The 42,178-nt window shown below is 71.7% G+C and carries 37 protein-coding genes and 8 pseudogenes; 20 read left to right on the top strand and 25 right to left on the bottom strand.

Going from position 1 to position 42,178, the window contains the following annotated elements; all coding sequences use genetic code 11:
* Positions 1-35: 35 nt before the first annotated feature.
* Together ACFU74_RS03975 and ACFU74_RS03970 are read right to left on the bottom strand one after the other, a co-directional pair.
* The gene (locus ACFU74_RS03975; RefSeq protein ID WP_380751311.1) at positions 36-698 is read right to left on the bottom strand and encodes an HD domain-containing protein; all 663 of its coding nucleotides are present in this window, start codon (positions 696-698) and stop codon (positions 36-38) included.
* Complete coding sequence (locus ACFU74_RS03970) at positions 695-1,033, bottom strand: DUF6616 family protein (protein WP_380751308.1); 339 nt, start codon at positions 1,031-1,033, stop codon at positions 695-697. Before ACFU74_RS03970 ends, ACFU74_RS03975 begins: the two co-directional genes overlap by 4 nt.
* 89 nt (positions 1,034-1,122) lie before the next feature.
* On the opposite strand from ACFU74_RS03970, the gene ACFU74_RS03965 reads away from it, so the two are divergent.
* The 3 genes and pseudogenes from ACFU74_RS03965 (at position 1,123) to ACFU74_RS03955 (ending at position 3,203) form a co-directional block, all read left to right on the top strand.
* Positions 1,123-2,094 carry a GlxA family transcriptional regulator gene (locus tag ACFU74_RS03965; RefSeq protein WP_380751305.1) on the top strand — a complete coding sequence of 324 codons (972 nt, stop codon included), beginning with the start codon at positions 1,123-1,125 and terminating at the stop codon, positions 2,092-2,094.
* Positions 2,095-2,464: 370 nt separating this feature from the next.
* Positions 2,465-2,851, top strand: a pseudogene (locus tag ACFU74_RS03960) (tyrosine-type recombinase/integrase); the annotation flags it as partial.
* A 43-nt stretch (positions 2,852-2,894) separates the two neighbouring features.
* Positions 2,895-3,203: a Tn3 family transposase gene (locus ACFU74_RS03955; protein ID WP_380751323.1), complete on the top strand. Its 309-nt coding sequence runs from the start codon at positions 2,895-2,897 to the stop codon at positions 3,201-3,203.
* Between the two features lie 124 nt (positions 3,204-3,327).
* On the opposite strand, the gene ACFU74_RS03950 is transcribed toward ACFU74_RS03955, so the two are convergent.
* From ACFU74_RS03950 to ACFU74_RS03940, 3 genes are read right to left on the bottom strand one after another with little or no spacing between them, the layout of a single operon-like run.
* Entirely contained in the window at positions 3,328-4,530 is a 1,203-nt protein-coding gene (locus tag ACFU74_RS03950; RefSeq protein WP_380751302.1) for an MFS transporter, read from the bottom strand.
* Positions 4,531-4,553: 23 nt separating this feature from the next.
* On the bottom strand, positions 4,554-5,831 hold the full coding sequence (locus tag ACFU74_RS03945) for a peptide ligase PGM1-related protein (protein WP_380751299.1): 1,278 nt from the start codon (positions 5,829-5,831) through the stop codon (positions 4,554-4,556).
* 53 nt (positions 5,832-5,884) lie between these two features.
* Positions 5,885-7,006: a radical SAM protein gene (locus ACFU74_RS03940; protein WP_380751296.1), complete on the bottom strand. Its 1,122-nt coding sequence runs from the start codon at positions 7,004-7,006 to the stop codon at positions 5,885-5,887.
* 486 nt (positions 7,007-7,492) lie between these two features.
* Between ACFU74_RS03940 and ACFU74_RS03935 the strand changes: the two genes are divergently transcribed.
* Positions 7,493-7,981: a hypothetical protein gene (locus ACFU74_RS03935; RefSeq protein ID WP_380751293.1), complete on the top strand. Its 489-nt coding sequence runs from the start codon at positions 7,493-7,495 to the stop codon at positions 7,979-7,981.
* An 89-nt stretch (positions 7,982-8,070) separates the two neighbouring features.
* Here the strand turns inward: ACFU74_RS03935 and ACFU74_RS03930 are convergent, their stop codons facing one another.
* The 3 genes from ACFU74_RS03930 to ACFU74_RS03920 all read right to left on the bottom strand — a co-directional run bounded on the left by ACFU74_RS03930 (position 8,071) and on the right by ACFU74_RS03920 (position 10,663).
* Positions 8,071-8,577, bottom strand: a complete 507-nt coding sequence (locus ACFU74_RS03930; RefSeq protein ID WP_380751290.1) for an NUDIX domain-containing protein — start codon at positions 8,575-8,577, stop codon at positions 8,071-8,073.
* A gap of 464 nt (positions 8,578-9,041) precedes the next feature.
* Complete coding sequence (locus ACFU74_RS03925) at positions 9,042-9,380, bottom strand: hypothetical protein (protein ID WP_380751287.1); 339 nt, start codon at positions 9,378-9,380, stop codon at positions 9,042-9,044.
* A gap of 98 nt (positions 9,381-9,478) precedes the next feature.
* Complete coding sequence (locus ACFU74_RS03920) at positions 9,479-10,663, bottom strand: GDSL-type esterase/lipase family protein (RefSeq protein ID WP_380751285.1); 1,185 nt, start codon at positions 10,661-10,663, stop codon at positions 9,479-9,481.
* A gap of 297 nt (positions 10,664-10,960) precedes the next feature.
* Between ACFU74_RS03920 and ACFU74_RS03915 the strand changes: the two genes are divergently transcribed.
* Positions 10,961-11,179 carry a hypothetical protein gene (locus tag ACFU74_RS03915; protein ID WP_380751328.1) on the top strand — a complete coding sequence of 73 codons (219 nt, stop codon included), beginning with the start codon at positions 10,961-10,963 and terminating at the stop codon, positions 11,177-11,179.
* 4 nt (positions 11,180-11,183) lie between these two features.
* Here the strand turns inward: ACFU74_RS03915 and ACFU74_RS03910 are convergent.
* The 4 genes and pseudogenes from ACFU74_RS03910 to ACFU74_RS03895 form a co-directional block, all read right to left on the bottom strand.
* A pseudogene (locus ACFU74_RS03910) lies at positions 11,184-11,258 on the bottom strand (transposase); the annotation flags it as partial.
* A 252-nt stretch (positions 11,259-11,510) separates the two neighbouring features.
* Positions 11,511-12,185 (bottom strand): SMI1/KNR4 family protein, encoded by a 675-nt coding sequence (locus tag ACFU74_RS03905; protein ID WP_380751282.1) that lies wholly within the window; start codon positions 12,183-12,185, stop codon positions 11,511-11,513.
* Between the two features lie 169 nt (positions 12,186-12,354).
* Complete coding sequence (locus ACFU74_RS03900) at positions 12,355-13,068, bottom strand: hypothetical protein (RefSeq protein ID WP_380751279.1); 714 nt, start codon at positions 13,066-13,068, stop codon at positions 12,355-12,357.
* A gap of 414 nt (positions 13,069-13,482) precedes the next feature.
* On the bottom strand, positions 13,483-14,628 hold the full coding sequence (locus ACFU74_RS03895) for a toll/interleukin-1 receptor domain-containing protein (protein ID WP_380751276.1): 1,146 nt from the start codon (positions 14,626-14,628) through the stop codon (positions 13,483-13,485).
* Between the two features lie 856 nt (positions 14,629-15,484).
* On the opposite strand from ACFU74_RS03895, the pseudogene ACFU74_RS03890 reads away from it, so the two are divergent.
* Positions 15,485-16,419, top strand: a pseudogene (locus tag ACFU74_RS03890) (IS982 family transposase).
* Positions 16,420-16,423: 4 nt separating this feature from the next.
* Here ACFU74_RS03890 and ACFU74_RS03885 read toward each other — a convergent pair.
* Complete coding sequence (locus ACFU74_RS03885) at positions 16,424-16,828, bottom strand: RidA family protein (protein WP_380751273.1); 405 nt, start codon at positions 16,826-16,828, stop codon at positions 16,424-16,426.
* A 932-nt stretch (positions 16,829-17,760) separates the two neighbouring features.
* On the opposite strand from ACFU74_RS03885, the gene ACFU74_RS03880 reads away from it, so the two are divergent.
* A complete protein-coding gene (locus ACFU74_RS03880) occupies positions 17,761-17,961 on the top strand; it encodes a hypothetical protein (protein WP_380751270.1) in 201 nt (66 codons plus the stop codon).
* 249 nt (positions 17,962-18,210) lie between these two features.
* Here the strand turns inward: ACFU74_RS03880 and ACFU74_RS03875 are convergent, their stop codons facing one another.
* Positions 18,211-19,140 carry a hypothetical protein gene (locus ACFU74_RS03875; RefSeq protein WP_380751267.1) on the bottom strand — a complete coding sequence of 310 codons (930 nt, stop codon included), beginning with the start codon at positions 19,138-19,140 and terminating at the stop codon, positions 18,211-18,213.
* Between the two features lie 59 nt (positions 19,141-19,199).
* On the opposite strand from ACFU74_RS03875, the gene ACFU74_RS03870 reads away from it, so the two are divergent.
* The 3 genes from ACFU74_RS03870 to ACFU74_RS03860 are packed head-to-tail and all read left to right on the top strand — an operon-like array spanning position 19,200 to position 21,167.
* The gene (locus ACFU74_RS03870) at positions 19,200-19,661 is read left to right on the top strand and encodes a hypothetical protein (RefSeq protein ID WP_380751265.1); all 462 of its coding nucleotides are present in this window, start codon (positions 19,200-19,202) and stop codon (positions 19,659-19,661) included.
* Complete coding sequence (locus tag ACFU74_RS03865; protein ID WP_380751262.1) at positions 19,624-19,962, top strand: ArsR/SmtB family transcription factor; 339 nt, start codon at positions 19,624-19,626, stop codon at positions 19,960-19,962. The genes ACFU74_RS03870 and ACFU74_RS03865 overlap by 38 nt, the downstream gene beginning before the upstream one ends.
* A complete protein-coding gene (locus tag ACFU74_RS03860; protein ID WP_380751259.1) occupies positions 19,959-21,167 on the top strand; it encodes an MFS transporter in 1,209 nt (402 codons plus the stop codon). Before ACFU74_RS03865 ends, ACFU74_RS03860 begins: the two co-directional genes overlap by 4 nt.
* On the opposite strand, the gene ACFU74_RS03855 is transcribed toward ACFU74_RS03860, so the two are convergent.
* Positions 21,109-21,441 (bottom strand): helicase associated domain-containing protein, encoded by a 333-nt coding sequence (locus tag ACFU74_RS03855; protein WP_380751320.1) that lies wholly within the window; start codon positions 21,439-21,441, stop codon positions 21,109-21,111. The two genes, ACFU74_RS03860 and ACFU74_RS03855, sit on opposite strands and share 59 nt — an antisense overlap.
* Positions 21,442-21,477: 36 nt before the next feature.
* Here ACFU74_RS03855 and ACFU74_RS03850 point away from each other — a divergent pair.
* A pseudogene (locus ACFU74_RS03850) lies at positions 21,478-21,957 on the top strand (TipAS antibiotic-recognition domain-containing protein); the annotation flags it as partial.
* A 647-nt stretch (positions 21,958-22,604) separates the two neighbouring features.
* Positions 22,605-23,045, top strand: a complete 441-nt coding sequence (locus ACFU74_RS03845; RefSeq protein ID WP_380751256.1) for an SHOCT domain-containing protein — start codon at positions 22,605-22,607, stop codon at positions 23,043-23,045.
* An 806-nt stretch (positions 23,046-23,851) separates the two neighbouring features.
* Here the strand turns inward: ACFU74_RS03845 and ACFU74_RS03840 are convergent.
* Both ACFU74_RS03840 and ACFU74_RS03835 read right to left on the bottom strand, forming a co-directional pair.
* Positions 23,852-24,403, bottom strand: a complete 552-nt coding sequence (locus ACFU74_RS03840) for an alpha/beta hydrolase (RefSeq protein WP_380751253.1) — start codon at positions 24,401-24,403, stop codon at positions 23,852-23,854.
* Positions 24,404-24,888: 485 nt separating this feature from the next.
* Complete coding sequence (locus tag ACFU74_RS03835; RefSeq protein ID WP_380751250.1) at positions 24,889-25,263, bottom strand: hypothetical protein; 375 nt, start codon at positions 25,261-25,263, stop codon at positions 24,889-24,891.
* Between the two features lie 440 nt (positions 25,264-25,703).
* On the opposite strand from ACFU74_RS03835, the gene ACFU74_RS03830 reads away from it, so the two are divergent.
* The 5 genes and pseudogenes from ACFU74_RS03830 (at position 25,704) to ACFU74_RS03810 (ending at position 29,233) form a co-directional block, all read left to right on the top strand.
* Positions 25,704-26,249, top strand: a complete 546-nt coding sequence (locus ACFU74_RS03830) for an EF-hand domain-containing protein (protein ID WP_380751247.1) — start codon at positions 25,704-25,706, stop codon at positions 26,247-26,249.
* 292 nt (positions 26,250-26,541) lie between these two features.
* Positions 26,542-26,655 (top strand): annotated as a pseudogene (locus ACFU74_RS03825) (IS630 family transposase); the annotation flags it as partial.
* A gap of 144 nt (positions 26,656-26,799) precedes the next feature.
* On the top strand, positions 26,800-27,387 hold the full coding sequence (locus ACFU74_RS03820) for a hypothetical protein (RefSeq protein ID WP_380751326.1): 588 nt from the start codon (positions 26,800-26,802) through the stop codon (positions 27,385-27,387).
* 780 nt (positions 27,388-28,167) lie between these two features.
* Positions 28,168-28,776 (top strand): hypothetical protein, encoded by a 609-nt coding sequence (locus ACFU74_RS03815; RefSeq protein ID WP_380751244.1) that lies wholly within the window; start codon positions 28,168-28,170, stop codon positions 28,774-28,776.
* A 193-nt stretch (positions 28,777-28,969) separates the two neighbouring features.
* Entirely contained in the window at positions 28,970-29,233 is a 264-nt protein-coding gene (locus ACFU74_RS03810; RefSeq protein ID WP_380751317.1) for a DUF2199 domain-containing protein, read from the top strand.
* A 46-nt stretch (positions 29,234-29,279) separates the two neighbouring features.
* Here ACFU74_RS03810 and ACFU74_RS03805 read toward each other — a convergent pair whose 3' ends face one another.
* From ACFU74_RS03805 to ACFU74_RS03785, 5 genes and pseudogenes are all read right to left on the bottom strand, one after another.
* Positions 29,280-29,945, bottom strand: coding sequence for a recombinase family protein (locus tag ACFU74_RS03805; RefSeq protein ID WP_380751241.1), 666 nt, complete (start codon positions 29,943-29,945; stop codon positions 29,280-29,282).
* Between the two features lie 14 nt (positions 29,946-29,959).
* Complete coding sequence (locus ACFU74_RS03800) at positions 29,960-30,499, bottom strand: aminoglycoside phosphotransferase family protein (protein WP_380751238.1); 540 nt, start codon at positions 30,497-30,499, stop codon at positions 29,960-29,962.
* Positions 30,496-31,251, bottom strand: coding sequence for an aminoglycoside phosphotransferase family protein (locus ACFU74_RS03795; RefSeq protein ID WP_380751235.1), 756 nt, complete (start codon positions 31,249-31,251; stop codon positions 30,496-30,498). The genes ACFU74_RS03800 and ACFU74_RS03795 overlap by 4 nt, the downstream gene beginning before the upstream one ends.
* Before the next feature lie 103 nt (positions 31,252-31,354).
* A complete protein-coding gene (locus ACFU74_RS03790; RefSeq protein ID WP_380751232.1) occupies positions 31,355-32,350 on the bottom strand; it encodes a GNAT family N-acetyltransferase in 996 nt (331 codons plus the stop codon).
* Positions 32,351-32,832: 482 nt separating this feature from the next.
* Positions 32,833-35,802 (bottom strand): annotated as a pseudogene (locus tag ACFU74_RS03785) (Tn3 family transposase); the annotation flags it as partial.
* Between the two features lie 153 nt (positions 35,803-35,955).
* On the opposite strand from ACFU74_RS03785, the pseudogene ACFU74_RS03780 reads away from it, so the two are divergent.
* Positions 35,956-36,983 (top strand): annotated as a pseudogene (locus tag ACFU74_RS03780) (IS5 family transposase).
* Between the two features lie 78 nt (positions 36,984-37,061).
* On the opposite strand, the pseudogene ACFU74_RS03775 reads toward ACFU74_RS03780, so the two are convergent.
* A pseudogene (locus ACFU74_RS03775) lies at positions 37,062-37,307 on the bottom strand (hypothetical protein); the annotation flags it as partial.
* Positions 37,308-37,816: 509 nt separating this feature from the next.
* On the opposite strand from ACFU74_RS03775, the gene ACFU74_RS03770 reads away from it, so the two are divergent.
* Positions 37,817-38,335, top strand: a complete 519-nt coding sequence (locus tag ACFU74_RS03770) for a hypothetical protein (RefSeq protein WP_380751229.1) — start codon at positions 37,817-37,819, stop codon at positions 38,333-38,335.
* A 199-nt stretch (positions 38,336-38,534) separates the two neighbouring features.
* Here ACFU74_RS03770 and ACFU74_RS03765 read toward each other — a convergent pair whose 3' ends face one another.
* Positions 38,535-39,218, bottom strand: a complete 684-nt coding sequence (locus tag ACFU74_RS03765) for a response regulator (protein WP_380751226.1) — start codon at positions 39,216-39,218, stop codon at positions 38,535-38,537.
* On the bottom strand, positions 39,215-40,393 hold the full coding sequence (locus ACFU74_RS03760) for a sensor histidine kinase (protein WP_380751223.1): 1,179 nt from the start codon (positions 40,391-40,393) through the stop codon (positions 39,215-39,217). Before ACFU74_RS03760 ends, ACFU74_RS03765 begins: the two co-directional genes overlap by 4 nt.
* 261 nt (positions 40,394-40,654) lie before the next feature.
* Here ACFU74_RS03760 and ACFU74_RS03755 point away from each other — a divergent pair, with 261 nt between their 5' ends.
* Complete coding sequence (locus tag ACFU74_RS03755; protein WP_380751220.1) at positions 40,655-41,914, top strand: alpha/beta hydrolase family protein; 1,260 nt, start codon at positions 40,655-40,657, stop codon at positions 41,912-41,914.
* The last annotated feature ends 264 nt before the right edge of the window (positions 41,915-42,178 follow it).

The raw sequence follows: 42,178 nt of genomic DNA, 5'->3' as shown, positions 1-42,178 counted from the left end.
GCCGCGGCATCCGCCGCGGCCGCTCCAAGGCGCCGTCAGGACGGAAGCACCGGGGCGGCCACGAGCTCCTCGAGGCCGGGGAACGGGTTGTCCGGCCAGTGCCTGCGGTACACGATGTCGACGAACGACAGCGGAGCCCACTTCGACGGCTGCTCGTCGATCTGACGGGCCACCTGCGCGTTGATGCTGTTCCGCAGGTCCAGATACGGAAACGCCGCGTGCGCCGCGTCCAGGACCGCCCGGTCCACCTCCTCGACGCCGAAGGCGAACACATCGGCGCCGATTCCGAAATGCGCCAGAGCGCCGACCGGATGCATGTGAGACGCGATCCCCGGCGAGGTGTGCAGTGCCACCGCGTCCCAGACCTGGTCGGCGGCGGCATCGGACAGGCCGTGCTCGCGGGCGAAGCGGGCCGCCCGGTACGCACCGTCCACCTCGAACCGGTTCGGACCCTGCCCCTCAGCGGTCAGACCGATGTCGTGCAGCACCGTGGCGAGGAAGAGCGCCTCGTCGTCGTAGTCCTCCCCGGCCGCCAGGCCCCTGGCGGTACCGATGCTCCGCGCGTAGAAGTAGCTGCGGACGCAGTGGTTGAGCAGCCATCGCGGAGAGTGCTCGGCGGTGAAGGCGACGGCCGCCTCCGTGGCCGCCGTACGCGGCCACCCTCCGATCTCCTCCGGCAGGTTCTCAAGAATGCTCACCTGGCGTCAGCCCCCAGAGCCAGGTGCTCGGCGATGACCGCCTCGGCGGGCCGCAGCTCGCCGACGGCGTTGGACTGCTCGAAGTAGGTGTACCAGCCGCAGTCCTCGACACCTTCGAGGAGCTTGTCGGCCAGTTCCTTCGACGGGGCCTGCCAGACGGCGAACCACTCGTGGGACGTGGAGTTCGCCGCCGGCTCCACCCGACCCCAGCCGAGGGTCACCACGCCGATCTCCGCGAGCTGCCTCATGGCTTCCTGAGCCCCGGCGAGCAGATCGTTGCGCGTCTGCTCGTCCGCGGCGTGGAACGCGGGCCTCGGGGTCCAAGTCTCAATCACGACATGCATGTTGTGCCTCTCCTCTAACAACCGGCCAACGGCCCGTTGCGACCAGCCTAGGAAGACCGGGCCCCCAGTACGATGGCCAAATGGACAGGAATACCAAGGATCCGGCCAAGATCGCGATCGTGGTCCAGCAGGGCTACGCCCCCCTGGACATAGCCGTCCCCCAGCAGGTGTTCGGCCACTGGCCGCACTACGTGACCGCCTCCTGGCCCGGCGGCGTCCCCTACGAACTGAGCCTGGTGAGCCCGGTTCCCGCGCAGAACGCACTGGTACCCCGCGACGTCGAACCCCTCGACCGGCTGGACACCGCGCACACCGTGATCGTCGCCGGAGTCGAGGACCCCACAGAGCCCCCGCACCCCGAACTGGTCGAACGGCTGGCCGACGCCTACCGCCGCGGAAGCCGGATGGTGTCCATCTGCAACGGCGCGTTCGCCCTGGCCGCCGCCGGCATCCTCGACGGCCGCAACGCCACCACCCACTGGCACTGGGCCAGGCTGCTGCGGGAGCGCCACCCCTCGGTCAAGGTCCGCGAGGCGGAACTCTACGTCGAGGACACCGGCGTCTTCACCTCCGCCGGCATCCTCGCCGGAACCGACCTGTGCCTGCACCTCCTACGACTCGACCACGGCCAGGCCGCCGCGAACACCATGGCCCGCTTCCTCGTCAGCCCCCCGCACCGCGAAGGAGGACAGGCCCAGTTCATCGAACACCTCCCACCCGCCGGCGACTCGGGGATCACCAACGTGATCACATGGATCCTGGGACACCTCGACGAGCCGCTCACCCTGGAGTCGATCAGCCGGCACAGCCACATGAGCACAAGGACCCTGCGCCGCAGATTCCGGACCGCCACCGGAACAAGCGTCATGAACTGGGTAGCCGTCCAACGCGTCGCCCGCGCCCGCGAGCTCCTCGAAACCACCCCCCTCGGCATCGACGACATCGCCCACCGATGCGGCTTCGGCTCCGCGGAGTCGCTGCGCGTCCACTTCACCGCGATGACCCGGACCAGCCCGTCGAGGTACCGCCGCACCTTCGCCCCATCGCCCTGAGCTTGTCGTTCAACCGTTTGCAGTGGTGCCCTCCCCGCTTCTCCTCCCCAGGCAAGGGCTGGTGGGGGGCCGGCACTCCCGGCACCGCCACGGCGCCCACCAGCCCTTGCCCCACGCCCGCAAACCCGGCAGCACCGGGCATCCTGTCCCAGGCCCCCCACCCGGCCCCCGCCCCACCGGTGCGAGGATCACCTTCCTGCCCGTCCTGCGGGGCTGGGCCGCCGTCGGCCTGGACCTGCGACAGATCACCGCCGAACACATCCACACCGAACTCGACAAGCGCCATGGCAACCAGGCCCGCGCAGTCCACCACGTCCTGCGCAGCGTCTTCGCCGCGCTCAAGCAGGAGAAGGTCGTCTTCCACAACCCGATGACCGGGATCTCGCTGACCACCGCGGTGCCGGCCCCCATCCCGTTGCCCAGCGACCGGGTGCGCGGGCTCCTGGACGGCCTCGACGGCGCCCGTGCCCGGCTCGCCGTCGCCTTGGTCGCCGTCCACGGCGTGCGGCCCCTCGAAGTCGCGCGCCTTCGGCTCGACGACCTCGACCTCACCCGTCACATCCTGCGGATCCGACGCGGCGACGACCACCAGCACACCGTCTACCTGGACACGCTGACGCTGGACCTGCTCGCCGCATGGCTCCAGGAACGCCGCAGGAACTGGCCCGCCTCACCCAACCCGCACCTGTTCATCACCAGCCAGTCCGCCCACCACCCCGCCCAGCCGCCCCTGAGCTACTGCGCGCTGCGGGCCGCCTTCGACCAGACCGGCATGCTGCCCGAGCAACTGTGGGGCGACCGTGTCCTCGACGAGGCCGAGCACACCGCCGACCCGGTCCGCCTCGTCCGCGTTGGTGCACGTCAACACCCTGCTGCTTCAGGACATCCTGAGCGAGGAGAAGTGGCAGAAGCGGCTCACCGACGCCGACCGGCGGGCCCTGTCTCCACTGTTCTGGACCCACGTGAACCCCTGCGGCCGGTTCGAACCGGACATGAACTCTCACCTCGCCCTCGCCGCCGTAGCGGCCACGCTACCCGGTCCCCGATCTTCGTCCGAGGTGGAAACAGCCCGGTCGGCGGCGAAGGATGCGACCGACTCGGCACCCTGAAGACCCGCAGGCCCGGCGTCGCCGGCGGGCGCCCGGATCGTTGACCAGGGTGAGGCGCCGGGCCGCAGGTTGAGAAGGGGATGGTCATGGCGAGCGCCGGGCCCCAGTGCACGGACTCGCTGGGCTACAGCCTCTGCGGCGGCCCGTTGCTCACGCGTTCGGCTTCCTGGGTCATGGGACGGTGCGTCCCGAGGATGGATCCGGCTGTGAGAAAGAGCGTGACGCCGGCGGTGATGAGGATGGTGGCGGTGGGGTTGGTCCAGTTGAGCAGGACGCCGGTCGCACCCGCGCTGAGGCCGTAGCCCACACCGCTTCCTGCGTACTGGAGTGAATACCCGACGGCGTGCAGGTCCGCCGGTAGGGCTTGCTGCAGCGAGAGATTCCTCGCGATGAGGACTACGGCCTGGAACATGCCTGCGGCCAGCAGCACGACCGCAAGGCCTCCCAGGACGGGCACCGCCGCGGAAGAGGCGGCTGCGGCAACGGTCGCCAGCAGGAAGAATGTGCTGTGTCGTTCTGGACTGCCTGGCCAGGTCCGCAGACCGTACACGAGTCCGCCGGCGATGCTGGCGAGGGCGAATCCGGTCAGCAAGGGCCCGCTGGCGGCGGCCGGGAGTTCTCGCTGCTCGAGCAGCGCTGGAAGGGAGAGTTCCACGGTGGCCAGCAAGTACATTGCAGCCGCGCTTGTGAGATAGATCGGCCAAGCTGCGGTGAGCCGTCTCGCTACAGCCTTCAGCTGCATGCCGGTCTCCGGTCTCCCCGTCTTCTCCGGCAGCGCGAAGAGGCAGCCCGCTGCCACCGTGGCAGATGCCGCAGCCGTGTAGAACGGGACTGTGGCTGACCACCAGGTAGCTGCGCTGGCGACGAGGGCGGGTGACGCCGCCCACACGGCCATGTTCAGTGAGGATTCCCAGCTGAGCGCTGAATTGAGGTCCTTGGCCGGGACCAGGTCGGCCACCATGGCTCGCAGCGCGCCGGGCACAGCGGCCCCTGCTGCTCCCGCAGCGGCCGCCATGGTGAGGGTGACTGCGAGCGGGGCATCAGGAAGGACAGCGAGCCCGGTGAAGAACACGGCGCTCGTGAGGAGCCCCACAGCGATCTCGCGCCGGTAGGGGCGGTTCCGCAGGCGTGCGCCGAGGAACGGGGCGCCGACAGCTTCGGCCACTGTGTACGCGGCGGCCAGCACCGCGCCCCGGGTGTAGTCGCCGGATGCTTCCTTCGCGAGGAAGACGAACGCGAGTGGGGCCATCGCCACCGGTAGCCGGCCGGCTGCGACGGTGAACGACCACAGAACCGTCTGCTTGCCGGCAAGGGCGCGGTAGGACACCTTGTGGTTCTTCCCTTGTCTGTTCAGTGTTCGGCAGGCTGCACGCTCTCGGCCAGGTAGGCGTGGAGTTCTGCCTCCAGCGCCCGGCCCCGCGACCAGGTGGGTGCCAGGACGACGTATTCGACCGTGCCGCTGGCTTCGGTGTCGTCGGAGGCGATCACCACTCCCTCTCGAGCTGCCCTGTCCCAGGCAAGACCGTTGCGTGCCAGGCCGTCGACGAGCGTGGTGAAGGGTGGTGCGGGGACGCTGAACCGGCTCAGAAGCACATGGTCGTCGGCCCAGTTCTTGCCGAGGAGCACTGTGGCGATGGCGTCGAGGTGGGTGCTGCCGCCCAGCCGGGCATTGACCTCGTTGAACCGGACGGTGCCATCGGGCGAGATCACCGCGTCGATGCTCGCCAGGCCCTGGTAGCCGAGGGTCTGCATCAGCCGGGCGAGCCGGAGCGCGCCGTCTGTGAAGATTGTCCCCACGTCGTCGGAAACGTCGGTGAGGGGGAGTTCCAGCCCGGCGAGGACAGGTGGGTCTTCGCCCGTGCGGAGGGAGCCCGTGTTGAGGATCTGCGGCTCCTCCGGCGGCCGAGGGCAGCGCACCTCCGCATACACGGAACGGCAGTCGGGAAGGAACTCCTCCACGACGACTTCCCCCATGGGAGCGAAGGTCTCGGCGAGGCCCGCCACCGTGACGACTTCGGTCAGGTCGCAGGTGTCCGTGACGTGAAGTGTTTCCATGGCGCCCACCGCGTGGACGTCCTCGTTCGTGGTGATGACGAGATTGCCGTGGCCTCCGACGGCCCGGTCACGCTTCATGATCACGGATCCGGTGCGTGGCAACAGTCGTTTCACAGCGTGCACCAAGTCCCCGCTGGTGCGGCAGGGCATGCCCGCCGGGACAGGGACGCCCGCGCCGGCTGCGAGCGCCCGGAAGACGACCTTGCTGTTGAGGAGCTCGACGCCGCCTTCGGCACGGAAGGAGTCGGCATCGTCCAGGCCGATGTGCTGGGCGAAGGTGACCGCGCCGCGGTCGTGCATGTAGGGCTGGTAGTCCAGCGACCCGGCCGTCAGTTCCTGGAGTGTCGCGGACACCTTCGACGTGCGTAGTGCCTGGTGTGTGAGCAACGGTGCGTCGGGGCTGATCACGCGGAGAGTGGCAGGGTCGGTACCCGTGTGGCGCGTCACGTACTCGAGGAAGTCCTGCGTCACAGGCCGGGGGATGACGAGCACGTCGTGATCTCTCAGCAGCCAGGTCAGGCGTTTCATCGCGAAAAGGATGCCGCGGTAGTCCGCTTCTGTGAGCAGGTCCATTCGGTCGACCATGTGCTCCGTGCAGGCATTCCCCAGCCACAGTGTCGGCGGCATCAGACCTCCGCCTTCCCGCCGCCGCTGTCGAGGTACCAGACTTGGAGGAGCCCGTTGTCGTCCACCCGCGCGGAGGCCGGCAGCTGCCAGTCCGGCGCCCAGCGAAGCCTGTCGCTGTAGGAATAGCCCGTCTGCACGAGCACGCGGCTGCCGTCCCGGTCGATGAGAGAGCCCTCGTAGAGGGCGACCTTGCCGACGTCCGTCATGAGTGCGTAGTGGGGCTTGGCCCGTCCAGAGGTCATCCCGGACACGGTCAGCTGCCGGAAGAGGTCAAGCCCTCGCGCGATTGAGGTCCTGTGGTGGTCCATGCCACGGATGGGAACGCAATGGAACAGGTAGTGCGCTTCGATGTCCAGGTACCGAAGTTCGTCGTAGAGCCTCACAAGGGTATCGATGTCGTCGTTCACGTCACGGAGCAGGACAGTCTGGTCATAGATGCGGGCACCGGCTTCCTGCAGCTTGACGTAGGCCTCGCGGACCTCGGGAAACAGCTCGCCCGGGTGGTTGATGTGGGTGGCGATCTCCACGCGGAACGTCGAACGGCGGCGGAGGGCTCGTGCCATGCGTTCGTCGACGCGCTTGGGGTCCTGCAGCGGCACACGGGTGCCGATGCGTACGACTTCGACCTGGGGAGCGTGCTGCTCGATCGCGTCGAGGAGGAACTCCAGCCGGTCGACGAGGATCAGAGGGTCGCCTCCGGTGATGAGCACCTCACGCACGTCGGAGTTTTCCGGAGCTAAGCCGCAGTAGCGGGCGATACGCGCCAAATCGCCGTTGCCCAGAGTCTTGGTGTCGTACTGTCCGCGGATGCACCAGCGGCAGTGCGCGGCACAGATGGTGGTGGGCTCGACCAACAAGGTCCGGCGGTACAGCTTCTCGACGCCCCTGAGCTCCTCACCTTCAAAAGTGGGGTGCAGTTCGGACTCGTAGTGCCGGGCGACTTCGTGAGCCCGGCTGACATTCTCCGAGGGGTCGGCGACGTACTGAAGGTCCAGGAACGAGAGTTCAGCACTGCTCCCCCTCTCGGCCATCTTCTGTCGCAGGTACGGAGATATCTTCTCAGCGAAGACGCCGTCTTTCGCTCCAGCCAAGGGGGTCCCCTCCACATATGCGGTCGCCACAGCGGATAGCTGCGCACCAGGACGGTGGCCTGGGACGATGCAGATCGTGCCTCGCCCCACATACCCAGGCTGGCTCAACCACCGCGGCGCCCCAAGTGACTCCTCGGCCATACTCACACGCATACTGTCTGATTAGTCGTCCTTGCCATGACATGATTCAGAGGGACAACGTCTTCCCCCAGGCACGATAACCACCGGCTCCCATGGATCTGAGGAGCACTGTCAGAGGCCCTCCGCACGTTGCCCGGATGAGGCCCGCCGGCCAGCAGTGATCTTCACCGAAGACAGGTAGGGACCGAACTGCACGTGCAGTTACTCTCACAAACGGTTCCTTTGCGCGAGCAAGATCAGAAACGGGCCGCCGGAGTCTCGCCAGACGCGGAGCAGTTGGTGGACTCGGGTGCGCTCTCGGCCGCGTGGCAGGTTCGCTGGGGGACGTGCCATCCGGTCGGGCATCTCCTGTCTGAGACGTTCAGAGAGCGGTGGGTGCGGTTCCACTACCTGCCGGGCTCGAAGCGCTACCCCGACAGCGAGGCCGAGTACCGCCTTCTTCTCCAGCGGCAGCACACGGTCCTCACCGACCTGAACGCCCCGGCCGAGCTCACGGTCATCACCTGCGGGTGGAACACGGACGACCAGACGGAGCCGGTCGATCGCAGCCCCGAGCTGGAAGCCGTCGCACCCGGCACGTACTGGCGCACGGTCATGGAGGACGACCACCTCCCCCCGGAGTTCCAGGTCCGTACACACCTCTACGCCGGCCAGCTGGCCAACATGCCGCGGACACTGGACCCACTGCTGCGCGCGATCGCCGACGAGGTGACGATCGGGGTCATCCTCGCCCCGCCGGGCCTCGACTGGCTCGTGCACCCCTACGACGGCGGGATCGACATCATCACCGCGACCGTGGCAGAACGCGACGAGCTTAAAGGCCGGCATCCCGACTGGCTGTCGTCACACCCGCAGGGCTACTGAAGCATCCGTCCCACCACGGGCGGCTCCACCACCCTGGCCAACTACGACGCACCGCTTGGCCAACCAACGTGCAAAGGCACAGCGGGAGGTCAGCGCCACCGGTAGGACGTGGTGGTCATCGCCGGGAGCAGCACCGGGCCGCCGCCCGCGGTGGCGTCGGGCCGGACGGCCTGGCCGAGGACGGCGCCGACGTCCGGGTACAGGTGGAGGGCGGCCGCGTCGGCCGCCGGCAGCCACACCACCGGCGCCTGGCCACGGTCGTCCTGCTCGACCGCCGCGACGGCGGCCACCAGGTGGCCGGGCAGGTGAGCGGTGAAGACCAGGTGCCGGCGCCGGAACGGCACGCTCTCGCCCGGCCGCTCGGTCTCCTGGTCCTGGACGAAGCGCAGCACCAGCGGGTCGGGCAGCGCCGCCAGTTCGAGGCCGAGCTCCTCGCGTAGTTCCCGGCGCAGCGCCTCGGTGGGGTCTTCGCCGTCCTCGGTCAGGCCGCCGGGCAGCGAGTGCTGGAGGCCGGCTTGCCGCCGGCGGCGGATCAGGCACACCTCGCCGTCGTGGACGAGTACCGCGCACACCCGCACCCGGACCGGACCAGCCATCGTGCTGGTGGTCACCACCGGGCCGAGCCGGGCAAGCGGGCTCGTGCCAGGCGGTGCGGACGACCGCCCCACCCTGGGTGAGGTGCTCGCTGGACCAGGTCCGGCACCACCTGGTGCCGTCCGGCCGGGCCGGGGCCGACGGCCAACCGGCGCGAACCGGGGAGGCGGGCACAGCCGCGGTGGACGCGGCCGGACGGTGGCGCCTGGTGATGGGGGTCGTCATGCCGCAGGCCGTGCCCACCCCGCCATCGCGCCGAACCCCGCCGCCACCCGGACGGCGTCCCGCGGCCCGTTCGCACCGGCCGCTGACCTACGACACCCGAAGCTCACTGACCCCGGGGCGAAACTCACCAGTGCAGGTACGCGGGGGTTGCCCGAGCTCCCCACCGCCCCGCCGGTTTCGCCCCGGTCAGGCCCCTTGTCCTTCCGGTTCGTCCAGGGCAGGGATCACAGCCGAGCGGCAGTCAGCGATGACAGTGGTCACACCTCTGGGTGCTGGCGAACGCGCGGTCCGCGGCGGCGACGTCCCGGCCGGTCAGTACGGCAGTGGCGTCGATGACCTTGCTCGGCGGCTGCCGCACGGTTCGGCCGGCGGCAATGCGACGGTCGACATGCTCGAGGTATGAGGCGGGGTCGCGGACGAGAGCGCTCTGGACCTTGGTCTGGGACCGCCATTCCTCCGCCTTCGTCCCCCACTTGGCTTCCGCCTCCTCGGCGTCGAACATGAACGGCTTTCCGATGCGCTCCCAGCCGCTTCCGCGCACCCGCTCGGCCACGACCGCGTGCGAGACCGCGTCCACCACGAGCTGGAGCGGGAAGAGCGGGTCCCGCCGGCGGTCCGGGCTCCAGACCAGCTGCGCGCCGAGCAGCGCGGCGCCCGCCGGCCTGGTTCTCCCCCCGGCTACGGGGCGAAGGGGCCCGGGGCGGTGAAGGCGTGGGCGGTGAAGCGCCGGGCGATGTGGTGGTGGGTGGCGGCGTCCGGGTGGAGCTGGTCGGGCAGGGGGAGGGCGGTGGCGTCGGCCTCGCCGTAGAGGGTGCGGCCGTCGAGGTAGTGGAGGTTCGGGTCGCCGGCGGCCCGCTGTTCGACGATGCGGGCCAGCTCGTCGCGGATGACGCCCAGGGTCAGCTTGCCGCTCGCGCGCTCGGCCGGGTCGCCCGTCGCGCGGAAGCGGTACTGTCCGGCGGCGAGGGCGGCGAGGTCGAGGGTGCTGGGGCCCGGCGTGTCCTCGACCACGGGGCACAGGATGGGCGAGACGACCAGCAGCGGGGCGTCGGGGTGGCCGTCGCGGACGGTGTCGAGGAAGCCGTGGACGGCGGGGGTGAAGGCGCGCAGGCGCATCAGGTCGTGGTTGACCACGTTGATGCCGATCTTGACGCTGATCAGGTCGGCGGGGGTGTCCCGGAGGGTGCGGGCGGTGAAGGGGTCGAGCAGGGCGCTGCCGCCCAGGCCCAGGTTGATCAGCTCGACGTCGCCGGCGGCGGCGGCGAGGGCGGTCCAGGTGGTGGTGGGGCCGGCGGCGTCGGAGCCGTGGCTGATGGAGCTCCCGTGGTGCAGCCAGACCTTGCGGCCCCGGTCGGGAGCGGGCTCGACGGGGGCGTCGGTGCGCAGGGCGACGAGTTCGGTGGTCTCGTTGTAGGGCAGCCAGATCTCGATGTCCTTGACCCGGTCGGGCAGCCCGTCGAAGCGCAGGGTGCCGGCGGGGCCGGGGCGGTGCTCGGCGGTCCTGGTGGCGATGTCGATGGTCAGCGTGTCGCCGCCGGCCACGCTCGCCTGGCCGGCGAGGCGGCCGTCGACGAGCAGGTCGTAGAGGCCCTCGGGCCGCGGGGGGAAGCCCGGGTAGACGGTCTTGGTGGGGACGGTGTCCAGTTCGAGGGCGGTGGCGCGGGTGCGGAAGGCCAGCCGTACACCGGCGGGCTGGGACTCCGCCCTGGCCAGCTGCGGGTCCGCGTACTGGGCGCGGGCCCAGGCGGGCAGCCGGTGCGGCAGCAGGCCGCGCCCGGTCCACTCCAGGTCGAGGGCCCCGCGCAGCAGGCCGGCGGTGATGGGCGTGGTGATCCAGGCGCGCGGATCGTGCTGGTGGTCCATGGTGTCGGCCTGCCCGTCGTCGGGGTTGTCGTGATGCGGCGGTTCATGCGATGGGGGCGCCGGGGGCGGGCCCCTCCGCCGGGCGGCTGAGTTCCCGCAAGCCCCCGGCAAGACATCTAGATGTCTAGACGCCGCAGATGCTATCCCCCGGCGAACGGCTCCCGGATGAACGGCCGGAGAACTTCACGGATCGCTACCGGGGGCAGGCCGCCGGCGCAGGATCCGCAGGATTCGCCACGTTCCGACACCAGGAAGCAGCGCTCCGCTGCACGAACTCCAGGAGCGCGCACCGGCGAAATGCGGTCCCACCGCGTCTCATGGCGCTCGGTCTTCCTGCTCATGCTGCCGATCGCCGCGCTCGCCGCGCTGCTCACCCTGCCTGGCCTGCGCCGCCTGCGCCGCGCGGAGGCAGCCGCCACCACCCGGGCCCCGGCCGCTCCGTGGGGCAGCGTCCGCTGGCCGGCGCGATCCTGCTCACCGCGGGCACCGGCGTCCTGCACCGCGCGGTGGCAGTAGGCCTCCGGCCGCCCCGCCCGTGCAGCCGGCCCGGCACCGGCAGCAGCGGTCGGGCCGCCGCCCATTCCGCGTCGGTCATGTCGGACGGGTAGCGTCGCACACGTTCCCTGTGGTCGGCCGCGTTCCCGTACACGGGCGCGAGACAATCACACTGTCGGGCAGCCGAGTTGGGCGCCTGCGAAGGTGGCACGGAAGACTGCGATGCGCGTGGACTTCGACACCCACGAGCTGCGCAGGAGGCCCTGTCTCCATGCACGCACGGGCCGGAGATCCCTCGACTTGGTGACAGGCGCAAAGCCGCGGATCTCCGAGAACGGCAGCAGACTTCCTGCTATCGGTCCAGGCCGCAGGCAGTCTCGGCGGCTGCGAGCCACCCGAGGTACCAACTGGCGAAGTCCGACAGGGAGCCGTCGCTCTCGCGCATCGGATGAAGGTCTGTGCCGTTGCAGCGATCGTCACGCCACATTCGGCCGCGTTCCGGCCCGGTGACGACCAGCCACACCACCATCCCGCAGCCCTCATCGCACAGGCAAAGCGCCCCGGCTGTGCGGCGCGGATCGTACTGCACCTCACCCAGGCGCTCTTCCCACGCCTCAAACGCCGCGTCGAGATCGGCGAGGTCGTCGAAGTCCTCCTCCAACGGCCGCTCAGCGAGGATCGCGACCGTTGCCTCCGGGTCCGCCCCTCCCGGAAACGGCTCCGCGAACATGCCCGGCTCGACCTCCTCAATGAGCTCTCCGACCCAGCGCCAACCCGCAGAACCTTCGCGCCGCACCGGGAGAATGCCGTAGGCCGGACCGGCCCCGCCGGCTCCGACGTGCAGAAGGAACGAGCGATAGTCCTCGGGCAGATCAACGTTCAGCCACACCTCAAGGTCGGCCACCTCGGCGGCGGCCAGAGGGGCATCGAGCGCAAAGCCGTGCGCTTTCGCCCCGAACACCTTGTCGCTGCCCGGCACGGCGGCCAGAGCCAGAACCCGATCACGCACCTCGGTCCAGTCGGTCATGGCGCCAGACCCTACCGGTCCCGCCGGCGCTCGACCTGCGTGGGTCGGAGACACCGACGACCAGTGGTCCCACCGCCGCCACACTCAGCAAGACGGGAGATCACCCGACCGAGTCGGCGGCCTCGAACTCGCAGCCACCAAGATCGGTGGAGCAACAGCCACTTACGGACTATCCGGAAGACATTCGCTGCCTCCGCCAGCGGTCCTGGTGAAAGATCGGTTCGACGGCGACGACGCAGAACCCGTGCATGGGCTGGTCCGTGCGCTTGGGATCGAAGAAGCCGACCATGTCACCGAGGAAGGCTTCGCCGTGTCGGTGGACGTGGGGGTCTTGGGCGACGCGGTCACCGGCGGCGGTGAGCCAGTCGCCGATCCAGAACAGAAGTTCGGCGCGGGCGGTGATGACGATCGTCCCAGCGCGCTCGGCGAAGCGTGCGGGATGACGATCGGCTCGACGACGGACGTCGTCGGGGCGGTCGGGAGATCGTTCCGCTGGGGCGGTCACCCTCAAAGGTGCCGAGGCGCGACGCATCCTGTGCCGCAGATCAGGCCAATCGGAAAGCCGCAGCCCCGTATCCTCACGGGCCAGTAGCACCGGTAGCGGATGGGTATCGCCCCCGGCCGAAATCATCGGCTGGGTGCCTGGCGGGACCGGAATGTAGATGGCGCTGTGCGAGCTCGTCGCGGCGACGCGGAACAAAGCGCCAAGCCGAAGGAGATCGGCGCGGCCCGCGTGCAGATACCCAACTTGGTAGTTGGGAGGATGGACGAAAGTGTTGCGGAGCATAGGGCCAGCGCTCAGGATCCGGCTGAGCCCGGACCCGGGATCGGCAACGGGATGGCTCGTCACCCGCAACCGCATCCGGCCTTCGTCAAGCCCCATACACCAAGTACAACACACACGCCAGCGGCCTCATGGCTCAGAGCCATCCACAGTGCATGACGGGGTGCTCCGCCTCCGGGCGAACGTCAATTTCGTTTGGCTCGGCGACCCGGCGTCAGAGGCCTGGTTCACCCATCACGGCCAACAGGTCACACCCGCGGCCCCCTGCCGGGCGTGCAGCACCCGGTCCTCCCACCACGGATCCTCCGGAATCCAGCGCGGCCACCAGCTCGCGTTCGGCCGGGACCGGCAGCATCAGCGGGCCCACGTCCTCCGCGGTGCGGGCCTCTGTACACACCTCGGGGCACTCCAGCCGGCCCGGGCCGGCCTGGTTCATCAGAGCATCGGTGAGGGAGTGCCGGCCAGGGCGACCGGGCGGGTGCCCGGCGCGGATCGCGGGCGCGGGGCGGGTCCTCAGCCCTCCCGCAGGTCGCGGGCCAGGCGGCTGACGGCCTGGGGCAAGGCGAGGGCGTCGGCACAGAAGTCCGGGATGTAGTACTCGCGGATGGTGCGAGCCACGTCGTAGCCGGCGTCGGCGTCGAACAGTTCCCAGCGCAGTAGCCGCTCGTGGGCGACGATACGGATCGGGAAGAGCTTGCGCGTGCCGCTCTCGCGTTCCGCCCGTACGGCCCGGCGGATCTCGGTGGCCACCCAGTTGCTGGCCATGCTGGCCTCGGACAGCACGAGGATCATCCGTCCGCGCCGCTGGATCTCCTCGGTGACCTGCTCCAGGATCGTACGGCCGCCGCGGATGTCGTGCGGGGCGAACCAGGTATCCACGCCGTTGGCCTCCAACTGGTTGCGCAACTCGGTGGCAAAGGACTCGTCGGCCGAGCTGTAGCTGATGAAGACGCTCGGGCGAGCCGGCTCGCGGGTGCTGCGGGCGGTGTCGCGGTAAGCGCGTACGGAGTCCGGGTCGGCCCCGGCCCGGACGAGGAACCGTTCCAGGCCGGCGAGGTCGCGGGTCAGGTCCCGGACGGCCTGGTCGTCCCGCGGTTGGTTGCGGACGAGGTCCAGAGCGCGGCTGTTGAGGATGAAAGAGGCGGCGATGGTCCGCTCGTCGATCTGGCAGAGCCCGTTGATGACCACCGGGTCCAGGTTGGTGGCGACGAGCTCGGTGGCGACGAAGACGTTGAATCCGAAGTGGGCGCCGTCGAAACGGGCGCCGCGAAAGGTGACCTCGTCGAAGACGGCCCGGATGAAAAACGCCTCTCGGTAGTTGCCGCCGAACGTCCCCCCGCGGAAGGTGGCCTTGAAGAAGTCGGCGGTGCCGAAGGCCGCCTGTTCGAGTTCGCAGTGCAAGAACCGGGCCTGGATGAAGCTGGCCTGGATGGCATTGATGTGGCTCAGGCGGCAGCCCCGGAACTCGCAGCGGTCGAAGGTGCCCATGGCGAGAATGCAGTCGTCGAACTCGCAGTTGACGAAGACGGCATCGCTGAGGTTCTTCTGGCCGAGCCGCAGCCCTGTGAACGTCCGACCGTCGAACTCGCGGGTTCCGGAGGCGTACTCGGCGAGCAGGGCCCGGGTAGCCTGTTCCCCGTCGCGGTCGGCAGTGGTCATGGACGGCTCCCCCGGGGTTCCTGTGAACGCGGGAAGGACACCTCGAACATAGCAGCGGGGCACGGCAGTTCGGCACGATTCGGAGCAGCCGAACAGGGCGTCCGATCCACGGCGCGCGTGCTGGAGATCGGTCTCGTGGTCCGGATCGTAGCGCTTGGTCGGACTACCAGTGGTCTGGTCGCGAACTACCTGCCAGTCAGCGCAGATCGCCGTCGCGGTGGCGGCTCCGGTTTCGTCTCCGCCATCGGCGCCGCGCTCGTCGTCCCGGACCCAGTGGAGGGCCTGCTGGACGTTCTCCAGGGTCATCCCGGTCGCCGGGCGGCAGACCAGCGGGCTCCTCCCGGTGGCTTCCCTGGGTGGGGCGCTCCGGCATGCTGGGCGGGAAGGCCGCCACACCCGCCCGCGCCCTCGTTTCCGTGAACACCGTGCGGGTTGTCAGCGCCACTGGCAAGACGCGCCGGTCACCGCCGGGAGCAGCAGCGGGCCGCCGGCCTCGGCGGTGCTAGGCGAGCTGGAGCGCGAGTTGCCCGCCCTCGCCGCCACGATGGACGCCGCCGTCGAGGCCGGCCGCACCGCCTCCCCCGGCCCGTCGATTCAGCGCCCGGCGCCTTGAAGGACGCCGGCCTCGACGCTGACCGGGGTGGTTCGGTCGTGTGGCGGGCAGACGCGGGCCTCCAGCCGCTCCAAGTGCTGCGAGCTGTCCCGGCACTCGGCGGCATCGTCGCCGAGGCCTCGCGCGTCCAGCGCGCGGCCAATTCCAGGGGCCCCTCCGTCTCGCAGGCCGAGCCTCTAGAGGATTGATGCCAAGGGCTCGCTGGCACGCATGACATGAAGCGAGGGAGTCCAAAGGTCGGTTGTGACGCCTGACCTGGACTCCCTCGCGACCGCACTCTACGTGAAGACCGACGACCTGTTGAAGGAATCGCCGCATCTGGCGCCGTGGCGGCCTGGGGTCGGCATCAGGCCGCGGCTGAGCGATGCCGAACTGGTCACCCTCGCGGTGATGCAGGCCCTGCTCGGCTTCACCTCCGAACGCCGCTGGATCCGCCACGCCACCGCTCACCTGCGGCACCTGTTCCCCTACCTGCCCGAGCAGTCGGGCTACAACCGGCGACTGCGCAAGGCCGCCGACCTGATCGCCCACGTCAACCGCCTGCTCGCCCGGGACACCTCGCTGTGGACCGACACCGTGTGGACTGTCGACTCCACACCGGTGGAATGCGGCCGTTCGCGTGAGACGGCCAAGCGCTCCGATCTGGCCGGACGGGCCGAGTACGGCTACTGCGCGAGCCACTCCCGACTCTTCTGGGGCCTGCGCCTGCACCTGGTGTGCACCCTGCACGGCCTGCCCGTCGCCTTCGCCCTCACCGGGGCGAAGGCGGACGAGTGCGACACCCTGCTCGGCATTCTCCGCGCCGAACCCGGCCTCGCCGCCTCCCGCCCGGGGCAGACCCCGATCAGCGACCGGCAGTACTACGGCCGCGCGTTCGAACACGAACTCGCCGAGTGGGGAGTCCGCCTGCTGCGGCCGGCCCGCAAGGGCGAGCCCTTGCGGGCCGGCTCCACACTGTTCAAACCACTGCGGCAGACCATCGAGTCCGTCAACCAGACCTTCAAGGCCCAGCCCGACCTCGAACGCCACCAGGGCCCCACCCCGGCCGGCGTGATGGCCCGCGTCCTCCAACGCGTCCTCGCCCTGACCTGCACGATCTGACACACGACCACACCGGCCAGCCCGTCATGCGCTCGCTGACCGCCTACGACCACCAACCCTTCGCATCATTCACCTAGCCGGCTAGGGCTTCACATCAAGACGCACAAGGGCACCGATTTCCACGAGCTGGTCCGGCAGCGCCAAGTCCGATACGCCCATGACCGTGCTGGTCGGCCGGTGCTCCCCGAAGTAGTCGGCGTGGAGGCGTGCTGCCGCTTCGAAGTTCTCCCGCAGGTTCCTCACCAGTACCGTGGTTTCCACGATCTGGCTCCGTTCAGCCCCGAACTGCCCCAGTACCAGGTCGAGGTTCTCCAGCGTGGTGCGAACCTGCAGTTCAAAGTCGCCGGCGCCCACGAAGTCTCCATGCCGATCATGGGACAACTGCCCTGACACGTATACGGTTTCACCTACCTGAACGGCCTGGCTGTAGCCGTACAGCGACTCCCACGGCATGCCGAACCCGAATGCCTTCACCTGAGAACTCACAAACCACTCCTTCGATACAGCACACGGTACTGCCAATTGCAGAACCGGAACCTTTCCGGCAGAAGTTACAGGTCCTCCGAAATTTTAATTTCCCGGCCGCGAACTCGAATTGTTCTCTGCGCGCACAGGCGAGGACATGAACGCGGCCACGCCCTCGTCAGCGCACACCCGCACCCGGACCGGGCCAGCCATCGTGCTGGTGGTCACCACCGGGCCCGGGCCGGGCAAGCGGGCTCGTGCCAGGTGGTGCGGACGACCGCCCCGCCCGGGGTCAGGTGCTCGCTGGACCAGGTCCGGCAGCACCCGCCCACCGGGCGTGAGCAAGCCAGCACTGGCAGGGCCCGGTGGTGGTCGCGGGCGGTGGTCTCCTCGCCTTGGTAGGTGGGGGCGTGCCAGGTGTGCTCGGAGGCGGCCTCGACTCGCGGATGCGGCGCAGCAGCCGCTGGTGGTCGGCGCTCGCCTTGGCCTTCTTCTGCTCCGGGGTGAGCGCGTGGGGTGCCGGGGCGGCGGTTGCGCTTGCGGCCGGCCTCGAGGACCAGGGCGACCGGCGGGAGCCCTTCGCGGCCGGTGGGCGGGTAGGTGGCGGTCCACGGGTGCAGGTCGTGGGTACGGGTTCCGGAGCGCTGCGTCGAGGCCTCGAAGGCCCGCTTGGTGGCGCCCTTGGCCGGGAGCCCGGCACCAGTCGCGGTATGTGGCGAGCTTGGCGACGAGGGTGCCGGCTCCCTCGTTGTCCCGGTCGACTTCCACCAGGAGTACCGGCACGTCCGCGCCGGGTTCGGTGAGGACCAGGTCGGCGAACAGGCTGCGGCGGCCGGGCAGTTGGTGGTCCCCGCCGCACCTGAACGTCCCCCCTCCCCCGCGACGGCTGGAGCGGCCACCCGCCCGGATGCGACCCGGACCCGGCATGGTCCGCCGTCCTCACCGGCCCGCGTGTGACGATCCGTCGGCCCGGCCGACACACCTGGTACGACGGCGAGGTCGCCGCCGGCCGCGAATGGCACCACGCGATCCGCACTCACCGCACCCTGCTGATGGTCACCGGACCGTTCACGAGCGCCCTCGGCTTCCGGAGCGCCGCCACCGGCGGCCGCCGGTCACTCCTCACTGTCCCCGCCCGCCTCACCGACCCGTGACCCGCCGCCCAACCCGGGAACGACACCGGAAGCCGCACACGGCAGCCACGGCCGAGACCCCCCGCGCAGCGCAGCCGAGGCGGCGCATCCCGACCGCGGTCGGTCTCCAACCGGCGGGTGGCCGGCGGGTGGAGGAAGGACTTCGCCCCGGACGGACGGCCGTGCGCGCAGGGCGGACGGGCGGCGGGCCCGGCGGGGCGGGCCTTGGGCGGGTGGCGGGGGTGGTCGGGCCGGTGCCCCGGGTGCCGCCTACAGGCCGGCTCTGGCGAGGAGGGCTTGCGCCTGTTCCCGGGTGAGTGCGGGTGGGGCGGGGGGTGGCTGGGGACAGGTGTGGCCGCGGTGCGCGAGGAGGAAGGCCTCGGCCGGGTCCCGCGGTGTCAGGGTGGCCGTGAGGCGTTCGCGCAGTGCGGGCGGGGTGTCCGTGCGGCACGCGATCTCGTTGCGGACCAGGGTGTCGGGGTCCTGGGCCAGCAGGTCGTGCAGGGCCGCGGGGAGGTCGGGGTGGGCGGCGACGGCGGTGCGGACGCGGGGGTCCGGATCGCGGGCCAGCTCCGGGGTCGGGGCCGAGTGGCCGGCGGCGCCGACGCGGGTCTGCGGGTCGGTGAGAAGGGACGACAGCAGTTCGGCGGGAGGGGACCAGTGTGCGAGCGCGGCCCGGCGCACGCCCGGTTCGGGGTCCGTGAACAGGGCCCGGCGCACGGCCGGCGGGGCGTCGCGGCGGTACCGGGGCAGCCATTCCCGCACCATGGGGTCCGAGTCCCCGGCCAGGCGGGCCATCAGGTCGGCCGTCAGGTGTTCGTTCATCGTCAGGAACGCGCGCACCAGGGGGTCCGGATCGCCGGCCAGGCGGGCCAGCAGTCCGGGCGGCTCGTCGGTGGCACCGGCGGCGGCCGCGCAGCGGACCGCCGGCTCCGGGTGCCGCGCCAGACGGGCCTTGACCGGGGCCGGCACCCAGGGGTTCGCGGCGAGCGGGCGCGCGGAGCCGAGCGCGATGATCTCCTCCGTCTGTTCCCCCGTCAGGTCCCGGCGCAGCCGTGCCGCCGTGCGGCGGGCCACCGGGTGGCGCAGCAGGCGCCGCACCATGGAGGCGGGCAGGCCCTCCTGGGCTGCCAGCGCGCCGAGTTCACGGTCCAGGGGTCCATGGAGCGCAGCGTAGACCGGCCCGGGCGTCCCGCCCACGGGCCGGCGCCCGAGGTACCGGATGACGCCGTCCCCGGTAGTCGTGTCACGCGTGGGGCGTGGTGGAGGCCAGCGGGCAGGTGTGCGGTGAAGACCAGGCGCTGGCGCCGCACTTCGCAGTGACCGGCGCGCGGCCGCACCGGGCGACCGGGCGCGCCGACGAGAGGGTAGTCGTCGCGGTGCTGGAGTCGCTGCGACACCAGCGCGGCCGCTTCAAGGGCACGGTGAAGGGGCTGATGCAGCTCACCCGCCAGGTGCTGGACGAACGGCCCGGAGCGGGGGCGGTGCAGCTGTCGGCGCAGGCGACGTTCTACCGGCCGGTGAAGACGCCGGCCGGCCCCGGGCCGCCCGGCCGGCCCGCGCGCACCGCCATCGGCTCACCGGGGCGGCCGTTCACACCAGGGGTGAGCGGCCGGCTTGATCGTTCGAGAATTCCCGCACTATTATCGTGCGGAAATAGTCGAACGATTGAAGGTGGTGCCGATGTCGCCGTCACGGGTGTACGAGCATCCCGGGGTTGACGAGATCGCGATCCCGCGGGTGCTCTTCGCGCTGAGCGAGCCGCTGCGGCTGTCGATGGTGCGGGTGCTCGCGGAGCGCGGCGAGGTGGACAGCATCGAACTGGGGCCGGACCTGCCGCGGTCGACGCTCACGCACCACACCGGCCTGCTGCGCGAATCCGGGGTGGTGTTCGTCCGGGCCGAAGGACGCAAGTGCATGATCCGGCTGCGCCAGGAGGACCTGGAGGCGCGCTTCCCGGGCCTGATCGGCACGGTCCTCAACGGGTACCAGGAGGCCGCTCCCGCCGAGGAGGACGCGTGATCCGCCGTGTCTGGCCCCTCGTCGCGGCCGCGATCGCGCTGGGGGTCGACGCCTACGTCCTCGCCGGAGTGCTGCCTTCGATCGCCGACTCGCTCGCCACGACGGTCGCGGCGGTCGGCCTGGGCGTGACGGGCTTCACCGCGGCGTACGCCCTGGCCGGGCCGTCGCTGTCGGGAACGCTGGTCCGTGGGAGTACCGCCAGGGCGCTGCTGATCGCGCTGGGGGTGTTCAATCTCGGCAATCTCATCACCGCGGTCGCGCCGGGGATCGAGGTCTTCCTCGCCTCGCGGGTGATCGCGGGCGCCGGTGCCGGTGTGCTCACCGCGGTGGCGACCGCGGCCGCCGCCGCGATGGCCGCCGACCACGAACGAGGGCGCGCCATGGCCATGGTGACCTTCGGGCTGTCCACCGGGACGGTCGCCGGAGTGCCGGTCGGGATGGTCATCGGCAACCAGCTGAACTGGCGGTGGACGATGGGCCTGGTCGTCGCCGTCGGCCTCCTCGGCATGGGAGCGCTGGCCGTCAAGGCGCGCACGATCCCCCCACTGCCCGCTTCGCGCGGTCCCGCCTTCGCGGTGCTGAAGTCGTCGCGGACCCTCATCGGGGTCGCTGCCGCGTTCCTCCTCGGCGTGGCCAGCCTCGGGCTCTACACCTACCTGCTGCCCATGGCCGAGGCCCGGGGACTCCAGGGCTGGGGCTTCGCGCTGGTGTGGGCCTGGGGCATCGGCGGAGTCGCCGGCTCCGCCCTGGTCGGCAGGTCTCTGGACGCCCACGGGCCCCGTGCGCTGCTCATCGTCCTGCCCGCCGCGCTGCTCGGGAGCTTCGCCGCCCTCTGGGTCTTCACCTCCCCGGCCGTGTGGCTCGTCGCGGCGGCGTGCTGGGGAGCGGCGGGATGGGCCGGCGTCCCCGTCCTGCAGCAGGCCCTGACCGGGGACCGGCCCGAGCAGGCGATGCCGGTCGTCGCGTTCCAGATGGCCGCGATGTACCTCGGCTCCGCCGCGGGCGCCGCCGCGGGCAGCGCTCTGCTCGCCGGCCACGTCGATCCGGGCGACCTGCCCGCCTGGGCGCTGGTGCCCGCGGCTCTGGCCCTGCTCCTCGCCGGGCGGCTCGGCATCGCCGGGCCCCGGCCCCGTGCTCGGCGCCGCATCACGCACCTCGCCTGCGAGGCAGGGGTCGGCCGGCGACGGTCTCGGCGTGCCGGGTGAGCGCGTCCAGGAGCGCGGTCTGCTGGGCGGTCAGCTTGCCGTCGGTGCGGGCCTTGGCCTGCTTGCGCAGCCAGGTGCCGGGACGGAACGCCGGGTCGTCGCCGAGGCCGGTGCGGTTGGCCGGGCCGTTCAGGGTTCCGCCGGCGGCGAGGTAGGCGAGGAGGCGGCGGTAGGAGCGGTTCCAGTCCGGCTCCAGGCGCCACAGCTCGTCCAGCGCGTCGAGCTTGGCCACCTGGTCGGCGGTGAGGCCCGCGGCCTTGCGCTGGCGGCGCATCCACGCGCCGACCGCGTAGTCGTCCAGCTTGGCGGGGATCGCCTGGCCGGCGCCGTCTCCCGCACGATCGCCGAACTGGTGCAGTCCAGGAAGGACGACCGTCCCATGACCATCAACCGCCCGGAGAACCTCTTCGAGGGCGTGACGCCCTCCCACTACGAGGACAACATGCGCGACTACCCCGAACTCGCCCAGGAGGTCGGACGACGCGCCGCCACGATGAGCCAGGCCGACGCCGACGCCGCGCACCGTGAGCGCACCGCGCAGATGATCCGGCTGGCCGAACTCATGGCCGCGGGCCACCCGGTCGACGCCGACCCGGTCCAGGCCGAGATCGACACCCAATACCGGGCGCTGAGCGAACTGCGCACCGTCGCCGCCGAGGACTACCGAGCCATCGGACGCTCCATCGTCGACAACGAGACGTGGCGCGCCGCATACGAGGCCATCACCCCGGGGCTCGCCGTGTACCAGCGCGACGCCATGCTCGCCTACGCCACCGCCCGGCTGACCTGAGGCACGGTGCAGCCGCCGTCGAGGGAGCACGACGGTGGCGGCTGCACCGTGTCACGGCGGGCCTGGCGATGTTCGATCCCGGGAACCGGCCGCTTCCGCCTCAACCGGGTGCTGCCCATTCTCATGAACAACGATTTCCCTCACCGGAGCCCGCCTCCCAACGAGCTGAACAGTCGCTGTCGACAGTCGTGCAGAAAAGCCAGGGCATCGACTGCGACGGCCTGCACCGGCTTCCGGAGCCGTGGCCGCAGGCCCGAGGACGAAGCAGCCGCGGTCCAAGAGAGGACGAACGGGTAGCCGACGGGTCCGTCCGGTGACGCGGGACAGCGCTGACGGGTGGCGAAACCGTCGAAGCCCTGGCCTTCCTCTCTGTGGTCGTGCTGAACTTGCGCAGCGCCGCACGGCATTGCGGGCCTGGCACCGCCGCCGTCCGGCCGCATTCCACACTCTGGGCGGCCTGCACCCGCGGGTACAGGCCGCCTGGAACAGTCAGTCGATCAACGAAGTGTCAATGCACGGAAGGACGCCCCGGGATGGCACAGCGCGTACACACCGGATGCCCCGACTGCACGAGGTGCACGAACTCTGCGATCAACAACGCGGGCCGGGCCATGGGCCGGGCCGCCGCGGGGATGATGACGGCCGGCATGAGTGAACTGGTCACCCGCAAGTGCAAGGGGTGCGGGCACGCGATGAGCCTGCACGGCCGCGCCGACAACGGGCGCTGGGACTTCCAGGCGAACCCGGCGGCCGGCGCAGCGTGGGGCGCGCAGGCCCCGTATCCGGTCCAGCCCCACCCGCCGCAGCAGGGTGCGTTCCCGCCTCCCCCGGGCCCGGGCTACGGTTTCCCGCCCGCGAATCCGTACGGCGCCCAGCCGCCCGCGCAGCTTCCTCTGCCGCACGCTGCACCCCCGATGCCGGCGAACACTCCTCCGAGCGCTGAGCCGGCCGCGTGGACCCCTCACGCGGCCACCACCGCCGATGAGATAGCGAGCCGCCTCAAGCGGCTCGACGCCTTGCGCGACGCCGGTGCGATCACCGACGCCGAACACGCCGCGCAGCGCACCCGCATCCTCGACGCCCTCTGAACTTCGCTCCACAGACCCCCCTCCTGCGCATGCACGCCCGGGCGGGACCGCGGGGACACCCACCGGGCAGCGTGGCCAGGTCGGTGCACCAGCCGGTGCTGTTCAGGTAGGCCCGGGTGGGCCGGGCCGCGAACACCGGCGCGGTGCCCCGCACGCCAAGGACGGCCAGAGCCCTCCTTGGCGGCCTCGGGGGGCCGTGTCGTCCAGCCGGCCGTCGCAGGCCAAGCGCAGACAGACGGCGGAGCGGGTGTACCCGCGCCTGTCGATGGCGGTGGCGGTGGCGAAGCGGCCGAGCCCGTGCAGTGCGGCGGGCGGGAGGTCGGCTGCAAGTGCCTGCTCCCACAGGGTGGTGGCCCGGTCCTGCCCGGGCCCGGGCCCGCAGTTGTTTCGCGCCAGCCCTCCTCGGTCAGGCCCTCGCCGATCAGCATGTCGCGGATCCTCCGGACCGCTTCCGGGTGTTGGGCGCGCGGTACGCGGCTCTTCACGCTGTACATCAGGATGTACCGGTCGTCGTCGGCGGTCTCACCGTTCTTCCCGGTGCACGGAGTGGAGAGCGTGTCGACGGTCGACGGGTCCGGCCCGATCCCGGCGGTGCGGGCCGTGTGCTCGGTGATCTGCTGGGCCCCAGGTCCGGGCATCGGCCTTGGACTTCACGGGTGGTGGGTCACTCCTGTCGGGATGGGCGGACGAGCACCCTCCGAGCGCCGCCGGCAGGAGCGCGGTGGCGGTGATCCGCGCGAAGGCGCGGGATGCGCTGGCAGTCACGGTGCTCCTGGGTCGGCGGGTCGATCGGGGCGGATCCGGGGTCAGTGCGCGACGGTGGGGGCGAGGGTCGGCGGGCGGCCGGCGATGATCCGTCGCTGGTGGAGGAGGGTCTCGCTTGCACCACCGGGGCCCCTGTCCCGGTAGCCGCCGTGCCCGCTGGTGTCGACCTTGATGTGCCGGGCCCCGAAGATCCCGTACTGGGGTCCCTCGCCGAACACGGTGCCGGTGGCCGTCTGGATGAAGTCGTCCTTGGCCGTGCCGACCCAGCCGTGCTTCGGGGCGATGCTGAGCTCCGAGGCCCTGTCCACCCCCATGCCGGGGCTGCCCAACGCGATGATGCCGTCGGCGTTCACGCCGCCGTCCCGCGCGGCCGCGCCCACGACGTAGGTCCCGTGGCTGTGCCCCATCAGGGTCAGGTGCGAACAGACGCCGTTGTCACCCTCGGCCACCCGCAAGTCCTTGGTGAAGTCGCGCAGGGGCGGCGCCCCGGCATCCCCCGGCGAGCACGGTCTCGGTGCCCGGCACGGAGACCGCCGTGTGCTGCGCCTTGTCGGGGTTTCCCGTCGAGACGATGGCCCGGCCGTTGTGCGCATCGGGATCGATGCCCAGGAGGAACATCTGGTGCTTCTCGGGATTCCCGTCGGACGCGACCAGCTTTCCCGAAGTCGCCGGGCTTTCCGGCGCGGTAGGCGTCCAGATTCTCGTCGAGCCGCACAAAGGGGGATGCGCTTCGGCCGGCAGTACGCCACGATGACGCGAGAACGACAGCGCCCAGGCGATGGCCGACTTCCTGAGCGATGCGACCGTGCCGGTGCCGGTGCCGGTCCTCGCCGCGGCCGCCGAACTGATCGCCCCCAGCTGAAGAGCAAGGATCCGGAAGGCAGTCGGCGCCGTCCGCTCCCGGCTGCTCGCCGCGATCGACGGCGCCGAAATGGGACGACAGCCAGCACCGCTGGCGGCTGTCCCAGCTCCGTCCCTGTTCCGCCAGGTAGTGCTCCCACCAGACGAAGCGGGGTGGGGAATTCCTCAGAGATGTCCCGTAACCGATCCTTCCACAACGACATCCCCCAGCCGGGTGTCAGACGCGCTGCCAAGGACTGTCCACGCAGGCCAGCACGGTGTTGTTCAAGAAGAAGCACGTGCGCGCATAGAAGTCTCCCCCGATCGTTCCGTAGCCGACTCCGGGGTTCCGATCGCTGTTGCAGTAGTCCCAGTACTTCTCGGCAACGATGTTTCCATTACCGTTGATGATCATCGTCTGGTGCGTACACCCGGCTGGTGGGGTGGGGTAGTACCAGGAATCCGCCGACACCGTGGCGAGCCATCCGTTGTAGCTGATGCAGGAACGGATCGAGCCTTCCGAGCACCCGCCGCCGGAGGCGGCAGACGCCGAAGGCGCAGCAGCCGTCCCGGCAAGAACGATACTGATCGACGCCGCAGCAGCTGCGGCCATGCGCCTGAGCCTCATGTACCCCTCCCACTGGCCATGCCACCGACGTCGGTAGCCGCGTCGGAACGTAGCCAAGCCCCGAAGGCAGTGGGAAGACCTTCGACAAAACCAGCACGAGCCAGTCCGGATTGGTCGGCCAGGACAACTACTCACACAGGGATCCGATTTCCGGGGTCCGGGGCCCGCCGCTTCTGCACCGTCGAGGTCGGCCGCTGGTGGCTGCTGGACATCGACCGCCGGCTCCTCGATGAGCACGACCAGCGCATCGAGGTCCCTCCATGCCCTCACGGGCCCGGATGAGCCACCTGGCGCACCACCGCCCTCCCGCCGTCACCCGCAGCGGTGGCCTCCCGGCGTTGCGGAGGCGCTCTCCGGACCGCTGACCCTACCGTTCGCCGCATGCCGCCGCACGCCGCCCGCGCGGCCAGGGAATCGAGGACCTCATGACATCGCCCGTGAAGAGCCAGAAGTTCAACGCCCTGTTCGACTGGTTCGACCTGAACGGGGACGGACAGCTGTCCCAGGAGGACCTTCGCGGCACGGCCGAGGTGTTCGCCCGGACCGCGACCCGGGACGACCAGGCCACCGTTCGGGCCCTCCACGACGCCTTCGCCCGCTGGTGGCACCTCCTGGTGGAGCACGGGGACACCGACGGCGACGGGCAGGTCTCGCGCCAGGAGTTCCTCACCATCATGAAGGCCGACGTGACCACGCCCGCGCACTTCGAGAGCACGGTGCTGGCGATCGCCGACGCCCTGCTGAACGCCTATGACACCAACGGCGACGGCATCCTCAGCAAGGAGGAGTACGTCCACATGTACGAGCAGCTGGGCGTGCCCCGCGCGCACTCCGAGCAGGCGTTCCCGCGACTGGACCGGGACGGGAACGGGGTGATCAGCCTCGACGAGTTCCGCGAGGCGATCATCGAGTTCTACCTCAGCGACGACCCCGCCGCGCCGGGCAACTACCTCCTCGGACCGATCGGCTGACGGCCGGCGCGCGACAGCGTGCGCCGGTCGCGACGCGAAGGGCGTAGCCATCGGCGCCGAGGACCTCGTGGGGTGCGCGGCGGTAGAACCGGGTGCGGGCTTCGTAGATGCCGCTGGGGAGGTGGCCGGCGTAGCCGCGGACGGTCTCGGTGGCGAGGTCGCACTGGTGCTGGGGTCCGGCCGGCTGGCGTGTGCGCCCTGCTTCTGCCTTCTCGGCGGCCGGTGCCTACGTCCGCGATCGACCACGAAGCACCGGTGAGCCCGTACGGCAACGATGGCGCAGCCGCTTCGGCGCCCCCATGGCGTCACCTGCTTCCACGGCTGCTACTCGGTCGGAGACGACACCCTGTGGGGCGTCAACCGCCGCCGCAAGGGCAGCGCGAACACCCTGGCCGCACTCAGATCGAGCGGCAGACCCCTCCTCGCCGTGTGGCCCAGCAACCCGGCGAACCTATGCGGTCACAGCACTAGCGTCCTCGCTCACAGCCCGCTTCTGCCACGGGTCAGGGATTCGAGTGGCCCTGACAGTGCCATCCGGTTGGATAAGCACGTGACTGTCTACAAGCAGACCGCCCGGACCCTCACCCTCGTGGCCGCCCTGCTCTCCGCGGCCGGCTGCGCCTCGACCGCCGCCGACACGAACCCCGCGCCCACCAGCGCTGCCCCTGCGCCGATCCCCGCATCCACACTGGCCGCACTGTCCGCCGTCGCCCAGAACTACCAGGACGCGGTCAACCGCGGCGACTGGCAGACCTCCTGCTCCCTCAGCTCGGCTCTCCTGCGCGGCGGCACCGTCGCCGACTGCGTCACCACCAGCACCACCCGGACACCCGCCCCGACCCCGACGTCCGCTCCGGCCGTCCCCTCTGGCCCCACCCCGGTGATACCGACGCTCGCCGACATGACACCGGCCGGTCCCGCTACCGCCGCCACCGGCGACATCATCCAGGTGCCCGCGGGCCCCGGCGCCCACCCGGTGGGCTACGGGGTGTACGTCACCTTCCCCTTGAGCAAGCCCGGGAGAACCGATCGCTGGGCGCTGCGCGTGGTCGAGGAGGGCGGCACGTGGGTGATCGACCAGCGGGAGGACTACATCACGCGGGCGGCGCAGATGCGCCGTGTGCTCCTCGGCCAGTGACGGACCACGTGACGAAGGGCGCGGACGCCCCTCCCGCACGGATGCCCGGCTACCACGACGGCCCCTTCGGCCTGTGCCCCGAGGTGCTGGACGGGAGGCTGTTCCGGATGGGGCACCTCTACTCCGGTGTCCCCGGCAGCACCGGCACTCCTGGACGCTCACCGAGCGGCCGCCGTCATCCCCTGAGGCACACTGTGGGAGGGGATCATCGGCGCAGCCGCGGACGCGGGGTGAACTCGTCCCCTGCGATGACCGACGCCGTCCGAGCCCAATGGCGACGGTGCGCTCGAGGTCGACTGTGCTGGTCTCGGACGGCGTCCCCGGGCCCTGGACGCGGCCGCAGGATCCCGCAGCCCGTACGCCGCCTTCCCCTACGACGACGACCTCCTCGCCGCGGTCCGCAAGCGACTCGCGCGGCCCACGGAGCTCAACGGCAACGAGCCCTGGCAGCTGACGAACCTCCTGGCCGGCTGGGGCAGCGCGGCAGCCCCGGCCCTGCCCGAGCTGTGCGCACTGCTCCCCCACCATCCCGGCCCCACGGCCCGCGCCCTCACCACCCTCGCCCGCGACGGCGGACCGGCAGACCGGGCCCGCACCGTCGCGGCCCTGCGCGCGGCAGCCGAGGACGGGGTCCTCTCCGCCGCGCAGGCCCTGGACGACCTCACCGGCGACGCCGCACCCCTGCTGCGCCTGCTCGGGCCCGAGCTCCGCGAGGGAGCCGCCCAGCGGCGGCAGGCCGCGGCCGCGGCGGGGGAACTCGGCCCCCGGGCGGTGGCGCTGGTGCCCGCGCTACGCGCTGCACTCAGCGGCCCGGACGCCGACACCACGCCCGCTCTGGACGCTGACACCGCCCTCACCGAGGCGCTGTGGCGCATCACGGGCGACGCGCACGAGGCGGTCGCCGTCCTGGACTCCGTGTTCCGCCGCGCCGCACGAAGCCCCTGGTCCCAGTGGCCGCTGGCGCGGGCCGCCCATGCTGCGGAACTTCTCGGACAGGCGGGGCAGCCGCTCGCGCCCCACCTGGAAGCCTCCCTCGCCGATCCGAGGCTGGCACCGACCGCCGCAACCGCCCTGCTGTCCGTCGCGGAACCCGCCTCGCTCGACCGCCCCGCGCTCGCCGAAGCTGCCCTGGCGGCCGCCGAGACGGGCACCGATCCCCAGGGCGCCTGCGACGCCCTGGGGCTTCTCTCCGCCGCCCTGACCTACGACCACCTCAGCCTGCTCGCCGTCCTCGCCACCGGCGACGCCCGCACGGTCTGCTCGGGCATCGAGGACCGCGTCATCGACCAGGACGAGACCTTCCGGCGGCGCGCCCAGGCGCTCCTCGCCACCGTCCGGACATCCGCCAGGAGCTTTCGGGACCCGGGCGAGGAAGGACCGTGCTTGTGACATGCCGTCGACGGACCGCCCGGGGCCGGGGCGGGCTGCAGTCAAAGGGGTCGGTTCAGGCTTCCGCCCATGACCAGCGATCCCGGGTTCGCCTGCTCGTGCTGCGGCGAGCACCACGCAGAGCTGCCGATGAACTACTCGACAACGGCCCCCCTACGTCTGGGACCCGAGCTACGACGACACCCCTGACTGCCTGCTCTCATCGGATCAGTGCGCCATCAGAGCACAGCACTACTTCGTCAAGGGCCTGATCGAGATACCGGTCATCGGCAGCAGCGACGTCTTCTCCTGGGGCGTCTGGGTCTCCCTGAGCCGCGAGAGCTTCGCCCGCGCCGCAGACCTCCGGGACTCACCAGGGCGCGAATCCGAGAAGCCATATTCCGGTTGGCTGGCCACCGGGCTTCCCATCTACTCGCCCAGCAACATCAACCTGAAGACCTACCTCGGGTGTGAGTAGTTGGCGTACAGAAAGTGCCGGTGAGATTGATCTTGCTGGAGTCGGTCTACTCCGCCGGCGCTTCGATCCGACGGGGCACGGTGCCAACGCGTAGCTCGCGCAGGTCTGGGATGTGGTTGTAGAGGGTGCCCAGGGAGACGCCCAGCAGCTTGGCGATCGAGGTGATCGAGCGGCCGGGGTCGGGCAGCAGGTCGCGGGCGGCGCGGATGACTTCCTCGGTGGCGACGCTGGGGCGTCCGCCGACCCGGCCGCGTTCGCGGGCGGCGGCCAGGCCCTCGTTGGTGCCGATGACGATGAGTTCGCGGATGAACTCCGCGAGGGCGGCAAAGACGTGGAAGACGAGCCGGCCGCCGGGGGTGGTGGTGTCGAGGTTCTCGTGCAGAGAGGTGAAGCCGATGCCGCGGGTGCGGAGTTCGGCGACCATGTTGATGAGGCCCTGGAGGCGGCGGCCGTAGCGGTCGAGCGAGGGGACCACGAGGGTGTCGCCGGGGTCGAGGAAGGCGTGGCACGCCTTCAGCTCGGGGCGGAGCGCGTTCTTGCCGGACTTCTTGTCCGCAAAGATCTTCCGGCATCCGGCGGCGGTGAGTGCGTCGAGCTGTCGTTCGAGCTTCTGCACGCTGGTCGAGACCCGGGCGTATCCGATCTTGATCTCGGTGCGGATGAGCGGTTCGGCGACGAGGAGGCCCGGCTCGGCCGGTTCGGGGGCGGTCATGGACCCGGGTCATGTCAGAGAACGGTGGTCCCGGGTTGTTGAATGCCCTTGGTTTTTGAAGGCCGTGATGCGGGGAGCCGGTCGATCATGGCCTGCGCGATGTCGGCCGGCCGTGGCAGGCCGGGCGGGGCCGGGACAGCGATCAGGTGGGCCAGGAATGCCGACAGATCCTGCAGAGCTTGGACGCTGTCCGGGACATTCTGGAGCGAGCGGGAGGCATCGAGCCGCTCCAGGAGCATGGTTCCGGTGTCGGGGTCGTGTTCGAGCAGGTCGACGGCGTGACGTGTTCCCCAGGTGCGCAGGGCGAGGGGCTCGCCGCGGGTCTCCTCGTCCACGGGCTGGAGCTTGAGCAGGGCGGCACTGCCGTCCGGCCGCCGGACGGGGAGGGCCAGCGCGACGACTCCGTGTGCGGCGGAGCCGTCCAGGCGCAGGTCCCAGCGGTGGAAGAAGTCCTCGGCCAGGTCCGGGAGAGCATCGGTCCAGGTCCGCCAGGCTTCACCGGCCAGCGAGGTAGTCAATGCGGCGGGCACCTGGACGGGGTGGCGGGCGGTCACCGCGTCACCTGCTCGTGGCTGGCGAGGACCTCGCGGATGACGTGGCGGGCGCTGGCCGCGCGCTGAGGGTTGGAGTCCTTGTAGTAGGGGAGCGCGACCAATGCGATTGACAGGGCCCACCCGCGGCCACGGTCCCAGGCGTCGTCGTCGGCCCCGAGGGCGGTGCGGAACTTCTCGCGCGCGTGTGCGGGCAGCAGGTTCCACGCGGGGATGAGATCGACGCTGGGGTCTCCCACCCCCGTGAGCCCGAAGTCGATGACCCCGGCCAGCCTGCCCTGTGCGGCAAGGATGCTGAACGATGCGAGGTCGCCGTGGAACCACTGTGCCGGCCCCTCGTACGCCGGTACGTGCAGGGCCTGTTCCCACGCGGCCGTCGCTGCGGGTACGTCGATCATTCCGCCCAGGTCGGCTAGCGCGGCACGCACCTCCTCGTCCTGCGTGGTGAGGGGCAGACCCCGGCGCGCGGCCGGGGCACCGGTGGTGTCGACACCGCGCAGGGCGGTGATGAAGCCGGCGAGGTCCCGGGCGAGCCCGAGGGGATCGGCGAGCCGGCCGGTCACCGGATTCTCTCCTTCGATCCAGCGGCAGACGGACCAGGGCCACTCGAAGCCCTCCGCCGGGGCACCCATCCCCAGCGGGACCGGACTGGGCACCGGGAGATGCGGGGCAATCTGCGGCAGCCAGTGCTGCTCGGTGCGCAGGGCTTTCGACGGCCGAGGGGATCCGCGGGAGGCGGACCGCGAGGTCGTCACCGAGCCGGTACATGGCGTTGTCCGTCCCTGCGGACCGGACCGGTGCGAGCGGCAGGTCGGCCCAGCGGGGGAACTGGGCGACCAGCAGTCGGCGCACGAGAGGTTAATCGATGCCCGCCTCGTCGGCGTGCATCTTGCCGACGGCAGGTGTCGTGCGCTGCTTCTCGAAGTGGGTGCTGCCGTCCGGCAGATCCCGCAGCGCGGTCCAGCCGAGCCGACGGTAGAAGCTGGGAGCGCGGCTGGAGGTATCGGTGGTCAGCCAGACGGTCGCATGGCGCTCGAACAGGAACGCCTCCGCGCGCTGCATGAGCATGCGCCCCAGACCGCGCCCCTCGAACTGCGGGCGGATGAAGCATGCGAAGACGCTGCCGGCCTCGGTGTCCGCCATCGCGAACCCCGCGGCCTGCCCTTCGACCTCGGCGATCCACAGACACGGGGACGCAGCCAACGCCTCCTTCACCGACTCCTTCGTGATCCCGAGCTCGGTGAGCTGCTCGTGCGAGAGATGGTTCTCGCGCACGCTGGTGCGGATGTCGAAGACCGCATCGATGTCGGCCTCGCCGGCGATCCTCACCGCCAGCCCCTTCACCAGAGGACGCTCGTAGCGGTCGTAGACGGTTCCACTCTGCTCACGGATCCGGCGGACCAGGGTGAAGCCCGCCCGCAGGGCGACCCGTGCGGACGCCTCGTTCTCCGGCTCCGTCTTCATCACCGCGCAGATCGCACCCTGGTCGGCCGCATACCGGCACGCCAGGTCGACCGCGCGGGTCGCCAGTCCCCGTCCGCGCCAGGCCGGGTAGAGCCCGTAGGCCACGTTCACCTGACCAAGCTCCAGACCTTCGCCCTCGAACCGCAGGTCAACCGTGCCGGCCAGGGTCTCTTCGGCACCGAACCGGATACCGAAGGCCCGCAGCGGCCCGTCAGCCTCCCACTGCTGAGCGCAGTGCACGAGGTACGCCTCGACGCTCTCCCGGGTTCCGGGGCCACCATTCAGCCAGCGCACCAGCTGTGTGTCCTCCCCGGCCAGGTGCGCCGACGCATCGTCGAGACGCAGGAGGGAGAGGGCAACGGTGCCGTCGGACAGGATGTGATTACGCATCCCGCGATTGTCGCAGCCGACACGTATCCGGACAATCCGATATTTTCGGATATCTCGTTCTGGTAGGTGCCGACACGCTGGGGAGAAAAGTGTGAACGGTGCGATGGTGGAACACCTCTGCATGGCCGACGCCACCGTCATCTACCCGCGATGGAAGCGATGCGACGCGGTCAGCGGGTTCGATCTTGCAGACGGTCAGGCCGCCACCGATGCCCCTTCCGCAGGGCCGACACCATCTCCTGCGCCAGGCGACTCCTGCCCCGACGGGTACGCAGGCTGCCCATCAGGCCCCCCGGAATGCCGGCCCATGCCGTGGGCAAAGGAGCATCGTGCTTCCCGCCACCACGCCCGATCAGCGCAGACTCCACGGCAGCCCTTCAGGTCGGCAGGTCGAGCAGGCCGGACGGGAACAGGGCCCTACGAGCACGCTGCCCTCTGGCTCTCCTTGCCTGCCAGTCATGGGTCGCACGAGCCCTAATCCCCATGTCGTGGCCCTCGGCGCGGAGCTGGGCGACGGCGGCATCGAGGTAGCGGGTGTTCCACAGGACGACGGCATTGAGGACCAGGCCGAGGGCGGCGAGCTGGTCCTCCTGGCCCTCGCGGTACGCCTGGCGGATCTGGCCGCGGCCGCCGTGGCAGATCGCACGCGCCAGCCGGTGGCGGGACTCCTGCACGGTCAGCTGCCGGTTCATCAGCCGACGGTAGGTGTCGTCGACCGGGTCGACCAGCGCGAGCAGGTGCATGGTCTTGTCGATCCGCCCGTACTCGGCGAACGCGGCGCCGAGCGGGGTCGGGTGGCCCTCGCGGCCGAACATCCGCAGCAGGTCGTAGGCCCGGACCTGGTTGGTGATGAGCGACCCGGCGACCCGGAGCATGTCCGGCCAGTGCGTGGCGATCCGCTTGAGGTTCACCTTGTTGCAGGCGATGGCCTCCAGCGGCCCGTACCCGGCGGCGGCCGGCGCCTCGCCGTCGGGCAGGTCGGCGCGCCAGAACCTCTGGTCGGCGAGGTCGCGGAAGCGCGGGGCGAAGCGGAATCCGAGCATCTTGTACAGGCCGAAGGCCATGTCCGAGTACGAGGCGTTGTCGGTTGCGACCATCTCAGGCTTCACCCCGCCGTCGAGGTTGAGCAGGGTGTAGAGGCTGTCGCGCGGGGTGCCGCGTACGACCATCGCGCCGATCCCGGCGACCTGGTCGTTGACGGCGTTGAGCCAGGTCACGCCGCGTTTGTAGCCGTAGTATTTGGGCGAGGGGCCGCTGTTGATGCTCTTGACGGGGACGACGAAGCGCAGGCCGTCGACGGAGGCGAGCAGCCCGCCGCCCCACATCTGGGCCAGCTCGATGCGGGACTGGGCGGTGATGAGCGCGGCGTTCGCCGCGGCGATGGTGTCGGCTCGCAGGTAGTTCTGGTCGACGTGGGACAGCCGCGAGCGAGTCAGCGACTTGTTCTCCGGGTCGATGACCGGAGTCAGGCCGATGTTGCAGCTCTCCGCCACCAGCAGCGCGACCAGGGAGACGAGCAGGCCCTCCATCCGGGTGCGCCGCTCGGAGACGTGCCCGAAGGCATCAAGGAAGCCGGTCCAGGAGTGGACCTCGAACAGCAGGTCCGGCAGGTCGATCCCCGGGAGCATCGCTTCCGTGGTGGCCTTGAGCCAGGTCAGCGACTCCGGCTCGCCCACCGCGCCAAGCTTGTCCACCGACAGCCGGGCGCGTCCGCCGCCCTCGGGGACGACGATCTCCACCTTCGCCTCGGCGCCGGCCTCCTCCAGGCGGTCGGCCATCTGCCGCCACGCCGCGTCCAGCCCCCGGACGAGCTGGGCCAGGTGCTCCTCGGCGTCCTCGGTCAGGGACAGGCCCGCGAGCACGTCCGCGCGCATCGCCTCCCACCGCGGCCCGTCCAACAGCCGGGCGCGCGGGTCCGCCCACCGGTTCGAGGGAGAGGCGAACACATCGCGCCGGTTCAGGGCGCGGTGCATCCCAGGACGCACACCACGTACGCGTCACGGTCGACCGCGCCCTGCGGCAGCTTGGCGTTGGAGAACACCGCGCGCTTCCACACCGCCGGCACCAGCTCGGCGTCGACCTCGCGGGGCAGCAGCGGCCGGTCCTTGACCCGACGCCGCGAGAGCACGGGCAGGTGACGCACCGCCTTGAGAATGCGACGCCCCGGCCGGGGCGGCGCCCAGCGCGTCCGACTCGCCCAACAGGGACAGGAACGGGCGCGGCGGTGTTGTAGCGCAGGGCCAGCTTCTCGCGCATCGCCGCCTCCGCGGACCCGTCATCCTCGGGCACCAGGGCCTCGACGGTCGCCACCGCCCCGGCCACCGCCGTACGTGGCACGGCCTCCTCGACCGCCGCCCACAGCGCGGCGACGTCCAGGTCCGCGTCGTGCTCGGCGACCAGGTCCAGCTCCTCGGTGAGGATCTTCGACGCCTTCGCCAGGATCCGGGCCGCCTTCTCCAGCTGCGGCAGCATCGCCAGGCGCTCCCGGTCCGACGCCCGGCGGGCTGGGCTGATCAGCCGGTTCGCCATCAGCACCGCGAACAGATCCAGTGCGTCGTCGACCGCCTGCGCCTCCAGCTGGCGCACCACCGCCGTCAGCAGCGCGGTTCGCCGCGGCTCCGGCGCCCGCTCGATCGTCTGCGCCTTGCTCAGCTGCCCGTACCGGGCCAGCGCGGACAGCCGGTTCACCGGCACCCGCGACAGGTTCACCCGGCCCAGCGCGAACGCGGAGATCTCCTCCACCCGCTCCATGGCCCGCACCATCGCCGTGCCCGTCGACTTCACCGGCGGCGTACGCAGCCGCTCCAGCTCCGAGACCCGCCTGCCCTCCGGCACCACCAGTAGCTCCGCCAAGGCCGGCGCGAGCGCCGCATCTACCGGACCGTCGCGCGGGCCACCGCCTCGTACAGGCGACACTCGGCCGCCGTACGGGCCTCCGACACCTGCCGGGCCAGCACCGAGACACCCGGCAGCAGCACCCGGTTCTTCCGCAGCCACGTCACCGCATGGTTGAACAGCGCCACCGGCCCCTCGGCGTGCGTCCACGCCCGCCCGTACAGGAAACTGCGGAACTCCCGCCCCCACTTCCGGTCGGTGAAGTCCCGGTACTTGAACCGCCGCTGGATCTCGCCCGCGTGCTCGTACACCGTCGAGCGCCGCTCGGCATACCGCTTCACGCACGAGGCGTCGGCGATGCCGAGTTGTCCGACCAGGTACTCCACGGCCTCCCACGGCACGACGAGCGGATCCTCGCCCAGGAACCGGCCGATGTAGCGGACCGTACAGATCTGCGCCGCCATGCCCAGCCGGTGCGCGTCCGTACGACGCAGCGCGATCAGGTCACGGTCGTCATCGTCGAGGAAGAAGAACCGCTCCAGCTCCGGGCGCGTGGGCGCCTCGGCGAACGTCCCGTACGCCTCGGCCTGCTCATCAGTCAGAAACTCCACCGGCACGAGACGGACCGTAGCCAGCGCCGGGACCCGCTCGACGATCGTTCCGTGAACCTCGGCGAGGCCACGGAGCGGTGTGCTAGGGCGAGTATCGGGTCGTGATCAATCTGTGGGTTTCGCCCTCGTGGTCGCGCCTGGTCCGGTAGATCGTGTTGTGTGACGCGAGTGCAACTGACGGACCCTGAGTGGGAGTTCATCGGGCCGTACCTGCCGATCGGTGAGTACGGCCCGTACCCCGAGCGGCTCCGTCGGCAGTTCGAGGGCGTGATCTGGCGGTTTCGGACGGGCGGCCAGTGGAGGGAGATGCCGAGCCGGTTCGGCGCCTGGTCCACGGTCCACAACCGGTTCCGGCAGTGGAGGGACGCCGGGGCCTTCGAGGCCCTGTTGGAGGGCGGGATCGCGGAGGCAGCGAAGCGAGGTGAGGTGGACTTGTCGCTGGTCAGCGTGGATTCCACCGCCGTCCGGGCCCACCACGACGCCGCCGGGATGCATCTCGACCCCGACACGCTCGCCGACCTGGAGAAGGCCGCCGAGGAGGCGGAGAAGGCCCGGCAAGAAGGGGCGGAGAAGGCCCGGCAAGAAGGGGCGGCTCGAAGGAACAAGACAGGCAGGACACCGCAGACGATCCGGAACGGGACGAGCGGCGACGCGTCCGACGCAGACGCAAGATCCGCCTGAAGGCGGCCCTGCTCGGACGGTCCAGAGGCGGGCAGACCAGCAAGGTCCACATCGCCGGCGAGCGTAAGTGCCGCCCGCTGGCAATCGTCCTGACCGAGGGGCAAGCCGCCGACAGCCCGCAGTTCATCCCCGTGTTGGCGAAGGTCCGGGTTCGCGGGCCTGTCGGCCGCCCCCGCACCAGGCCCGACGCAGTCGCGGGCGACAAGGCCTACTCCTCGCGCGGCAACCGCTCCCACCTGCGTAAACGGCATATCAAGGCCGTTATCCCGGAGAAGCGAGACCATGCCGCCAACCGAGAGAAGAAGGGCAGCAGGGGCGGCCGGCCCGTCGCCCACGAGGCCGAGCTCTACAAGGAGCGGAACACCGTCGAGCGCCTGATCAACAGGCTGAAGGCCTGGCGGGGCATCGCCACACGGTTCGACAAGACGCCCGAAAGCTACCTCGCCGGCCTCCACCTCCGTGCCTCGATGATCTGGATCAAGGAACTCACCAAAACATCCTCTTGATCACGACCAAATACGCTCCCTATCCGGCCAAGATCAATCTCACCGGGATTTCCTGTACGCCGACTACTCACACCCGTTGTCCCGGGGGAACCCGGCGGCCTTGGTCCGCCGCTCGGAGCGGCGGCGCGCCCGGTCGTCGCACTCGGCCGTCAGCAGCTCGGCGAGGAAGCCGCGGTAGGTCATCGGCACACCGCCCGAACTGGCCCTCGCCGCCGCCCTGATCACCGTGCGCGCGGCCGGCTCCGGCCCCTGGGCAGACGCCCGGGGACGGCCCTGGGGAGGCGCCCGGGGATCTGCGGCGGGCGCACGGAAGGCCGGTCCCACAGCTCGTCCGTGACCGCGAACCCGCTGTGACGTGGAGCCGCTTCCACCCGCCCCGGCTCCCGGGCCGCGGCCGGCCGACGCCGCACCGTGCGCACCGACACCCCGGCCGGCTCGGCAGCGATCCTCCGCCCTCACCGGCTCGCTGCCGCCTCTCCCGCCGGCACCACCGGCACCACCGGCACGGGTCGATCCGCCGGTGGTCTGTTCGGTTGTCTCCTCCCTGGGGAGGGTGCGGAGTTGGCTCTGCCGGGGGAAGCGGTGCCGACCTGGGGAGGAGGCCGGGAGGGCGGGCGGAGGGCAGGCTGGAGGCGGCTTCGAGAGGGACACGGGGGTTTCCTGGCGGGGCCGGGAGGGCCTGCTCGCGGGGTCGGCACCGGCCTCGCTCACGAGCGTGGCAGGGCGGGCAGGACCGGCACGGTCCGGGCCCGCGGCCCCGCAAGCCGGACCACAACCAAAATCAACTGCTGTGGCCAGGTACGCGCACAACCGAACGGAAGGAAACACTCACGATGGCCCGTCGATTCTCCCGGACGGCCGGCACAGCCGTCGCTGCCGCCGGCGTGCTGGCTCTCACCGCCGTCCCGACCTCTGCGGCTCCGTCCCCGGCTGCCGGGGCCCCGGCTGCCGCACCCGCCGCGGTGAAGACCTGGCGGCCGGTGGACCTGCCCGCTTTCGACAAGGCGTGCAGCGGCACCCTGAACCACCCGAAGTCGACCCGGGTCTTCTTCCAGACCTGCATCGTCCACGGGAACGACAACTGGATCCAGCCCGTCCTGATCGTCTCGAACCTGTCGGACAACTGGATCAACATCGGCGGGGACATCCACAGCCACTGGGTGATTGTCGCGGGCGCCCACGACACCTGCGCGGAATCCGCCCTCGCCCCCGGGGCCCAGACTTCGTGCTGGGGGACGACGACTGCGGGCAGGCTCGGCCTGAACACCGCCGACAGCCAGTTCTACCTCAACGGGATGGACAAGTACGGCACCAGCCTGGCCGCCAAGTACGTCCTGCTCCAGGACGCCTGACGGCCGAGCGCCGCATCCGCCCGCCCTGCCCTGCCCCGGCAGCAGGCGGACGCGGCCCGGAGCGGGGATCGCTGGTGCGCGGACCATGGCGATATCCGCGCGCGCCGGAGCACGTCGGCGGAACCCTGCCATGCCGTGCCCCGGCAGCCGGCACCGGCGCCGGCCAGGACGCCCCGGGCCCCTCCACGGTCTCCTGCGCCTACCCCGGCCCGACCAGCCCGCACTCGTACGCGAAGATCACCGCCTGCACCCGGTCCCGCAGACCCAGCTTGGCCATGACCCGGCCGAGGTACTTCTTCACCGTGGGCTCCGCGAGACCGAGGGCGGCGGCGAGTTCCGTGTTGGTCAGGCCGCGGGCGGCCCCCAGCAGGACCTCCCGCTCGCGCGCGGTCAGCACCCGCAGCCGCTCCGCGTCGCCCCCGCCCCCGCCCCCGCCGCCGTCGTCCCCGGCGGCGGGGAGCCGGTGCGCGAAGCGGTCCAGCAGCCGCCGGGTCACCCGGGGGGAGACCACGGCGTCCCCCCGGGCCACGTCGCGGATCGCCCCCAGCAGCTCCTGCGGCCGGCTGTTCTTCAGCAGGAAGCCGGAGGCCCCGGCACGCAGCGCATCGAAGGCGTACGCGTCCAGGTCGAAGGTCGTGAGCACCAGTACCCGCGTCCCGGGCACCTCGCGCAGCAGCCGCCGGGTCGCCGCGATGCCGTCGGTGCCCGGCATCCGCACGTCCATCAGCACCACGTCCGGCTGCAGCCGCCGCGCCAGGTCCACCGCCGCCGCCCCGTCGGCCGCCTCCCCGACCGGCTCCATGTCCGGCTCGGCGCGCAGGATCAGGCCGAACGCCAGCCGCAGCAGCTCCTCGTCGTCCACCAGCAGCACCCGGACCCTCACGGCGCGCCCCCGGGATCCAGCCGTACGAAGACCCGCCAGCCGCCGCCCGGCCGCGGGCCCGCCTCCAGCACCCCGCCGAAGGCCGCCGCGCGCTCCCGCATCCCCGTGAGACCCCGCCCGGACCCGGCGGATCCCGGCCGCCCGGACCCGGCGGCCCGCCCGTCGTCGGTCACCTCGACCGTGACCGCCCCCGGCGCGCAGGACACCCGCACCTCGGCGCGCGACCCCTCCGGCGCGTGGCGCAGCGCGTTGGTCAGCGACTCCTGGACGAGCCGGTGCACCGTCAGCTGCGCCGCGGCCGGCACCCCGGCGGCCTCGCCGTCCACCCGCAGCCGGGTCACGAGGCCCGCCGCCTCCATCCGCTCGCACAGCGCCCCGAGCTGCCCGATCCCCGGCGGCGAGCGCCGGTCGTCCCCGGGCCCCGCGTCGGGGCCGGCGTCCTGGAGCAGGCCCAGTGCCCGCCGCATGTCGGTCAGCGCCTGCCGCCCGGTCTCCGCGATCCGGGCCGTCACGGCGGAGGCGTCGGCCGGCCGCGCGTGCCCGAGCGCGTCCGCCAGGGCCACCACCACCGACAGGCCGTGCGTCACGCTGTCGTGCAACTCCCGTGCGATCCGGGCGCGTTCCTCCTCCACCGCCCGACGCTCCCGCTCGTCGTGGTCCCGTTCCAGCCGCGCCAGCCGCTCCGCCCGCGCGGCCCGCCGGATCCGGGCGTTCGCCCCGAGCAGCGCGCTCGCGGCGACCGCCGCCGTCATCGCGGCGGCCGAGGCGGGGAACCGGCCCTCGGGCGCCCAGCGGGCCGCCGCCAGCACCGCCCCGGCCGCCGCCACCAGAACCGCCGCCCACGCCGACCGGTAGGGCGCCCGCGCGGTCACCGTCCCGAGGGCGACCAGCAACGCCGCGTCGGCCGGCAGCTGAACACCCAGCAGCCACTGCGCGAGCGCCGCGGCGGCGATCACCCCGAACGCGGCCCGGGGCGCCCGCCGCCGCCACACCAACGGCAGCACCAGAGCGGTCTGCAGCGCGAAGCCCGTGCCGTCCGCCACCCGCCCCGGTCCGAGCGTCACCAGGAACAGGGCCGCCGCGAGCGCGGCGTCCGCCACCACGGGCGGCACCCGCCCCGGCAGCCGGGCGAGGGCGCCCGGCGGGCCCGTCCGTACCGCGCCGGTCCCGGTCATCGTGTCCGTCCTCGCGTCCGCGTCGTCCGGCGTCCTCGCCGGAGCCCCACGGTAGGGCCCCCGCGCCCGCGAAGGCGTCCGCCCGCCGGCGGAGACCGGCGGAGACCCCGGGACACCGGGGGCTCCTCCGCGCGGAGGAGCGGACGCGCCCTGGGGCGACCCGCGCCCGCCGGCGGGATCGTCCCGCGGCAGGGCGCCCCGCGCCCCCCGGCGGCGGAACCCTGGTGGCGACCCCGCAGCCGCACCCCGAGGAGCCCGCCCATGCCCCCGACCCGCCGCGCCCTGCTCGGCACGCTCGGCGCCGCCGCGCTCGCCGCCGTGGCCGCCGCCCCCGCCCCGGGGAGCCGCCCCGCCGCCCCGGCCGGGGGACAGGGCCCCGCGCACGCCCCCGGCGCCCCGGTCCCGCTGCGGCTGCCCGCGCCCACCGGGCCCTGGCCCGTCGGCACCGTCGAGCTGCACCTGGTCGACGACAGCCGCCCCGACCCCCTCCTGCCCGCCAAGCCCTACCGGGAGCTCATGGCCGGCCTCTGGTACCCGGCGGAGCCCGGCGCCGGGTACCCGACGGCCCCCTGGCTGCCCCCGGCCGCGGCGGCCGACTGGGACGCGCACTCCGCACCGGCCCTCGGTGTCCCCGCCGGCGCCGCCGACTGGCGGGGCATCAGGACCCACGCCCGCACCGGCGCGCCCGTCGCCCGCCGCGCCGGCCGGCTGCCCGTGGTGCTGTTCTCCTCCGGCGACGGCGGCTCGCGCGCCCTCGGCACCGCCCTGGTCGAGGAGCTGGCGAGCCGCGGCCACCTCGTCGTCGCCCTCGACTCCACGTACGAGGCCGAACAGGTCGAGTTCCCCGGCGGCCGGGTCGAACGCGCCCTCCCGCTGCCCGACGACCTCACCCCGGAGGTCATCGCCGCCCTCCTGGCCGGCCACTCCCGGGCCCGCCTCGCCGACGCCCGCTTCGTCCTCGGCGCACTCGACCGGCTCGCCCGCGGGGACCGCCCCGACACCGGCACCCGCCCGCTCCCGGACGGGCTCGCCGAAGCCGCCGACCCGGCCAGGACCGGCGTGCTCGGGCAGTCCCTCGGCGGCTCCGTCGCCGCCCAGCTCGCCCACGACGATCCCCGCGTCCGCGCGGCGGCCGACCTCGACGGCGCCCTCCTCGGACCCGTCGCCGACAGCGGCCTCGCCAAGCCCTTCCTGCTGATGGCCTCCGGTACGAAGACCCTGCGCACCGAACCGAGCTGGGCCTCCTGCTGGGCGGCGTCCACCGGCCCCCGGCACGCCCTGCGGCTGCGGAACGCCGCCCACGGCTCGTACACCGACCTGCAGGTCCTCCTGCCTCAGCTCGTCCGCCGCCTCCCGGTCCCCGACGCGGCCGGGCTCATCGGCACCGTCGACCCCCGGCGCTCCCTGGCCGCCCAGCGCACCGCCGTCGCCGCCTTCTTCGCGCGGTACCTGACGGGGCGGCCCACCGGCTTCCTCGACCGGCCCGGCGACGACTGGCCGGAGCTGGAGGTGCTGCGCTGAACCGGCCCGCGCGGCACCCTTCGTGGCGCCGGGCGGCACGGCCGTCCGGCCGGTAGCGGGGCGGGCGCGGGGCGGGCAGCGGCCACGGCTGCCGGCCCGCAGTTCGCGGCCGAGGAGTGGCCGGCCCTCGACGAGCCGCCGGACGCCCGCTCAGCCGCAGGCCGGAGGGCGACCTGATCGGCCGTGCGCACTCCCCCACCGGGCGTGGGCCCGCCGCCGGGGGGGGCACCCCCGGGGCGGGCGCGGCGGGGGGGAGGGGGTGGG

This window comes from Kitasatospora sp. NPDC057500 (assembly GCF_042802195.1).
Taxonomy (GTDB): Bacteria; Actinomycetota; Actinomycetes; order Streptomycetales; family Streptomycetaceae; genus Kitasatospora.
The sequence above is the reverse complement of the archived record's forward strand: the minus strand, read 5'-3'. Positions and strand labels throughout refer to the sequence as shown.

What these genes read in the sequence shown, in the direction of transcription:
- ACFU74_RS03930 (WP_380751290.1), bottom strand. Translation starts at nt 8,577, where the DNA reads ATGGCTGGTCCGGTCCGGGTGCGGGTGTGCGCGGTACTCGTCCACGAC.
- ACFU74_RS03845 (WP_380751256.1), top strand. Translation starts at nt 22,605, where the DNA reads ATGAGTGAACTGGTCACCCGCAAGTGCAAGGGGTGCGGGCACGCGATG.
- ACFU74_RS03855 (WP_380751320.1), bottom strand. Translation starts at nt 21,441, where the DNA reads ATGCGCCGCCAGCGCAAGGCCGCGGGCCTCACCGCCGACCAGGTGGCC.
- ACFU74_RS03865 (WP_380751262.1), top strand. Translation starts at nt 19,624, where the DNA reads ATGTCGCCGTCACGGGTGTACGAGCATCCCGGGGTTGACGAGATCGCG.
- ACFU74_RS03790 (WP_380751232.1), bottom strand. Translation starts at nt 32,350, where the DNA reads ATGCGTAATCACATCCTGTCCGACGGCACCGTTGCCCTCTCCCTCCTG.
- ACFU74_RS03805 (WP_380751241.1), bottom strand. Translation starts at nt 29,945, where the DNA reads ATGACCGCCCCCGAACCGGCCGAGCCGGGCCTCCTCGTCGCCGAACCG.
- ACFU74_RS03905 (WP_380751282.1), bottom strand. Translation starts at nt 12,185, where the DNA reads ATGACCGACTGGACCGAGGTGCGTGATCGGGTTCTGGCTCTGGCCGCC.
- ACFU74_RS03920 (WP_380751285.1), bottom strand. Translation starts at nt 10,663, where the DNA reads ATGGACCACCAGCACGATCCGCGCGCCTGGATCACCACGCCCATCACC.
- ACFU74_RS03835 (WP_380751250.1), bottom strand. Translation starts at nt 25,263, where the DNA reads ATGGCCGCAGCTGCTGCGGCGTCGATCAGTATCGTTCTTGCCGGGACG.
- ACFU74_RS03900 (WP_380751279.1), bottom strand. Translation starts at nt 13,068, where the DNA reads ATGGGGCTTGACGAAGGCCGGATGCGGTTGCGGGTGACGAGCCATCCC.
- ACFU74_RS03755 (WP_380751220.1), top strand. Translation starts at nt 40,655, where the DNA reads ATGCCCCCGACCCGCCGCGCCCTGCTCGGCACGCTCGGCGCCGCCGCG.
- ACFU74_RS03830 (WP_380751247.1), top strand. Translation starts at nt 25,704, where the DNA reads ATGACATCGCCCGTGAAGAGCCAGAAGTTCAACGCCCTGTTCGACTGG.
- ACFU74_RS03770 (WP_380751229.1), top strand. Translation starts at nt 37,817, where the DNA reads ATGGCCCGTCGATTCTCCCGGACGGCCGGCACAGCCGTCGCTGCCGCC.
- ACFU74_RS03945 (WP_380751299.1), bottom strand. Translation starts at nt 5,831, where the DNA reads ATGGACCTGCTCACAGAAGCGGACTACCGCGGCATCCTTTTCGCGATG.
- ACFU74_RS03760 (WP_380751223.1), bottom strand. Translation starts at nt 40,393, where the DNA reads ATGACCGGGACCGGCGCGGTACGGACGGGCCCGCCGGGCGCCCTCGCC.
- ACFU74_RS03895 (WP_380751276.1), bottom strand. Translation starts at nt 14,628, where the DNA reads ATGACCACTGCCGACCGCGACGGGGAACAGGCTACCCGGGCCCTGCTC.
- ACFU74_RS03915 (WP_380751328.1), top strand. Translation starts at nt 10,961, where the DNA reads ATGCGGTCCCACCGCGTCTCATGGCGCTCGGTCTTCCTGCTCATGCTG.
- ACFU74_RS03840 (WP_380751253.1), bottom strand. Translation starts at nt 24,403, where the DNA reads ATGCGCACAACGGCCGGGCCATCGTCTCGACGGGAAACCCCGACAAGG.
- ACFU74_RS03965 (WP_380751305.1), top strand. Translation starts at nt 1,123, where the DNA reads ATGGACAGGAATACCAAGGATCCGGCCAAGATCGCGATCGTGGTCCAG.